Source organism: Bacillus cereus group sp. Bc031 (genome assembly GCF_027716265.1).
GTDB lineage: Bacteria > Bacillota > Bacilli > Bacillales > Bacillaceae_G > Bacillus_A > Bacillus_A paranthracis.
In genome coordinates, this window is record NZ_JAQFUL010000037.1 from 1 (window position 1) to 49,202 (window position 49,202).

Sequence of the window (49,202 nt, forward strand, 5' to 3'; positions counted from 1 at the left end):
TTTCTAGCTAGCTTTTTAGAAAGAATAACGTTTTTTGTCACTTGGGGGTAGTGAAAATTCTTAAGTTGATGGGCATGACCATCTGGATTTTGATACTTATCACTATCATTGCATCCATTTTTGGTTTCATTAATTATTACATTGCGCTAATAGTTACATTGGTGGCAGCATTTACGTTAGATAGAAACTTACTATTTAAGATCGATTACTTTCTTCTAATAACCTTTGTCTGTTTTTTTATTTTTATCGGAAACATTTCCCATTCTGATGCGCTGGAGACATTTGCTCGCGCTAATTTAAGAGGAGATACTTCAGTCTTCTTTAGTTCCATATTTTTGAGTCAATTGATTAGCAATTTTCCTACTTCAATTCTTCTATCAAACTTTACTTCTGATTGGAAAGCTTTATTACTAGGAGTAAATATTGGAGGGCTTGGAACAATTATCGCATCTTTAGCCAGTGTAATTTCCTATAAACTATTCACTCAGGCCAATGGTAAAGAGAGTAAAGCTTATTTAATTAAATTTAGCATTTACAACTTTTCATTTTTAATCATACTTACATGTATACAATACTTTATGTTTAAATTTCTAAAAATTTTTTAAAAAATTGATTACTTTAGAAAAAACCAAATATCTCAGCATTCAATTGAGAAATTTGGGTTTTAATATAGGTATGTTTAAAGAGATACAACAAAGTTACCATCAATTTAATATTTTGAGATGTTCTCAAAGCGAAAATCTTTTAGCTTTTACGTTATTTATTAGATTTCAGCTCATTTTTTATGTACTCAGTTATATAATAAATGACTGAATTTATAGGATAATAACTTTCAATTAATAATAGAAATATAGCATATTACCATGTTATTTCATTTTTGAAGTCCTCTTCACAAAATCCTTAATGTCCCTCAATTTTTTTCCGCTAATATTATCTTTGATCGTTGAATCTATTTCAATTTCTAATTTTGCAAATGCTGCTCCTGCACAATTATATATACTTGATTCAAAAGCAAGATGTCTTGCAGTACCACTAAATGCCTTTTTAATATCAATGTCAGGACGATAAACGTTGAATTTATCAGGCCTTTCAAATACGTTAGAGTCACAATTTGTTGCACCAATCATACAGTAGTATCCACATAACTAGTTACATTCTCCTTTTTTCTATTGTTAATAGCTTCGTAATAAAAGCTATTAAACAGCAAAAGTGCGAAGTCTTAAATTAGACTTCGTACCTTATACAAATTTACAATCCGTGACGATACCAACACAAATGCAATACTATATACATACTAATCACTCATTATATGTGTTGCTGTTTTAATTGGCCAATGTATAAACAAATCCTTTTACTTAGCCCTCCTTCATGCTTAGCTTAATTGTTTCTATATACTTAATCCCCTCTATACTCATTTCAAGCGATAATCCATTCTGATTGAAATTACAAATGACAAAATTTTTCCGTTTTTCCTTTTTGTCTACTTGCTAAATTCAGTAAGTAAAATATCTTTAAAAAATTCCGGATTATTAATGTTTAAACTGTTCGCATTGATAGCGAGTGTATGTTTACCTCCAAGTGTTCCACCAACAAAAGTGGAAAACCCTGGAACGGCTCCCCTATGTCCCCATACCGAGACTCCATTTGGAAGCTTAATTTCAAGTATTCCAAGACCATATCCAGTTCCCTCTCTTTCTGTAGGAACTGTAGTAAGCATTTGTTTTAATTGCTGTTCCTTCAGTAATTTGCCACCTAGTAAGTAAGAGAAAAATTTGTTTAAGTCGTCAGCAGTAGAAATCATATCTCCATCCGAGCTACCTGGGTTAATATAAGTAACGTCTTTTAGCTCACTCGCTTTGTCTAGTTGCAAATAGCCACGGGCATGCTTGGTGCCTGGAATCACGCTTGAATTGCCAGGTAGGAATGTATTTGACAAATCAAGCGGTTCAATAATCCGATTTTCAACCTCTTCCGCATAACTGTTTCCTGTTACTTTTTCAATAAGCATCCCCAGTAATACGTATCCTGTGTTTGAATAAGACCAACCCTTTCCTGGAGCAAAGTCTGGGGGAAGAGAAATCCCCATCTTTACAAATTCTTCAGCTGTATACGATTTTTTTATATCCGTAATATCAAAGTCTTTTGAATTTATATAGTCAGCAATACCACTTGTATGATTCATGATTTGCCGGATTGTAATCTGGTTACCATCATATCCGTTTCCTTGAATGACACCAGGCAACCATTTTTCAATGGAGTCATCTAGATTCAAACGGTTCTCTCCAGATAATTGAAGGAGCACTGTTGCAATGAACGTTTTCGTCACACTGCCAATGCGAAAGCGAAAATCTGCTTTCATTGGTTTCTTAGTTCTCAGATCCGCTATCCCAGCAGTATAACCCCAAGTTTTACCACCCTTAGAAATGTTAGCGAGTATTCCCGGGTATCCAAGTTGCAGTTCATCTCGCATTGCTTTCTTAACGGAAGTACGATTACTTTGCGTACTTGTTTTTAACGAACTAGATACATTTTGCGTAGGTTCTGCTTTTACAATGGATGTTGGTGTTACGTATAACAGAGAACTTCCAGCTATTAAAAGTGCTAGACTTGCACATGTAATTTTACTGCGTGTTTTCATAAAGAATTCCTCTCTTCTATTAAAATTGTATAGATAGTTGATAGCAGTGTCCTATACGAACCACACAACTATCCATTCTCCCACTGATGAAAAGGCAACAATGTATTTGCAATCATTGTACTCATTGTTTTCACAAAACACTCTTGTTACTGATTGTTTTATATGTAGGCCGTACTTATCCCCCTTTCACGCCTCCTTATATTTTTATCCTACACAATGAAAATCTCTTCTTTCTTACCTATCCCTTACAAATTCCTTACATTCGAAATCGCTTCTATAATAGGGTTGAAGTAGCATCTATGCCCGAAAGCGCAAAAGCACCAATGCTTTTCGCTTCAGTGTTTTTTTGCGCTTTACATATTGAAGATTCGTTTTACGCTTAACAGGTTACATTGCTGATTTTTTCTAATGCGATTATTCTTCTTGCTATATCACACAAATGAAATTACACTGCACGAACCATTCCTAATGTTGTTAAAATCACTTGTTTCTATTTATACAAAAGTACAGATAAATTGAATACGCGTCCAATCACAATTTGCTATTTTCTAGACTCAAAGTTTACCTCTTCAATAAGTGGAAATAATAGAACTATAAAACTTTGGATGGAGGATTTATATTGAAGAATAACGATAATTACGATGGGAAATTACCACATAATGCTGAATCTTACTGGACGAGCAGTATTCATTTACCTGAATACCCTTCCTTAGAAAATGACATGCAGGTCGATGTTATTATTGTAGGAGGAGGAATTACTGGCATTACTTCTGCCTATCTTTTAGTAAATGAAGGTCTAAAAGTCGCTGTTATAGAGGCAGACAAATTATTAAATGGAACGACTGGACATACGACAGCTAAAATTACTGCTCAACATGATATGATTTATGAAGAGCTTATCAGATATACCGGAAGAACTACCGCAAGATTGTATTACGAAGCAAACATCGATGCTTTAAAATTCATTCAAACTACAATTAATAAACATCAAATCGATTGCGATTTCACTCAACAAGATGCTTATCTGTATGCCACAACAGAAGAATATGCATATAAGTTAGAAAAAGAAGCAGAAGCTTATAAAGAGCTTCATATTGAAGGCGAGCTTGTAAACAAACTTCCTATTGATTTAAAAATACATAATGCACTTGTTATGAGAAATCAGGCACAATTCCATCCACTTAAATATTTAGCCCATCTTTCAAATATAATTACAGAAAAAGGTGGATACATCTTTGAAAATACCACAGCAGTAAATATAAAAACAGGCGAGCAACCTGTGGTTCTTACCCGTGGAGGAGCTCAAATTACAGGGAAGTATATTCTCTCTTGTTCCCATTTCCCTTTTTATGAAGGTGCAGGACTTTACTCTACAAGAATGCATGCAGACCGATCTTATATAATTGCTGCTAAGACAAGAACAAATTATCCAGGTGGTATGTATATTAGTGTAGATGAACCGACACGTTCTCTCCGTTCCACAACAATTAATGGAGAAGAATTCATTCTTATCTCTGGAGAAAGTCATAAAACGGGACAAGGCGGCGAAACATTAAAACATTATGAAGCACTAGAAATATTCGGACAACAAGTTTTCGGCCTTGAAAATATCCCATATCGTTGGTCAGCACAAGATTTAATTACACTAGACAAAATTCCTTATATCGGTGAAATCACATCTGATCAAAAAAACATATTAATTGCCACTGGATACAGAAAATGGGGTATGACTAATGGAACTGCAGCTACTCTTTTATTCCGAGATATCATATTAAAAGAAAAGAACAAATTTCGGGAATTATATACTCCCTCCCGTTTCCATATGAATCCAAGTTTAAAGAACTTCTTAGTCGAAAATGCCAATGTTGTTGGTCACTTAATTAAAGGAAAGTTAGAGATTCCACAAAAATGTATTCGTGATTTATCTAACGATGAAGGGGCTGTCGTTGATATTGATGGACATAGAAAAGGAGCTTATAAAGATGCAGAAGGTAAGCTTCATATTGTAGATACAACTTGTACCCATATTGGATGTGAAGTTGAATGGAACAATGGAGAACGTTCTTGGGATTGTCCGTGCCATGGTTCGCGATTCTCATATACAGGAGAAGTACTTGAAGGGCCTGCTGAGAAACCATTACAAAAATACGATTATAAAATGATAGATAACCTTACTTCAGAAGACTCTGGTTACTAATTAAATTTATGTAAGCCAAAACAGCTACATAGCATGTAGCTGTTTTGACTTTTTTAACTCCTTATTGTCCGTAATCTCAAAACGAAATATAATCTGTCCTATTCCTATTAATTCAAGAAATATATTCTTCCCCAACATGAAAAATTGAGTTGAACTTCTAAAGATAACTATGAAAGGATGAAATTGAATTTACAATTACAACCAACATACTCCCGTTTGAGGGTAACTCGGTTTTATTCGTTTGATGATGTTATAGTCATACTCCTAAAACTGACAACTTATAAGAGAATATCATTTTTCACCTTCTATTCTAACTAACAAGTCGTGAAATTCGTTTCTTCTTCCATGAAAGTTTATAATATCCATATTGCAAAAGTAAACTTACAATAAATGCTGCTGGATACCCAATCCATATTCCTTTTATACCAAGATTTGTATGATAAGAAAGGTAATAAGCAACAGGGACTTCTACAAGCCATATTGATACGACACCGATAATAGTGGGCCATAATACAGTTCCACTTGCTCGCATTGTTGCACCAATAATTTGAGCATGACCGAAAATTAAGTAACTCCAAAGTGTAATCATCACCAAACTATGCGCAATTTCAACTGTATTCGTGTTCGTTAAGAATAACGATAAGATTTCTCTTGAAAACAAGTAAATAAAAGCGATTAGTATACCACCAATTATATAATTCATAATAATTCCAGCACGAATAACTTCCTGTAATCGGTTAAATTGTTTCCCACCAATAGATTGCGCAGCGAAAATAGATACCGTAATTCCAAGGCTAACCGCAGGCATCTGAACATAACTTGCAACCTGGTTTACAACCCCATATGCAGCAGTCGCATCAGAACCGAAACGATTCACAAATGCGATTACCGCAATCTCAGATAACGAAACAAGAATCATATTAATACTCGCTGGAATTCCAAGGCGTAATAATAGTTTTAATAAATCCCAATCCATACGAAGATATTTCCGTACAGTCTCATCTAATTGCAGTGGATGATTCTTCTTCTTCAAATACATAAGCATAACAATAAATGTTACAACGGTCGAGATAACAGAAGCATAGGCAGCTCCATACACACCAAGTTTGGGTATTCCTAGCCAACCAAAAATTAGAATAGGTAATAGAATTATATTTAAGACTGTACTAACAATTAAGAAATAAAACGGTGTCTTAGAATCTCCTGTACCTCGTATAAACGTTGTATAGGAGAAATATAGAAATAAAACTGGCATAGAAATAAATAAAATACGCGCATAATGCACACTCATATCAATTATATTCTCTGGCGTACCCATAAAACGCATAATGTTCAGAGCAAATACATTTCCCGCTATTGCCAAAATAACGCCTATTATAAAGGTAAATGTTAACGTCGTACCAACAATGGCTTTTAAACGATCTTCATTACGGGCTCCAAATGCCTGACCAATTAAAATCGAACTACCCGATCCAATCCCAATTACAAACGAAACAAGTAAAAAGAATAATGGAAAAAATGCTGAAATGGCAGCTAATTCATTCACACCAAGCCATCGTCCAACTACCACCATACCAAATAATTGTCCAACTGATTGTAATATGTTACTTAAAAGCAAGGGAACTAGAAACATAGACATTGATTTCCATGTTGCTCTCTCTCCCTTTTCTTGATTTTTTAATTTTTTACTTTTTTGAATACTATCTATCGATGATTTCACATTTGATTTCCCCTTTTATTTGGAGGAATTATGTTATTCCGAGAATAATACGTTAAAAATAAAAAAAGAAATTTTTAAATTAACGTTATTATCTTATCCATAGATTTCCCCCTACGTAATAATGATTTTTGAGAATTTGTTTATCTATTCATTCTTTCTACCATTTATCTCTTTCCCCAAAAAATTTTGATATAAACGAAATGAAGCTTTTCCCTTATAAAAACCTATTCTGATATTTCTTCTAAGCAATAGTAAACAGCTTCCTTACCCCTTCAAGTTAACTCTTCAACATCTACGGCAGTTAAATTAATTTGCGTTGCATCATTTATTTTAATAAAATTATTTATATTATTAAATGTAATAAACAATTAGGAAGCGAAATTGGTATAAAACATGTCTTTTGTTATGTTTTTAACATCGTGAATACTTAATAATTAATTTATTTTACAATTAATACTAGACCCTTGTTGCTTTGTTTGTTAAAGCAATTAACATAGATTACTGTTTTTAGTTATGTTGTATATTTTCTTAAAGATGTGTCCAAAATATAACTAACCTGTTTTAGAACAAATTGGTTACCGAGTAGTTAGCTTTTGCTAACTACTTTTTATTATTAAATATGTTCTTATCAAAATAATGAATTTCTAACTATTAGCTCAGTTCTTTCTATCTAGAAGAGTAGTTTGTACTTTTACTTAAAATTTCTTGAAAACCATTTGAGCATAGATTTTTCCCATTAAAAAAGGAGAGATTATAATCCCTCCTTCTAATCCATACACTATATAATTAGCGAGTGAATCGACCATCAAGTTATATAGTGAAATTTTGTGCGATTTTATATTTCATTTGATCGATTGCACTTTCAGCATCACGAACTAATAATTCGTTACGGCTTCCACTATTATTGTTTGCTATTATTACGTATACTCATTAAATTCCATGTCCATACTATTTAGCAACGGTAGTCCATGCCATTCGGATTGACCTCCAGCACATGATAAATTTATAACCGTTCCTATAATTAGGAACGGTTATATTTCATTTAACTGTCCTTTTTAGTTAAATGAACTGTTTTTTTATAAGTATTACACTATATAGTGTCTTCTGTTCAAGATACATTTTCATTTAATTTACCTTCACCATTTAATACATACTTTTCACGTAATAGTTTTTGGTATACATTCATACCATTAACCCATAATTTTTATTTCAAATTCCGTTAAAGTACTTGAAGCGCTAATAAAGTGAAACTTTAATCAGTGGGATTTTCTTCATCCCCCACTAATTATTAGTTGAACCAATCGGACATTAATGGGCAGCCCGATCCCCACCTAAATTCTTTGCTTTCGCTGAATTTTGAGGTGGGGGTCTTACTGTCCATTAAAGCGGGATAAACGTTTGTTCAGAAAGTTGTCTAGATTTTTTTGGATTCATTCACTCTGTCTTCCAACAGAGCTACATCGCTTATCCCATGCAATATAGAATTTTATGCATTTTCTCTATGAATAAAACGCAACATTCCGTTAGTAATGCAAATACAGTTTTTGTTTTCCCTTCTTACTCGAAGGCTTAGCAATTAACTTTTATTAACTACTCTTTTATGTTTCATACAAATACGACCCACGTTTTCTCGATACTATATAAGACTTTAAAAAGTCAGCTTTGAATATTTTCCCAACTCTAGCTCCCTTGGTCGAGAGTTGAGCAGTTAGCCTTTGCTAGCTGCTCCTGTTACTTAAAGAAATCATTTAACTATACTTTCTAAATACATACAAATTCTTTATTCCTCAAATAAATCATTTTTTCTAATTTATGTATATTATTCAACTAATTCTACCATTAATCTTCTGTGCTACCTGTAGATCTTTTGTTTTAAATCCACTATTTATAGCCCATCTATAAAATAGAAATGAAACAATTGAAATAAGTACCATATCCCATCCATAAGTTATAATATTTAACCCACCAAATTTTTCACTTCCAATGTACGATATACAAATCATAAATAATAAATACCCCACAATCCATAATCCAGCTAAAAAATTCTTCTTAAATCCAACCCATTTTGTTTTTAATTGATAATAAAAATATATAGGTAAGCCCATAAGTATAATAAACATTACTTCTCCTGTTAACGGCCACTTTGCCCAATATAATGTTAATGATGCAAAAATGAACCCTAAAGGTGCGATAATGTTTAATCCCTTTATATAGAAAGGACGTTGAAAATTAGGTGCAGTTTTTCTCAGAGTCATTACTGTTATTGGTCCAGTAACATATGAAATTAATGTAGCTACTGAAATCACTTCAGCTAAAACACCCCATCCTTTAAATAAAAATAAAAAAACAAAACAAATCATTAAATTAAACATCATGGCAAATCTAGGCACACCATATGTAGGATGTAATTTCCCAAAAACTTTAGGGAAATATCCATTCTTCTCCATTCCGTACAGCATGCGTGATGTGGTTGCCATATAAGTAGTACCTGTACCAGAAGGGGATACAAAAGCATCTAAATATAATACAATAACTAACCAATTAATATTTAGTGCTATTGCTAAATCAGCAAATGGTGAATTGAAATTTAAATTTAAATTTGACCATCCGTTAATTATTATATTAGGATTTATAACGCAGATAAACGCAATTTGTAATAATACATATATTATAGTTGAAATTAAAATAGATCCTACAACTGCCCGAGGAATGGATTTCCCTGGGTTCTTTGCTTCACCAGCCATATTAATTGGACTCTGAAAACCATTGAATGCAAAAATAACACCGGATGTTGCCATAGCAGTTAATACATTTGACCAATTAGATACATGAAAGTCCTGCTGACTAGTAAAGTTTTCTCCATGAAATCCAACGAATAGCAATGCACCAATTGTAAGACCAGGAATTACGATTTTAAATATAGTAATTAGAGAATTTACTTTTGCAAATAGACTAACAGTCCAATAGTTTAAAAAGAAATATATAATAATAAGTAAAGAAGCAGCTGCAAGACCTTTTGAAGTCAACATCCCATTGTCTACTAAATCCTTGGCCCAACTTGCCCACTCCCAAGGCCATGAACTCATATATTGTATTGAGGCTATAGCTTCAACTGGAATAACTGAGACGATGGCTATCCAATTCGCCCATGCAGCAATAAATCCTACGAAATCTCCATGTGAGTATTGGGTATATTTTACCATTCCGCCAGCCTCCGGAATCATAGCTCCTAACTCGCTATATGGTAAGGCAATAAATAATATTACAATCATTCCTAAGAGCCAAGAAAAGATAGCGGCCCCTCCTGATATTTTAGCAGCCTTCCATGCACCAAATAACCAGCCAGACCCTAAAATCGAGCCAATCCCAGTCATTGTGAGTGCAAAGGTTCCTAGCTTGCGTTTCATATTTTTCATTTTCCACACGCCCCTCGTTTACAAAACAAATAGGATTTTTTTATTTATTAACCATTTATTCATGTATACTAGCCCCCTTTTTATTTAAAGTAAGAATACAAATTTTATAGACTCATTCACCATAAAATTCATCTCCAATCAACTCTTTATATTGTATGTATACCCTTTATAATTCTCTCTAAACCTGAAATTTTTAACTATATTTGTTACGGAAAAACATCATAATCTAGTATGCCTCTATATTAAGAATATTTCAGTTCTAATAGATGAAAGTTCATCTTGTCTATGGTCTTAATTTGATAGGCGATACTACTCCCAGATGCACTCAAGCTAGATAAGGAACTGAAGGAAACTATTATAGAAATTTCTACATTTCTTTCGAAACATATGGCTCCCTTCTTACCAAAAACTCAACTCTAATTTAGTGAATTGATTAAGTGTATTGGGAGACTTTTATTGAGATAAATCTTCGGCAAATAATGACACCCTTGTTTTTTATGCATATTCCTAAAAAGTATGTCACTCTTTCCCATTAATTAAGAAAATGCTAACGTGCTTTTAATCTCTAGAATAGTCCCAACTCTTAAGTTGATGGATCTGTGGCCGTACTCCATTGCTATCAAACAAAACAATGATAGTTACGGATGAATTAGCAATTATACGAATTTCATTTTTTTCGGCATTCTGCATCTAGACGGTATACCTATTAGCCACGGTAAAACTCTATTTCAAATCAAAAAAATAGATTACCTGCACACAAAAAAGTATAGTGCATAGGTAATCTATTTTTTTGAGATTAATAAAAACCTAATTTATTTTTTGAATTCTTCCATCAATAATAGACTGAATTGGTTCTTTTGATTTTTTTATGTAATCTACTAATGCTTCAAAATCAGTTGGTCCTGTTTCAGCATCTTTACCGTTTTTAAAGGATACAAATCCATCTCCACCTGAAGCTAAAAATGCGTTCGCAACGACGCTGTAAGTTTTAGAAGGAATCATTTCTTCTCCATTTGTTAGGCGAATACTTGTTACTTTTTCTCCATTAGGTTTGTTTGCATCCCAAGTGTATTGGATCCCTGAAATTTGAAGCATTCTTGTTATGTCTTTTTGCCATTGTTGATTTAAAATATCACGAATATCTTGACCCGTTAAATTTACTTTTATTAATTGATTTCCGAATGGTTGAATACCATATATCTCTCCCCATGTAATATCACCAGCATCTAAGTCATTACGAATACCACCAGGATTCATAAGTGCAATTTGAGATTGCATTGTTGCACGCTGGGCATCAGCAACTAAATTTCCAAGAGTAGATTCACCAGCCGTATTTAGTTTGCGATCTAGTGGAGCAATAGACTTACCTACAACTTCATTAACAAGAGGTGCGATTTTTGCTTGATATTTCTCCATCTTCTTCTTTATTTTTTTATCAGGCTCCATGCCTTCATGGTAAGTTGTAACAATTTCTGCTTTTTTCTCAACAATATCTTGTGTTTTACGATCAATCTTTACATCAACATCAGCAAAAGCCATACCGTAAGAATTTGCTTGTACGACAAGTTTATTATTAACAGTTCCATTTACATAAGTGTGGCTATGCCCACCAAAAATAACATCGACTTCTGGATCAGTCTCATTTGCTAATCGGACGATATCACCATTTGTTACGCCGTTCCCATCTGTTGTCCCCCCGTTATGTGCAAGAACAACGATAGATTTAACACCTAGTTTTTTTAATTGCTTTACGGATTTGTTAATAGCTTCAACTTCATCTGTAATTTCTACATTTTTTAGCATAGTAGGCATAACAAGATTAGGCACATCCGTTGTTACGACTCCGATAAATCCAACAGGAACTCCTTGTACCTTTTTTATAGTGAATGGTGGTAAAAATAAACGACCGGTGGATTTATTATAGAAATTTGCGGCAACATATGGGAATTTTGCTCCTTTAAATTTCCCTGTTTTCTCATGGTATCCACCATAAATAAGGCGGTTCATTTCTTCAACACCTTCATCAAATTCATGATTTCCTATCGTTCCAACATCGAATTTTAAATCATTTAGAAATTCAATGGTAGGTTCGTCTTGTAATAATGCTGAAACAGGAGTACTTGCTCCAACAACATCGCCAGCATGTACTTTTAATGTATTCGGATTTTGTTTTTCACGATCACGTAAATAAGCCCCTAAGTACTCGATTCCCCCTGCATCTTTATTGTTAATTTTTTTTACTGTGTCTAGTTGCCCATGAAAATCGTTAATCCCGAGCATTTGTACATCTATGTAGCGGTTTGGTTCTGTACTTGCTTGGGCTGAAGGTACAGCGAATACACTAGTAAAAGTAACTGTACTTATTGCTAAAGCAACTGGAATGATTTTTTTCAACATAAAATTTCTCTCCCCTAATTAAAATCTTACATAATACAATGTTATTTTAATATATTAAGAGAATTATTTCTATAAAAATTCTACTAATTATAAAAATTAATAAGATTTTATCATTTCCCAACAAAACACTTCTTCTTCAAAAATTTGAAGATGTAAAACAACAATTTTAAGAGGAGATGATTATTCGTAGGTGGTAGTCTACACTTTTGGATTAGGATATAAAGGCCCTCTCTCAACTTAAGAAACTTCACTACACAAACAAGAACATGTACATTTCTTTGTTTTGAGAATTATTCAAAACATTATCTTGATAGTAATATAGCAATCCACCTAAGAAACCTAAAAAACTCTAATCCATAAATTTTAGCTGTTAAGAAGAATATTCAATTCGAAACGAATGGATATTTATAAACTTAACTCAATATCACCATTTAAAAATGAATAAAAATTTCGTTATGGAAGATTTCGATTCTTTAAATTGGTTACAGTGGTGCACTACGCCGCATTCAAAAAGATGCTCCTGGATTTATCCAAGAGCATCTTTTTGAAACTTTATTTTTTATTTGTTTATGAACTATCTTATGATATTTAGTACTTCTCATATAAAAAAAACATTTTAACAATCATATGGAAGGCTACCTAACTATTTTCACGGAAGCTCTAGGTATTCTACTGTGCTCACTTCAATTAATAAGCATCTGATTCATGGCTTTTCTTCACTGCATCTTTTGTTGCTTCGTTTGCAGCTAATGACCCTTGACCATATTTTGATTTACTTACTTCGCGGCCCGGAAGTTTGTTTTCCGTTTTAGCTTCTTTCATTTTCTTTTCAATACCTTCTTTAACACGACGGCCATAATCTTCATCAGCTTGTGTGAAGTGTTCAATCATCGCATTCTGAATTCTTTTGTCACATACTGCAAGTGCTTCAGATAGATTTTTAACCAACTCATTTCTTTCCCACTCCTCAAAACTACGATACGTGTGACCTGCTTGACCATAATTATTAGGACGATCGATTGGTGCACTCATAGCAGCCGCATTGTAAGTTGGTTGGTGTGGATGGTGCTTTTCTTGTTTTGCATCTTTATAACCACCCAGCATAGATGGCTCATAGTTAATATGCGGATTTTCTCCAGACTCTTTCGGATTACGCATATCCATTTGACCACGATGTTGATTTGTACGAACAGGTGCTTTAGGTGCATTAACAGGTAATTGTAGATAGTTTGCACCAACGCGGTAACGTTGCGTATCTGAATAAGAGAAAGTACGACCTTGTAGCATTTTATCGTCTGAGAAGTCCATGCCATCAACAAGTACTCCTGTACCAAAAGCAGCTTGTTCAATCTCTGAATTGTAATCAACTGGATTACGATCAAGAACCATACGTCCTACTGGTAACCATGGGAACTGCTCCTCTGGCCAAAGCTTCGTATCATCAAGAGGATCAAAATCGAGTTCTGGATGATAATCATCCTCCATAATTTGTACAAATAGCTCCCACTCTGGATAATCTTTGCGCTCAATTGCTTCATATAAATCTTGTGTTGCATGACTAACATTCATTGCTTGAATACTGTTTGCATCTTCTTGTGTTAAATTTCGAATTCCCTGCTTCGGCTCCCAGTGATATTTCACCAATACCGCTTCGCCTTTTTCATTTACCCATTTATAAGTGTTTACACCAGATCCCTGCATATGGCGATATGTTGCTGGAATACCCCATGGAGAAAATAAAAATGTAATCATATGCGTTGCCTCCGGGGTACGAGAAACAAAATCAAACATTCTCTGAGGATTCGCCACATTCGAAACCGGATCAACCTTAAACGCATGAATCATATCTGGGAACTTCATCGCATCACGAATAAAGAAAATTTTTAAATTATTCCCTACTAAATCCCAGTTACCATCTTCCGTATACATTTTCACTGCAAAGCCTCGTGGATCCCTTGCTGTTTCTGGTGAGTCCTTAGCTCCAGCTACTGTAGAAAAACGAACCATTAACGGCGTTTTTTTACCAGCCCCTGAAAATACTTTCGCACGAGTATATTTTTCTACCGGCTCATCTCCAACTTTTCCATACGTTTCAAAATACCCAAATGCTCCAGCTCCTCGCGCATGTACTACACGTTCCGGAACCTCTTCTCGATCAAAATGAGAAATTTTTTCGATGAAGTGATAATTTTCAAGTGTTGCTGGACCACGATTCCCAATTGTTCGGATATTTTGATTATCCTTCACAGGGTGCCCCTGTCGTGTTGTCAATGTCTCACGTTTCATGTCTTGTTCCTCTAGAGAATTCATGTCCTGGTTTTCTTCCATAATTGAAAACCTCCTCAAAATTATTCACCTTTATGTATTTCCATTTATTAGAAAAAATATGATGGAATTGCAAATTATTTATCATGTATCAATTAACAATGATATAGTTTTAATCAGTCCTTTAAGAATAATAGGAATGCTTCATGTGTTAATTTCCCACTATATTCAAATGGTACAGTTGCATCTGAATCATCATCAATAACAAGGGTAGGTATATTAATCTTGGCTAAATCGCCTCTGAAGTCTGTTTTGCTGAAAGCAGCGATATCTCTATTGTAAAATCGAAATGATACTATCCCAATTAATAAATATTACTAACTATATATCTATCATATATTTTATAAACAAGATTAATTAGATTTAAAAAAAGATTTCTTTTTCTTTACTCGTAATAAATCACCTGTCCATCCTTTCACTCTCATATACAAATACATACCACCTGTTGTAAAAATGATAAATAAGAGAGCGATTAAATAGCTATATTTCCATTCTAGTTCAGGCATATATTTAAAATTCATCCCCCACAATGCTCCTAAGGCCGTCAAAGGCGTACTTACAGCAGTTAATACAGTAAGAGCTTTCATAATCTCATTCCCACGATGTGAAGAAACAACTTCTTGTAAATGAATCATCGTGTCCAATTCTTCTTGGTACTCTTTAACAAGTTGTAATCCACGCTCTAATTTTACGTTTGTTTGCTTATAACAAAGAGTGTTTGTTAAGTTTTCTAACCAAGCTTCTTTCAGGCCTTGTAACACTTCTTGTATTAAGCGAAACACATGTGTGTTCATAAATAATTCATGACGAATATGATAAATTCTTTCTAAAACTGCTATGTTATTATGATGATAAAAATCCCATAATACATTTCTGAAATTGTTTTCGAAATAGTCAACCTTTCGCAAGTAGTGAGATATAAACATTGATAAAATAGCACATAATCCTTCAGCGGAACTATTACAATTTTTCGCACTAAAAGAGGCCTTATGTATTAATTTCTGAAAGTCCCCTTCCTCTTTTTCCTGAACCGTTATGAGTATTCCATGAGCTACGAAATAATGAAGAAATTTTTGAATTTTGGCGTCCTTTTTATCTTGATCATATAAAAACGAACCATATACACAAGTTTGACTTGATGATAACGTATAAACATATAATCCATTTTCACAAGGAGAACTTATTTTCTTTACAAATTGAGAGAAATAAGATGTTACATCACGAGGAATTATAGAAGAAAGTTTTTCAAGCTCACTAGTTTTCACATGATACCAACTCCATTTCGGCATTTTTATGCATTCCATATTATTCTTCCTTTCTAAATAGTTTTATGTTTGATCGAATCATATCCGTAATATGAAATTTGTATGTAGGTATTCATGTCTTGGAGGAAAAGTTTTTAGATCAACTAAATTACAAAATAAAGTGAAACTTTAATCAGTGGGGGTTTTCTTCATGCCCCACTGATTATTAGCCCTCACCAATCGGACTTTTATGGGAGCCCGACCCCCACCTAAATTCTTTGCTTTCGCTGAATTTTGAGGTGGGGGTCTTACTGCCCATTAAAGCGGGATAAATGGCATAGGAGGTCTTATTCTATTAAAAGGAAGACCCCCTATATATTAGCTATTTTTATTCGCAATTTTAAACATTTCCTCTATATAAGCACTTTTTATCTTTTCTTATAAAGCATTTTTATATGTGGAAAAGAAGCTACATAATTTGGCACGTCTATTCAAAGAACTCCATTTCGGTCGTTATTATAACTTAGATTCATATACAGATTGATTAGTGATGTCGTCAAATACTTGACTTCCAATCATATAATATCCATGAAGTGCAGCCTCTTTCGAAGCGTCTACCATACGGAAAGAAGAAATTTCACCTTGTATTTTTTCAATTCGTTTTTTGTGGAGATCTACTATTCCTCCTGTCCAAATAATAGTATCGTACTGTTCTAATTTAAATTGTTCTTGTAATACACGCATAACGTCTTGGAAGTGTGCATCCAACTCTTTTTGAATTAAAGTATGAACCTGACTTGTCTGAGGATCTTCTTCTCGACCTCCATATCCTTTTTCTAATATGTTTGGCATATCGTTAATATGCAATTGATTACTTTCCCCCGCATGATTCTGCACGATATTCTTAATATTTTTCAAAGGCTTGCTACATCCTAGCTCTGTCTCATAATGATTTAAAATGACATTCTGTTTCATATCTGTCATTTCTAATGTACGAAATCCACCATCAATAATTAAAATACGATCTCGCTCCTGAATGATTCCCTCTTTTAAGAAATAAGCATGTAAAGCGACCGGTTGCTGAAGAATCAAAGCATTTTCCACCGTAATAGTAATAAATTTTCCATCAATTTGCACAGAAGTTTCTTTTTTTAGTGCACGTTGTAATTGCTCATGCTGACTACCAAAACAAGTAACGGGAAGCCCAGTAACAACTAAAGGTAACACGACATTTTCTTTATAATCCTTTGCAATGCAACCAAATATTTGTTGTTTAAACCGTTCGCTTTCATAATAATTTTCTATTTCTTCGTCAAATGGAGGAAGCAATGAAGCGTCAGATTGATGCGCTTCATTTCCCATATAGTATGCAAAGTCTAAATCTATAAAACTTACCTTTGTTAAATCTTCACTTTCATCATGATTAGGTACAGGGGCTAGTGTGGAAGCTTCACTCTTAATCGTCACCTCAGAATCTACATCCTGTCGATATGCCCGCTTAGTAAAACCAATTCCTACATCAATTGCATACAGAGATTTCATACTTTCTTCCTCACTTTCTCTTTTTAGAATTAAATTTAAGCACTCTCTTCTTTCCTATATTTCTTTTCATTTTTCGTTTTTTCTCCGTCTATGTCCTTACTGTTTTGATTTATTTCGTTATCCTTTTCATCTGTTTTCTTTTTGTTCGTTTCGTTTTCTGTTAAGTCTTTAATGGTAGAAATGACAACTGGTGTGGCTGTAAGCAGTTGTGGTAATGTTTGTTTTGCAACATTAGCTGCAGTTACAGAGAATTGTTTACTTGTTTCGGTTACCTTCTCCAATGTTTCCTTTATGTTTCCTTCTTGCAATTTTTCTTTTACGCTTTTTCCTTTTGTTTGTATCGCTTTCCGATTTTCCTTTTTTAATAAGGAGACTATAACTCCAGTCGTAATCCCAATCATAGCGTATTTAAATATTGTATGTTTCATTTTTTCTCACCCTTCTCCACTTTTATTTTCTTCCATGCTACAAGCTAAAATAATTACCTTACCTATTGCAATCTATTAGAGAGAATGATAGTTTTGCGGTTGCCTATCACTCGCCGTTAGTGTTTCATCTGTTACTAGGAGTAAAATTCTCCCTTGATCTAGTTTTTCTTCATATAAGTTAGCTTCCTCCTTCGACAACCCCATTTCTTCCATTTGATTTCGGAGCTCGTCCCCTTTTTTGGAGAAAAAGTTGATAATACTTGTGCCCAATCCTTGTTCTTTTACTCCAATCGTATTTATATTTGTATCATCCGCAATCTTTTTTGTTATATGTTTTTCATGTGTTAAGACGTAAATGTCATCTTGGTGAATCCCTTGCAATTCTAGCTCTTTTACTTTCATAACTACTTCCTGTTCATTATCATATTCATGAACCACCGGTTTTCTTTCATTCTTATGCATCGTATTTTTCCTCCTTTAGATTTTTTATTTAGTTGTTATGTAATATGTAATACACCTATTTTAAAGATGTTAAACCTAAATTTTCAAAAAATTTCACACGATTGATTATTAATGTTTTTGAATATTAAAGAGATGTCACGAGCACTTTCCTTTGATAGCAGTGTTACAAATAACGATTTGTGTAAAAGGCATGTCCCTTATTTTATAGAAAATTTCTATTTAGAAAAATAAAAAACACTCCTTTTCAAAGAGTGTTTTTAAAAAATATAACCTAATAGTAATGTTTCTATTTTAATCGCAGAAAGAAAGTCTTTATTAAAACATATGGTTGCTAATTTTATTGCAATCTTCCTTGCACCCAAGCAGCAATATCATTTATAACATACTCGGGGATATTAGCAGGACATAATATTCATCTGGTTTACTTATTTCCCCATCACCCTCTGTAAAGAAATGATTTAACTTTGGATATAGTCGATAATCAACGTTACCTCGTTCTTTTAGTTGTTCTTTCCAAAGAGGGATTTCGATTTTCGATTGAACTTGATAGTCTCGTTCTCCTTGAATAATAAAAAGCGGTGTCTTTTGTTCTTTTGACATTTCCACTGCTTTCATTTTACGTATAGAATCCTTACTTCACAGGATTTTTTTGCTGTTTTCATTATATCCTTACTATACAAATGAAAATATACAATCATACTAAATATACAAACTTTGCATAAAAAAATGATTTTATAGTATCTTTTTAATATCCATGTCCGCCTTGCCAGCCACCATGTCCGCCTTGCCAACCACCGTGTCCGCCCGGCCAACCACCATGTCCGCCTTGCCAACCGCCGTGTCCGCCTTGCCAACCACCATGTCCGCCCGGCCAACCACCATGTCCGCCCGGCCAACCACCGTGTCCACCTTGCCAACCACCATGTCCACCTTGCCAACCACCGTGCCCGCCTTGCCAACCACCGTGTCCACCTTGCCAACCACCGTGTCCACCTTGCCAACCGCCGTGTCCACCCGGCCAACCACCATGTCCGCCTTGCCACCAGCCTGCATAGCCTTGTCTCTGTGAGTTCATTCCTTCGCATCCCTTCTTATTAAAAGTTCAAATACTGTAACTGGGTATTCTCTAAATATAATTATGTATCCCAAAAATAAATGTATCCGCAAACATCCCGATTCTTGGTAAAGTAATTATCTAATGAAAAAAACATTTTCGCGGGATAAAAAATAATACGATTTGCATGAAAGAATAACCATACACTGTTATCCCTCCTTTAAACACCTATTTAAGAAAAACTTAAGAAATTCACTTCTAAATTCATAAGAATTTTTTCCTATACTTAAAATAAGTAATTTAACAAGAGGAGAAACGATCATGAAGAAATTTGTAATTTGCATAATAGGAATAGGTCTTCCTATATACTTACTACCTTTCATATTACGCGGGGATTTAGACAGATTTAATCCGATTGCTGAAGAAAAAAATGTATATGCGGTTGCAAAAGGATATGGTGTTCCGGATTATCATCATAAAGGACGAGCTATGTACGCCCTAAAAGGTGTTGATGAGTTAAACAATGAAAAAGAATATAAAGTTGGAACGAACACCCCTAATGATTTTATTAGAAAAACTTTCTTAAAGATTCATGTAAAAGGAAAATATGTTTATTCTTACGATATTATTGCAGAAAAGGATATTCCGGAGAAAATAAGAGATCAATTAAAAATAGTAAACAAATAAAAAATAAGCTGATTTTTTATCGGCTTATTTTTTTCATTCCCTTATCTTCTCCAGTCCAAAGACTCGTCTTTGTTTCAGCATCAGCGATAAGATATTTTACTCGGAATTTTTTTTCTGTTTCTGTCCATGATGCTATTAAGTAAATTTGTCTATTCGGATTAATTTTAGGATTTTCTTGTGTACCCGCTGTCTTACTTATCCACGGTCCTATTTCGGATTTCATAGTCGATTGTAAATCTTTATATAGAACTGTTTTCTGTATATGATTTTCAGCGTCATGAAAAGGGACATAAAAAGAACGATACGTATGATTTTTAACCTTACTATAAAAAACTTTTGGATTTTCAAAGATTTTACTTGCATTGTTTTCTGTATAGGAAATCTCTTTTGAAGAATCCTCTGCATTTGCCATCCCTTGTACACTTAGTAAAAGAAAGCTACAAGTAAACAAAACCACTATCATTTTTTTCATATTAAACTCCTTCCATTTTTTAATATTTATACCCAAATAAGGTTATTTCATGCGAATTGATCCATTCAAGATTTGGATATACATCAAAAATGCTAGCAATTACTAAAAAAAGATTCTTACTATGTAAGAGTCTTTTTTATATAATCTCCATCGATTTATTAAACTGATTATCATTGTTTCAATAGCCATTCTTCCATTACTTTCACTGTTTCATCTCGTTGTGCTTTTGGCGTAATTAAACTCGCATTATCACCTTTTTGCTCGCCATACATGCCAAAATGAACATGATTGCCCCCTTTTATCATGTGCATAGTTGTATTCTTTGACATAAACTTTTTATTGTTCTCTATTTTTTCTACAGTTGCTAACGCATCTACTTCTCCATAAATTGATAACATCGGGATCGATTTCGTAGAAAAGTCATCTGCAGGATACGAACCTAAGAAAATAATCCCATCTACCTTTTCTTCATGTTGAAAGGCATACTTAGAAATCATAGCTCCGCCCATTGAATGCCCCGCAACATACCATTTTTGAACTTCCGGATACTTTTCAATTACACTATCTACCTCATTGATTCCAAGTATCGCTAAGTTTAATGGTAATTTAGGCATTACTACAAAATGTCCATCTTTCGCAAGAGCTTCTCCTAAATAACTATAAGCCTCGGCTTCTACTTTCGCTCCTTGATAAAAAATAACACCTATTTTCGCATCTTTCTCTCCAAAAGCTATATAATCTTCATCTTTTTTATCATCCACTAACGACAAAGCCTCTTTCGTCGGTTTGTAACTAAACTGAGACCAAACAAAAAAACTAATACTTCCTATAAAGTAAAATACCTAGTAAAGAGTACAGAATAATTTTCATCCATTTCTTCACAAAGATGACCTCCCTAAGATGTATATATTCTATATTTTAGATTACCATTCATACACATAAAAACTCGAGCATTTTTATTATGCTCAAGTTTTCATTTACGTCTTTAATTCATACTATAAATGGTCCAAGATAAATATGTAGCAAATGTAGTCCATAAAAAATACGGGATTAGCAACCATGCCGATACTTTAGATAAATTGGAAGAAAACATAATGAGAAGTAACGTAGTAATAGCGACTAGTAAACAATCTACTGTTGCTAAAAACAAATTCTTTTGGCTAAATTGAAAATAGCTGAACGCTTGATTGAATATATAATTTAAAAGGAATAAAAACCAAAATGTTTTTGGCTTGAATCCATAGTTGTTGTAAATAATTGTAACTGATAATGCAATAAGTCCAAATAATACAGCCCATATCATTCCGATTGTCATACCAGGAGGTGTCCAAGACGGCTTTTCTAACGCATCATACCAAGTACGATCAATAGGAAATAAAACACTAGAAACATAAAACAAACCATATGTTAGTAAAAATACTATAATACTAGATTTTTTCATAAATATTCTCCTTTTTAATAGAAGGTTTTAGAAACTCTATATGATTCGTATGCTCTTTCAATGAATACAACTTTAATACGTAAATAGACATTATAACCTGTACATATCAAATTCATATTGACTCGTGTATTTTATATAAATTCTTTCATACTTTTATATGCACAAAGGGCTCTCTCTCGTGCTGCCTTATGATCAACAACTGGCAAAGGGTATGTATCTCCTAGCTTTATATTGGCTTTTTGTAAAATATGCTCAGGTGCTTCCCACGGTTTATGTATATATTTATTAGGCATATCTCTTAATTCTGGTACCCATTTTCTTATATACTCCCCATCTTTATCAAACTTTTCACCTTGTGTGATCGGGTTAAAAATACGAAAGTACGGTGATGCATCTGCCCCACTTCCAGCAACCCATTGCCACCCCATTGTATTATTTGCAATATCAGCATCTAATAGTGTATCCATAAACCATTTGGCCCCTTCTTGCCACGGAATTAACAAATGCTTTACAAGAAAAGAAGCCACAGCCATTCTCGCTCGGTTATGCATAAAACCTGTTTGCCATAGTTCCCGCATTCCTGCATCAATAAACGGATAACCAGTTTCGCCCTTCTGCCATACTCTTAATAACTCCTCTTCATTATTCCACGGAAAATGTTCAAAGTTCTTATTAAGAGGTTTATATACTGTAAATGGATAATGATATAGCAAGTAATAAGAAAACTCTCTCCAAATGAATTGACGTATAAAACTATTCACTTGTTGTTCAAAAAGACTACATTGTTTTTCATTACTTTTATTTATTAAGTAATGATACATTAGTTTTACTGATATTTGACCAAATGAAAGGTACGGTGCCAACATCGAATGAGCATTTTGATTTGGAAAATCCCTTCCTTCACTATAAGAGACTAATTTGCTAGAGAAAAATTTCTTGAATGTTTTGTATGCCCCTTCTTCTGTAGGCTCCCATATTGATTCCATATGAGATGTCCACGGTATAGTCGGCAACAAGTGTAATTCTGAAACAGATAAACTTGCTGGTAAAGAACTTCCCCATTTTATACTCTGCACTTTACTAATAGGTTTAGATATTACCTGCTTTTGAAATGCATTATAAAAAGGCGTAAAAACCTTATATTCAGTGTTATCTTTCTTTTTAATAATCCACGGTTCTAATAATAAATGCGAATTAAATTCCTTACAGGTAATACCTTTATCTTCTAACATCATTTTCATTTTTTGATTAAATTGTAATCTTTCCGGATCATAACAAATATTCCAATATACAGCCGTTATACCTAACTGTTTTATGAGAGAAAGTATTTCTTCCAGTGTATTTCCTTTGCGGATTATTAAATTAGATCCCAATGCCTCAAGTTGCCTCTTTACATCTATTATAGTATGGTGTAGCCACCACTTTGACGCACTTCCTATTGAAAAAGTTTCATCATGTACATATACCGGAACAACCTCACCGGACTGAGCCGCTTCAAATAGAGCTGGGTTATCATATAAACGAAAATCTTTTTGAAACATAACGATGATTTTATTTTGCATGGCTACCTCTTCTGATTCTTAAAACATAATAAAATTTATTATACAACAGCGATTTATACATAAGAATTAATTTGTCTTTCATAAATTAGTTAACTTGTTCAACTACTTTATTAGCTGAAACTTTAACAACCGTTTCTTTTTCACCTGTTTTATCAATCATGAAGCCATGAACTTTAACATTAGAAGGCACTAACGGATGATGACGAATCATATCTATACTCTTCTCAATATTTTCACTAACATTTCCTTTTCCACTTAGCCATTCCTCAAGGCTACCACTTGAAAATTCAGGCATACAATTTTCAAAGAGATAGTCTAGTTCCTTGTTATTTTTTATAGAATCACGTTGAATTTGCAGATTAACTACATTAGTTTCTTTATCCTCTATTCCGACAACAAAAATTTCTTCCACATTTTCTTCATAAATAGCAATAATAATAGATCTCATTATATCTCCAAAAGGATGTACAATTACGGAATCGTAGCTGTGTATAGTCAACATGTTTTCTTGTTGAATGTTAGTTACTTGTTGGATAATAGGCTCTATTCCTTGTTCCATCTCTGTTAACAATAAAACCTTTTTATGCTTTGAACTCATATATAGCACTCCTTCTTCATGATTGTATTTATGAAACTTTTAAGCTAGTAACAATAGTTGATATGCATTACATGATTGCTACCAGTTTTTCCAGCGTCCCTCTGGATCAATACTTGCAAGTCTGACCCATCCATTTTGAACTTTTTCTCGAAATGTGAAATCCTTATTTAGCAAGCGTTCTATATATTTAGTAGGCGCTTGAATTACAATGAGTAAACGAAGTGGTGAGTGATACGTCTCACTATCTGACTGCATAACGGATTGCCAAGGTAAGCCTGATAACAAATCACTTGCATTTCCTTGCATAACACCGAGACCTGCCGTAACGGTTTGTGTTGTTTTGTTTCCACTACCATAATAATGAGGAGCTACAGTGGAAGCGTAATATTGGAGATTGATCCACTGCGCTACTGTTCCTGGTCCCGCTATGATGCTAGCTAATATATCGCCATTTTCATCCTGTTTCCAATCATAATTATGAAGGAAAGCCCTACCTTCTAAATTACAATCCTGAGTCAATTCACGCTGCCCGATAATAAAAGATGCATTACGAGCTAATCCCCATTCCGGACGTATTTCACTCCAATCTTCTGCAAATCGATGTGCCTCTTTACTCGGATTTTTTATTTCCGTTTTAAAATTAGGTAATTGCGTTAAACGCTCTCTATTTGCTTCTTGGCTCACATTTGGCATAATCGACTCAATACAATCAAATGCTTCTTGCGCAGCTTCCGAAAGTTCTGGGACGTAAATCCATTCCAATTCATCCACGGTTGTTTTATGTTCAGCTGCTGCAAAAATGGTGTCCTCAGGAATGTTAATACCTTCGGCAGACAACGCCTCTCTTACTTCTGGAAGATTACATAAAGTAGCGAAAACTTTTGCATTAAACCCTCCCGCTGCTCCGCCACAAGCACCACACTCAAGCGCTGCAGCATAAGGATTGTTCGTACTTTGACTACTATGTCCGCACATTACAACTAAAGGAGCAAATTTTTCTGTCAGTCCCACCATTTTTAAAGCTTGACGTACATAGTTCACTTTTTCTTCTTTCGTAAAACCGATAGGTATCTCACATTTTGTATCATGGACATGATTAAGTGAGAATGTTGTATTAGGTTTTTGTAACATATTTTTACGAAGGTTACGAATGAAGCCGCCTACTCTTCTTGGCACAAAACTCCTTGTTATCATTTGTAAACCAAGTAAAGGGCCACTTACCTCAGGTAATAGCATACTTGTCAGTACATTTTTTTTCATCGTCTTAAACGTATAACTTACTGAGCTGTCTATCTTCTTACGTTGCTCATAAGATTTATATTCATTTTCATCCGCGAGTTCTTTTATTTGATGTTTCGGTTTTAATATAACTGGCAAAGAAGGATGGCTGTTATTACTGCCTAGTTCAGTAGTCGTAATTGGTAACCCAAAGAAACCAGCTATTCCAAACGTTTCAAACGGACCTAATTTTTCAAGGTGGCGACGAAACGGTTCTGAACGTACATCAATACAAAATGCTAATTGAGCTAATACATGTTTTTTATCATTCGTTGCATGTTGTTTAGAAGCGATCTTCTCCCTTAATTGCTCAGCATGCGTCTGTTCCCAAGCTTCCAGCCAAAGTTTCCTGCGAATATTTTCATCAAAACGATAAGCAAATGCTAATAATTCGCTTTGTTCAGTGGCAGACATTTGTAACCATTCCCGTATTGAAATATCCCCCCAATAGATCCAAGAAGCTATAAGTGGGACAACCTCAACTTTTTTCTCAACCTTTTGATTTTTTAAAGGTAAATACGGTTTTACAATGGCTAGCTCCATAGAAATTCGAACTGCTAAATATTGTATGAGAAGTTCCTGTTCCTCAATTGATTGTTGCGAGCGCCATCGTATCATTCCTGCCCATCCAGGCAAAGAAAGTAAGTGCCCTTCAAGGTAAGCTTGCCTGTTAGATTCAGAAATTCCTAGTTCAGATAATGCTTTTGTTAAAGCTATAAGGGCATCTTCTGGCCAATCTTTTAAAACTTTACGCTCATTTTTACTGAGCGCTGGATCAAATGTAATAAGGTGGTGCCACGCACGATACAAACCTTTCTCTCGGTTTGGCATCGTCCAACTTGATCCGGAGTCATCAAGATATAATTTACACCATTTAATAATATGGTAATTAAGAACATCTGATAGGTTGTCACCCTTTTGATTCTCTATAAGTGAACTCATTGGTTGCATAGAAGAGTCTTCCATACTCCCTGTATTTATATAACTTATTTCTTCTGCTAATTTATTTAATTCTGGCGATGATAATAAACTAGAAGGTAATCTCTCTAACTTTAAAGCTTCTTGGCAAAAACGCTCTGCTGTCTCTCGCGGCATATGAAAAGATTGTGAATCAAGCCAACGAGACAAGCCTATTTGTAAAAATGATTCCTCAATCTCCCCTTTCACCTTTGCCGAATGAATCATGGAGGCACTAGGATATATATCTACATTACGAGCTTCTTTTAACCAATCTGCAACTTGTTCAAATGATTGTTTTTCAAGTCCCATCCAAGGGTGATGAGCTGCAAAGGTTGAGATAGGCCAAAGTGGTGCAATCACTCGGCTAGCAGATTCAACTAAATCATTCATATTCTTTTCTTGTATTTCAATTTTTGTATCTTTCTTTTTTAAAGTTTCTTTCGTTACGATTGACTGTATGCTCATCACTGATTACCTCCCTTTGATACATCATGTTTCAGATAGCTTGGATGACTTTCTACTGACTTTTGTCTCGCTTCACCTACTCGAACGAACCAAAGATACATTACAGCAAATATTGTAGAAGATTGATTACGAGTAACGAGAGTACTAATAACACTACCAAATAATAAGAGACTTATAACAAAAATAACTGCTGGAGCTGAAGGTTGAACATTTTGATACATGTCAGTATGCAACCATTTATAAAGAGAGTTATGAACGGTAAAGTAAATGAGAGAAAATCCACTCAAAACAATTAAGCCAGCAATTCTTCCCATTCTTCCCTCTCCAAAAACAACAAGCTGTTTCCATGAAACGTATAATGACCAACCTAAGATGAACGCACTAACGAATTGATACCCCTCTCCAGAAGTCATAAACCAGAAAGCAATTGCTATAAATAATCCGAAAACACGTCCGACTATCATCCATAAATTGGACATCTTTTCATTAGATTGCTTCACTCCCTCAAAACGTTGTACGGAAGAACCAGCTTGTAAAAACAGTGTGGCTTTAAATAAACCATGTAACATTAAATGTATAACAGCTGCTAAATACGCTCCTAATGCGCATTGAATCAGCATAAACCCCATTTGTGCAATAGTGGATCCTACTAGCTGACGTTTATAATCAACTTGGACTAAACTAATTCCTGTTCCTATTAAGACAGAAATACTAGAGAAAATGAGTAAAATGATTTGTGCAATATCATCATGAAAAAGAGGTGAAAATCTAGTTAACATGATACCACCAGCATTTACTAAACCCGCATGCATAATAGCCGAAACAGGCGTCGGAGCAACAGCTGATTCAATTAACCATCTTTGGAAAGGCCATTGTGCTGCTGGAATCATCACAGCTACTATAATCAATAAGTTAATTCCTGTTTTCTCCAATGTTCCAAATTGAGCTACATTTTCATTCGTTACAACTGATGTTAACTGCCACTGTCCAGTTATTTGAAACAGCCAAATGATAGCTGCTAGCAAGGCAATCCAACTTATTGTAAATAAATAGCCTGAGATTTTTGTTGCTTCACTAACTACTTTCCACCCTTTATTTAGACCTATGAGTAAAACCAACCCTATAAGAGTTGCTCCCCAACAAATAATCATGAAACGAAGATCATTACTTAACCATGCGACCGAAGATACACCTGTAGTAAATGTAAAAAGTGCAAAGTACTTTCGATATGAGCGATCTCCCATTAAGTAACGTACAGAGAAACGCTGAATGATTAAACCAATTGTAAGAACGAAGAAAGCCATGAACCAAGCTAAAGTATCTAGATGCCAAGGCCCTACAACTCTATCTCCATTGTGATTAACAAGTGCAAGTAAAGAAACCAATGAAGGCAAAGCAGCGATACCAATATGGATATGAACAAAACGTAAAGGCATCCTTGCATGTAAAAACAATAATCCACTTAGCCAAGAAGCACTAAGCGCGATAAAAAATAATGTTAACAGTGTTGATGAACTTAGCGAAATTAACATGTAAATACTCCCTTCTAAACGAAAATAAACTGTAAGAATTCCTTTTCATTACGATAATTTTTTTAATTTTAATTTTCATTCACTCTTTTTCGTACATCGTTTTTTTCCATAAAAAAAACCGACAACTTCCATAATTCAATGATTTTATATCATCATTGAATTATGGAGATTGTCGGTTTCCCTTCAACTAACTTCAATAAAGTTTTTTGAAGAGCTCCCATTTTATAGAGGATAATAATGTATGTATTACTCCTATGAAAAATAACAGTATATCTCTGGTCTCCTAGATTATGCAATCAATATATCAATTTATGTTATGCGCTATCTTTTCATTAAGAAACTTTTTCATTTAGTCAATATTACATATTAAAAAAATGCTAAAGCCTTAATTATAGCAAACAGTTAAAATAAGCATCTATTAATTTTTAAAACAATTATAAGATAAACCATATTAAGCAGTTTGTCAATTTATTTATCCATTTTTTCAAGCGTTATTTCAATCAAAATTCATTATACGTAAATAATTTCAAGTTTTTAATTATTATCATGTTAATAAATATAAATAAAGTGCAAAACTTTTAGGTTTCTTAATTATCTCCCACTAACACTACGGTGGTTTTAATTTTTAAAATTTCTCCTCAAGATTATGGAACAATTTAAAAATCATTACTCGTTCACCAGTACGAGAACTTATATCCGTATGAAAACTTTTTACTTCTTCTCCAGTTAATTCTAGTATAATCTCTTTCAAATCGTCAATTCCAGATTCAACTAGCTCCGAACGATTTTTCTTTATCGTTAGCATACCGTCTTTCGTTTCGCAAACAGTATACTCAGCTGGTGTTAAAATACCTTGTAAATTTACGATAATCATATCTCGTAATATATCTGTCTTAACGGATATAGACCCGCGTCCTAGGTAGTCCTTTTCCCAGTGCGTAATTGCTTTGCTTATCTCTGATTCAATAGAGCCTTTTGAGTTTTTCATTTATGTATCCTCCTTCAATAAAATAAATTTACAATAACAATATAATAATCTGGATTGATTTTATTTTCAATTATTGAGAACAATTTATAGGAATCGTTGTAGGGTATCCTTTAGGATTAAACTAAGTTTTTATATTGCAATATACGTTTTTTTGATTATCCCAAATAAGCTACTCTTACTATAAGGACTCTGTTGCATACATTTCTAAAAAGGACATTCCGGAGAAAACAAGATATCTCTTATAACGTAATATACAAATAAAAAAGCCTACGCTGGTGAGTAGGCTCGTTCTCTTTTATTTTAGTCAAAAAGCTATACATACCTTCATTCGAACACATTACCAGATTAGGTTTATGCATATTTCCTTCGAATTTTCCCAACCACCAATAACAGAAAGGGAATTCCAAACATGTAAACCGGAAATGCAACTGGAATCACAAAAAATAGGTAGTAATAATGAGTAAATGTTTGGATATTTTTAACTGATACAGCTATGATGAACGAAATAGGAGCAAGAACCAAAGCTACTTTTCGCCAATCCTTTAAATGAAATATTTGTGCTGTTCCATAACAAGCGATAAACATGTATAACGCCAGTTTAACAAAAATACTAAAAAACCAAATAATCACTATCAAAATATCTACATTTTGAATGAACTCCATGACGGATATGTACCGACTCAAATCGTAAACCGGATACAAAAAACTTGAAGATAGATTCGGACCGAATGTTAAAATGACCGCTAATGTTCCGATCGTTACCATGAAAACGGCCAGTCCTACTCCCCACATTGCCCGCGATGACGCTTGTTCTGGTTTGTCCATAAAGAAAACGAACATCATCATCATGACAGCCTCCCCGAAAAATGCAGCTACAGGAGTATAGGAGCCTTTAAGTATGGGAAGCCATCCAGAATCATGATAAATAGGCCGCATATAATCCCAATTCATATTGCCAATATTCAAAATGATTACAAACGTTATCATTAAAAGTACAATTGGCCCTATAATTTCACTTAAACGTCCAATCCCCTCCACCCCGCCTTGGTAAATAATAAAAATGAGCAATAACATCGCAGTCAAGACAATAACCCACAAAGGTGTATTATGAAACAAAGCGATAATAATGAACTCACCAAATTCACGGACGGTTATCCAAATTATCATGTACCATCCAAAGAAGTAAAGAATCAGCAGCAGCTTTCCTAGCCATTTACCAAGAATGGTTTGACTAAATTCAATTAGCGTTTGTTTCGGATAGAGCGAACCAAGTGTAGTTGCAAAAAAAGTAAGAACAACCCCTATCCCCCCTGCAATCAAGATCGAAATCCACGCATCTTGTTTGGCAGTGCGAATCGTCGCTGGAATAACTAGAAGGAGTGATTGTCCCACTTCAAATGTGAACATCATCCAAAAGATTTGCCTGCCAGAGATTTTCATTGAATTTCTCACACTCTATATTCCTCCTTATTTTTTCATTTCATTTTTCTTTAACTGCAACGGTGGTCCAGTCAGTCCTACTCGCCGAATAGTAAGCTTTGTATGAACAGAAACTTGCACTTTTCGAAATTGTTTACTCCAATTCTTTTTTAGCCCTTTCCATTCGGATGGATATTTTCGATGAATGGCTTCCCCAAATCCAAAGATATCGGTTCCGTATTGTTTTTGAACCTTTTTAATAGTTTGGAGAGCTTGCTTTTCAGATTGTTTTTCCAATACATGTTCTAAAAGAGTGATATTTTTTGGCTGCGTAAGATCTAAATTCGTATTATTTTCCTGAATTGTTCCTTCACCAGAAAAAACAATATCACACTTAATTGTGTTCCCTTGTATAGTAGGTATAATTTTTCTATTGATTTTTGTCATATATAAACTTGCACTACCATTTCCTTTAGAGGCGCTTGCTGTAACCGTCTGTTTACTTAAACGATTCACTATCCAAAGAGTAGTTAACCATTCCTGCATGTTTAAATACCCTACCAATTTGAAATCGTTGTTAAATATAGCACCGCCTACAATTTGAAACCCTTTGACCTCAGTTTTTCCTTTTTTATGAGACACATTTAGTTTAATAACGGGTAAAATCGGAGTGATTCCATCACTCGTACTAGCAATAAGAAAATGTAATAAAGACATATCTCCTAACGCCTCTATTTGCATATGCTCTTTCAGTGCCCCAAGTGCCGGGATAGATTCTAAGGGGATGGATGCTTTCAAAAACTCTTTTGCAGTATGCCCCTTTATTACAAACGCATCTGCTCGTAATCGAATATCAGGATCGCGGCTATATGCATCTAAAACTGAAGCGAGGCCATTTTTAGCCATTTTTTCTCCAATCAATATTACACGCTGGTGCCCTCGAAAGATTTCTCTCGACATTTTTGTTTGCATCATTTGTACAGCTTCATGTGTATCCTTTCCAATTCCTGATTCTATAAAAACCGATTTTCCTGTATTACTTCTTCCGCTCTGTCCCATTCCCATTTTTGATGGGATAATAAACTGCGCACTAATTTCAACCTTATTATTCTTCGCTTGATCAAGTCCCCACCCTAATTCAATTGCCAGATCATTTAGCTCCGTACGATCCCAACATCCCGTCAAGAAGCATAATGAAACGACCAGTATCATAGAGAGCGCCTTGTGCAGACTCATTCTGTTTCCCCTCCCCGTTTCTCATCTGGCTTTTGTCCATCTGGAAAACGAACTTTCTCTTCACCAGATACCATTATTGGGCGGTGTGTCATATTCCAACGAGGCGTTCGGAGAAAAACATCCTTTAAATCACGCGGAGTCTGAGGCGCAACTGGACTTAAATACGGAATACCAAAAGAACGAATATTAGTTAAATGAATCAAAATCGCAAGGGTACTTATTGCTATACCGTATAGCCCAAGCATTCCTGCCAATAACAGCATAGGAAAGCGTAACATCCGGTAAGCTGTTCCTAAGTTGTAGCGCGGGAACGCAAATGACGCAATACCGGTTGTCGCCACAACAATAACTAAAGGTGCGGAAATAATACCTGCTTGCACAGCAGCTTGCCCGATAACAAGTGCCCCCACAATACTAACTGCTGATCCAACGGGTTTTGGTAACCGAACGCCCGCTTCCCTCAAACCTTCAAATAAAAATTCCATCATTAGTGCTTCTATAACAGCAGGAAAAGGAATACCTTCTCGCGCAGCTGCAATACTAATAAGCAAATTTGTCGGAATTAATTTCGGATGAAAAGTTGTAATAGTAACATAGAGAGACGGAAGAAATAATGAAATATTAATTAATATTAAACGTATCCATCGAACAAAAGTCGTATAGATGGAGCGCTCATAATAATCCTCCGCTGCTTGCAAACCCGTCCAAAATGTCATAGGAACGATTAAAACGAAAGGTGTATTATCGACTAAAATGGCGACTTTCCCTTCTAATAAACTTGCACAAACCGCGTCTGGTCGCTCGGTATTTTGAATTTGCGGAAAGGGAGAAAAGGGTTGATCCTCGATAAACTCTTCAATAAAAGCTGACTCCAACACCCCATCAATTTGAATTCGCTTTACCCTTTGGCGAACTTCATCCAAAACCGAATCGGGTGCAATGCCCTCAATATAGGTCATTACCACATCTGTCTGTGATAATTCCCCAATCGAATAAGGTTCCATTTTTAGTCTTTGACTCCGAATCCTTCGGCGAATTAGGCTCGTATTCACCCTTAACGTTTCGGTAAATTCGTCCCGAGGGCCACGAACAGAAATCTCGGCAGCCGGTTCTTCAATACCTCGTTTTTCAAACCCTTTTAAATCAGCGACTAGAGCTTGACTCTCTCCTTCTGTTAAAATGACGATATTCGCTTTCAATATCGCTTCTATAACCTCATGAACTTTTGAAATCGTCTTTACTTGAGAAACCGCAATAAGCTGTTTTTGTATAATTTCTCCTACCGAATCCTCACTCTTTACTCCACTAGGCAAACCTTCAAACATCATTGGTTTGAAAACAACTTGTTCCACAATCTTAGTGTCAACTAATCCATCTATATAAATAAAAAGAATTTCAGTTTGACTATTTATGAGAAGTGGACGAAATACAATATCGGAACAATTCTCAAAAACTTGTCTCAAAACTTCTTCATTCACACATACACTCTGCTTGAGTTCACACTCTTGATCATGTTGGATCTGCATACTTGCACTCTCAAGTTCCTGAATATCTTTTCTCAAACGATTTCTACTAAGTTTTTTCATCATACTACCCCATTTATCGAATGGTTTATGTTTTTATACTTGAACTTTAGTGTTAGTGATTTCTTGACAGAAAAGCTTTAGAAACCTTTCCACCACATGGTTTTTGGGTCAGTAATCATTTGGCTAGAAAACAACAGGAAAATATCCCCTCTATATCCTTCTTAAAATCTCCTTACACATGAAAATTATTCAATTTTTTCTATAAGTTAGTTATTCTAAAATGTGGTATCCAAAAAGTAACTTGTAACTGATGAGTTGTTAAATTGGTACTAATACACTTATGGAAACGAGCCCAAAAAGCATGCTCTGAAGAAAGATAAATCAGAACATGCTCTGAATTGATTTAATGGAATCACTCTTTTAGAAAAAACTAGGATCATTTCTTTAATCCTTCTTTCACTAAAATACTCTTTAATGAAATCATCTCATTTTTTAGTAACCTGTTGATACTATAGACGTTGATTTTTCTGGAAGTTTAATTGAAAATAATCCGCTTCATTTCAAACAATATTTTCATACTAGCATGCTAGTATAAAGATAAAATACAGAGATAGCCTTACCATTGAAATTCTATTATAATTTTGTAATCGCAATTCATTTGAATCAAATAAAAAATCAGAAGAAATAATATTATTGGGAGGTACTCCGATGAACCTTTTAATTAGAAAGTTAGAAAAAAATGATGTAGGCAATTTCCCGGAGATTGATGATAGTTTTATAGTGAATGCTCGGTTAATTCTTTCTCTTTCCAAAGTAAATAGACGCATAGAATATACAGTAGAAGACGTTCCAAGTTATGAAAAAAGTTATTTACAAAATCAATGTGATAATGAAGAACTGGCGTACAATGAGTATATAAATAAACCGAATCAAGTAATTTACATAGCACTGTTACATAACCAAATCATCGGATTCATAGTATTGAAAAAGAATTGGAATCACTATGCTTACATAGAAGATATAACAGTGGATAAAAAATATCGTACACTCGGAGTTGGTAAAAGATTAGTTGATCAAGCAAAGCAGTGGGCAAAAGAAGGCAATATGCCAGGTATTATGCTTGAAACGCAAAATAATAATGTCGCAGCATGTAAATTTTATGAAAAATGTGGATTTGTAATTGGTGGATTTGATTTTCTTATTTATAAAGGTTTGGATATGACAAATGATGAAGTTGCAATGTATTGGTATTTTCATTTCAAATGAAACTGTTTTTAACATGAAGCAAAGTCAAAATAAAACCCCCAATCTCTCTAAATTAAAATTGAGAAACTGGGGGTTTTTATTTAAAACAAGTAACTTATTAGTAATCCTGCTGATAATAAGAAGCCGAAAATCGTATTTGTCATCGCTGTTGATTTCATTGCGATGCGCATATATCCGGGATCCTTTGCTCCTTTTTGGAAACTTTGAATGGCAGAGATTGGTTTTCTTAAACCTAGGAACATCACTAATGCCCAAGGGCTTATATAACCCATTAATACAATTACCGCAATCCATAAATAAGCAATGAAAAAGGCTACAGCTAGTGTTACTATTGCTTTTTCTCTCCCAAGGAGGATTACTAATGTCTTTCTTCCACCTTTAATATCTTCTTCAATATCTCGGATGTTATTTGACATGTTGATTGCACCGACTAAAATTCCAATTGGAATTGAAATTAATACACTTTCAGTCGTTATCGTATTCGTTTGAATAAAGAAAGCAATAAGTACAAAGCATGTCCCCATTAACAAGCCAGAAACTAATTCTCCAAACGGAGTGTACGCAATTGGTAATGGACCACCTGTATATAAATAGCCAACCGCCATTCCGATTAAACCGATAACGACTAACCACCAGCTACTATTCATACAAATATAAACTCCAATAATTGCTGCTACTACATACAATAAAAGTGCGACTGTTAACACATTTTTTGGTTTCAATCCATGACGGACAATTCCGCCACCAATTCCAACAGAATCAGCTGTATCTAATCCACGTTTGAAATCATAGTACTCATTAAATAAGTTCGTCGCGATTTGCAATGCTAAACATGCAACCATCATCGCAATAAATAAAAGCCAATCAATTTCGGCAACATAAAGTGATGCCACTGTTCCTAAAATTACAGGAGAAAATGTCGCCGTTAACGTATGCGGGCGCGTCATCTTCCATATTAATTTAGCGGAACTAATTTCTTTTTCTGTCCCCATAACTCTGTTCAATCTCCCAACATTTAAGTATAAATTCCTAGCAGTATCTTTCTATCTGTTTTCTGCCAGCATCTATTATACCAAAAAATGAATTGGTGATAGAACTGTAATGCTCTTGCTTATCTCTCTTAGATTCAGTTTTTCAAAAGAAAATCCGTTGCTCAAATGCGAACAACGGACCTTTTTATATGAACCAATTTAAAACGTCCTCAGCAATCTCTTCTGGTCTATCCCAGTGCATTAAATGCTTATCTTCAAGTATAATCGATGCTATTTCATGTAAGTTAATGACTAGATTACACCTTCACGCCCCTCAAATTAATATAGTTTAATAATTGTATGATTCGTTTATCATATGTGTGATGTTTCAAAGTTCTATCCAGTCCATTTTTTGCTATACGTTTTCTTTCTTGTACATGTTCCAAATAATACTCTGCTTTTTGTATAAACTCCGATGCACTATTAAAAGTTTCTATTTCAACACCTGGTATGTAATGTTTTGCTACATCTGGACGTATATCAGTTAATTGAAAAGAACCTACGGCATTAATTTCAAACGTCCTATTATTTACGGAATACGCTTGAATATTTGCAGAGTTACAATTCAATTCCTGATCAATTAGTGAACGATGCAAATTTATATTGATTTTAGTAGATACGTAAAAATATAACGCATCTTCATACTTTGCAAGTGGCAAGATTTGTATTTTATCCTTTAACCTTTCATAACTCTTTAAATTCTCCCAACCGAAACCTACAATTTTTATATTTTTTTCTGCTAAATACTCTGAAATAGAATCAACAAAGGTAAGTCTATTTTCAAATGCTGTACCTATAAAACTAAGATCATACTTATATGTATCTTCTTTCTGAGAAGGTTTAAACACATCTTGATTTGCTGCTAACGGAAGATGAAACACATTGTTACATCCTAACCCTCTATAAAATTTGATACAATTTAAATCTTGCGTAAATATGTAATCATAATACGGCACAAGATGTTGTGTTACATCCGTATAATAAGGATCATCTGTCAGCCAAAGTCCAGTAGTAAACCCTGCCTTTTTTAAGAATGGCATAATATGATTAAATTCTTCACTTAAACCGCTTAATACCAAAATAAAATCTGGTTTCACTTTCAATGCGGTTTTTATAGCTTTTTCTGGACTCACCATACTTGTATCGCTGTTTATCTTTTGTAAACTATTCAAAATTGCTGCTTCGATCATTGGATAATAAAAAGGAATTCCTGATTGAATAAATAAAATTTTCTTAGGAGTATTGTCTTTCATGTCACTTCCTCCTATACATATTTTCTCATCCTCAAAAAAGCACTTTATATTCTGGGTTTAGCTAAGGCCCTTTTTATGTAGGCTCTGCAATCTTTATTCATTTTCATAACATACTACTTTATATTTATAAGCATCGTTTATGTCCATTATGTGGAACTTTCCTTATTTTATAGGCTGATGGGATTTGGGGAGGTGTCACAAAGGGAATAAAGTTAGGTTATATTCAGCCAAATTATTAAACATAGAAAATGAACATATCTGGACGATTATCCATTCGTAAAAATTCATGTGATTGAACCGTAACCCCAAACGAAGTAGTAACTTCTTGTTTTGGTTCACTTGAAACGAATTCAACTGTAAACGGAGCCCCTTCTTCTATCGCTCTTTTCAGTACCTCAAAAGGTGCAAAGGAGACAAGTTCTCCAAAACCGTCAAACAATACAATTTGTATTTTCATTTTTAGAACACCTCCTATGGTTTCTTATTTGAATCCCAAATTAGGAGAATACATGTTATGTACAAATTAATAATGAAGATAGTCTTTCTCCCCTCACTCTATAAACTTCCAAATGTTCTTCTAATTTCCTCTTATCACTTATTACACTTAGTGTTTTCTTCACAAAATTCCAATTTAAACTACCGGATAACCATAGTAACGAAGAAAGTCTTTTGTAATCATTTGATGTTACAATCTTATGAGCCTTATACCCTTCTAAAAATGCACTAGCAACACTTGAACATACTTCATGCGAATGTATTCCTTCTGTTCGAGAATACCACTTTAGTAAAAAGGCTAGTCCTTCAATACGATCAACATATCCAATCGATTCAACATCTACAATTCCTTTTACCTGCTCACTTGAGTCCCATAAAACATTCAAAGGATTTAAATCTGTCTGTACGATAAACTTTAATTCACTCGTATATGCACACTCTATATGATATGTAGCTAGCTTTATATACTCCCGTAATTCTTTGCATGCGCTTGCCTTACTTTCTAACATATGAATAAACTGGGCATACCCATCCAAATGTGATTTCTTTTGAAAAATCGAGCTTTGAAATGCGCAAGATATGTCATGAATCTTTCTTGATTCCTTTCCAAAGGCTTTTGCGATAGCTTCTGTACAATGTGTAATATGTTCTCCCTCAATCCAATTAGACAAGACAAATCTGTATTGTTCCTCATTCCAAGCGACAAGTGTAAATGGCTCTCCTGCCCTATTCTTATTTATCTGCATAAAAGGAATTCCATGTTCGCGTACATAATACGTAAACCGTACTTGCTCTATCAGTTGTTCGTTTGATAACGTTCCAAAAGCTGGATTGATTGTTCGCTTGCTATTTATAAATCTTGCGGAATACCGCTTTCCATTTACGATGATTTTATAGTGTAAATCTGTATGCCAACTATTATTATGTAATTCTTCTTCCACTGCTAATGAATGAATTTCTTTAAAATAATTCATTAATACGTCTTTTATTATGTGTTTCATCCTATTCTCCTTACATGTAAAAATCCTCGATGATAGGTTTGTAAAATACACTTAATTTACTCAAAAGGAAAATAATATCCTACGTAATTAAACACATTTGTAAACCCTACATTTTCCACAACTGCGATAGAAGACTTGTTCAATTCCATACAGTCCCAATATGGAGTAATGTCATTCTCCAAACAATCTTTCACAAAACTATGAGCTATCGTTTGAGCTAATTTTCTCCCCTGGTGCTCTTCTATTGTTTCAATATCTATACAGTGTATATTTTCAAATACAAATCCTGAAAAACAAACACTCACAATTAGATCACCATAAACAATGCAATAACCGATTCCTTCATTGAAAAAACAATCTGGTGAAGACCAAAACTCTAAAATTTTTGATTGTAAAAAATCAATGTTCTTAAATGTGTTATTATTATTTTCATAGAGAGCTTTACTCATTTTTAGCACAGTATATCCCTGTTCAAATTTAGGCTCATGATGATTTTCATAATCCTCTTTTCTTAGCATATACACTCTTTGATTCCAACTCTTTAAGTTACGGTGCTGAAATATTCTTTCAATTGTTTTGTTCCACTTTGAATGATTACCGATTCCTTCAAAACAATTTAGTCCAACCTTTTTCGCCTCAGGTTTTATTACATTATTAATAAGATGATTCATTTCTTTATTAAACTCTTCATTTTCAGCATTTCCAATAAAAAAGAAGCCATCATTATTACCTAACCAAATGAGTCCCGAATTAGGAGAAGTCTCGTTATCTACAAATATTCGACCAGGATTCACCCCTGCAATTACAGCTTTGACTTCTAATTGACCTCGTTCATTTATTAAACTACTACATTTATAAAAATCATTCTTGCTTAATTCAGAAATCATAAGTTAAACCACCTTTTTGAAATCGCTTTATTATAACTTTAACACTATGACAGAATATTCTCTATTCTTTTTAATAGTTGTTTTAAATCAATGAAATATATAATAAAGGAAAGAGCCAATCTCCAACACAATAGAAGATTGACTCTTTCCTTTATTTATTCCCCTGTTTCAGAAAATCGCTTTATACGTTCACCAATTTCATCACGAACACGTTGAAATTCGGACCACTCTTTTCCTGCTGGATCATCAAATCCCCAATAAACACGATGCACATCCGGCGGAGTAGATGGACAAACAGAATCTGCATGGCTACAAAGCGTAACGACTAAATCAGCACGATTTAAAATGTTTGCATCAATTATATCTGATGTTTGATTTGTTATGTCGACATTTACTTCGTTCATTGCTTTAATTGCGTTTGGATTTACTCCATGTGCTTCGATTCCTGCAGAATACACATTCCACTTATCTCCTAAATATTTCTTTCCCCATGCTTCTGCCATTTGGCTTCGGCATGAATTTCCTGTACATAAAAAGTAGATTGTCTTTTTGTTCTCCATGTTGTTTTCCACCTTTATTTTTAAATTTAGACTGATTGATCATTAAAATATTTACGTTTAAACCAAAAAGCAACGTTTACAAGTGCAATCATGACAGGTACTTCAACTAAAGGACCGATAACAGCTGCAAATGCTGCGCCCGAATGAATACCAAACACACCAACTGCTACAGCAATCGCTAACTCGAAATTATTGCTACCTGCTGTAAATGCTAACGTTGTCGTCACCGGATAGTTTGCACCAATCTTTCTTCCCATAAAGAAAGAAACAAAAAACATTACAATAAAATAAATGAGTAATGGAATTGCTATTCTTACTACATCTAGTGGTACGCTAACAATCATCTCTCCTTTTAAAGAAAACATAATAATGATCGTAAATAGCAATGCAATCAATGTAAGTGGACTAATCTTAGGTATAAACACCTTTTCATACCACTGTCTTCCTTTTAACTTAACTAGTACAAAGCGCGTCAACATACCTGCTATAAAAGGAATTCCCAAATAAATAAACACTGATTTTGCTACTTCTATCATTGTAATATCGACAATAGCACCTTCAATCCCTAACCATTCTGGAATGACTGTTACAAACACGTATGCATAAATGGAGAAGAATAACATTTGAAATACCGAGTTAAAAGCCACTAAACCTGCCGCATACTCTTTATCCCCATCGGCAAGATCGTTCCAAACAATGACCATCGCAATGCAACGTGCTAATCCAATCATAATGAGACCAACCATGTATTCTGGTTTATCAGGAAGAAAAATAATTGCTAACACAAACATAAGTACCGGACCAATAATCCAGTTTTGTACTAATGATAAAACTAACACTTTAACATCTTTAAATACTTGGCCCATTTCCTCATAGCGAACTTTCGCTAATGGTGGATACATCATGACAATTAAACCAACTGCAAGCGGAATAGACGTCGTGCCAACTTGTAATGTATTCAGTCCGTCTACTACACTAGGGAACACAAACCCTAAACCAATCCCAACAGCCATCGCTAGAAAAATCCATAGTGTTAAATATCGGTCTAGAAAAGATAAACGTTTCATTTTATTTTCCATCTCCTATTAACAACAAGAATTTTTAGCTACTTCATTAGAAATCGTACAACAAGATGACTCTTCAATTTTGTGAACATCACTATGTGCTTTCGTATAAAAGAATTCCCACTCATTCCCATCAGGATCTGTTACCCAAAACTTATCTTGTACTGCATAGCAACAAGTCGTATCCATCTCATCACGCGCGAAGAAACCTTCTTTTTCTAATCTTTCTTTATGTAATGTAATTTCTTCAGCTGTATCCACTTGGAAACCGAAATGATTTACCTGATTTCCCTTCACTTCTTCTCGTACGTTCAGCGTAAAATTAAGTCCTGGCGTCTCTAATAAAAATTTTGCATAATCCGTTTTCACTTTAACTGGTGATACACCAAATACTTTTTCATAAAATTCAATGGACTTCTCTAAATTCGTAACGTTTATACCAACGTGAACATATCTCATACCTTATTCCTCCTCTTTACATATCATTAATCAATTTTTTTTGATTAATAAATTAAAATTTTAACAGCAGCTACCTTTGCCTGTTTTTCTAAAGATACAGCACAATTCTTCTGATAATAAATTATTCACTTCCGCATCATTTAAATCATAATAACTCCACGTACCTTTTGTTTCTTTTACAATTAAACCTGCGTCTAATAAAATCTTTAAATGATAGGACAACTTAGATTGTGTCATTTCAAAAATCTCTGTTAAATCACATACACACGTTTGGCCTCTCTGACAAAGCTCATACATGATTTCTAGACGTTTCTGATCCGCTAATGCTTTAAACTTTTTCTCATAGAGCTGGAAATTTTGCGCCACTGTAGTTCACTCTCCCTTCATCAATTTTTTTTGATGTTTATAGTATATACGTAGATGAGTTCTATATGCAACTTGTTAATCAAGTTTTTTTGATTTATCAAAAAAACTTCCTCGCATCATCACTTTGCTACAACTAAAAAAGACCATAGCCTTTTCAAAAATGAAAAACTATGGTTCTTTTTACAACTTAATAGTTACAACATTTCCGAGAAATGGAGTCTCTATAACTATTTTTAATTTTAATTTGATCATTATAGAGTAGTGCCCCGTCACCCTCAATCTAAGAAAAACAAATACCCCAAAATGAGAAAAATCGATATAACTCTTGTTTTTGGTGCATATTCATAAAAAGCACGTTACCCTTTCTCATTAACATAAGAGAATAGTAACGTGCTTTTTATTTCAAAAATAGTCTAAATCCTTAAGTTGATGGTTGTGGGGCGGGACCCTAATAAGAACGGTATCTAAGGTTGTATGAGTGGTGTTCGTTCCATTCCAAAGGCCTCTGCCGACGATTAACTCAAGTACCGGTTTCGGATAACCCCCATGTGATGAAGCTCGTATCCTGCAATGCTGTACGCGAGGGCGCGCGCCGTAATGCTTAGGTTGTTGGCTGTGCCCTTGCGGATCCACGCCTCCGCTGGTAGCCCGCGCAGTAATGTAATCGTTGATTGCCGTACGGCCCGGTAGTCTTCGGCCAATTGCGCGGTTGTCCAGCTTCCGAAAGGAGGTATGAATAATTCCTGATCGAAACCGGTCAAAGGCGTCTGGTCCCCTCTTGCGAACCGGAGCAGGCGGTAGGTCATGACGCGTTCCGCGTCTGTAATGTGGCCCACAACTTCTTTCAGTGTCCATTTTCCTTCCGCATACCGATATGCGGCCTGGCTTTCGGTCAACGATGCCAGGAGTTCGGTCATTTGCTTTTCCTGAGCAAGTAAAATGTCGATGATGTTACCGTCCGGCACTAATCGGATATATACGCCGGAGCTCCCGGCGTATTCTTCTTCTGACGGTCTTTGATTCATACGTAATCACCTCTTTATGTATATATAGAAAATTATAGCACTCGTCTATGTCTAATCAATTCGCGAAATAATAAAACTCCCCTTCTAATAATTGAGGATAAGCAACTATTTAGTCGGTCGCCACACTATCCTGATTCGTTAGCACAATAAGCAATGCTAATCAATAATGCATAAAAATTAGAAGTTATACAATATTTCAAAGTTATGAATATATATTAGTTTATTCCAAAACATACATAAATACATTTTGTCGAAACTATTAAAAAGGTAAATTTTCTCTAGCTGGAGAATTAATAATTGTTTTACCAATATGTAAACATCTCAATTTAAAACTAAAGGAGAACAAAATGGGAAAAATAATTGTATCGATGTACCTCTCACTAGATGGTGTCATGGAGGAACCAGCTTGGACTGCTCCATATTTCAATGAAGAAGTGGCAAAGTTTCAATCCAATTTACTGTTTGAAAGTGAAGCGCTTCTACTAGGGCGAGTAACCTATCAAGGTTTTGCAGCTGCCTGGCCTTCTATGACTGATGAAGAAGGTTTTGCTGATAAGATGAACAGCATGCCTAAATTTGTTGCCTCAACAACTTTAGAAGAAACCGAATGGAATGCAAATCTTATCAAGGGTAATATTGTAGAAGAAATATCGAAACTGAAGGAACAGCCCGGTCAGAACCTTTTAATTTATGGTAGTGGTGAGCTTATACAAACATTGATGCAACACGACCTCATTGATGAATATCATTTTATGGTCAATCCCGTTATCGTAGGAAGCGGAAAGCGTCTCTTTAAAACCGGAAACGATACAAAGGCTTTAAAACTGCTCGAAACAAGAACGACCAGTTCAGGTGTCGTTATTCTTTCCTATCAGCCGGAGAAAAAAGAATAATTATTGATAAATTATATAAACAAAAAACTCATCAGAATAAATCCTGCTGAGTTTTTTTATAAGATAATACATATATTAATTTATAAAAATCATACGGGTTAGTACTTTATCAGTCATACCTACATAGGCATCGGATATTCCATATGTTTGTCCTGTTTGGAGAGAGCTCATTAATACCTCCATATCTAGCTGTATATACTCTGTAGCTTTCTTTATTCTTTCATCCTGAAAATAATCAGGTTTGCAATTTTTACAGCCCATACAAAGACAAGGATCCAGAGAGTAATGATAATAATGCCTGTTATCCAATTCTTTGGTTTGCTTGTTATCTGTCTTTCCTCTACCTTTCTTTTACAATCCTCCAACACTTCTTTAGGAATCAGTTTTAATGCCAAGTATACACCTAATGGTACAAGAATCAAATCATCAAGATACCCCAAGATTGGAATGAAGTCTGGGATTAAATCTATAGGACTAAAAGCATACGCAACAACAAGCATTGTAAATAATTTAGCATACCAAGGGACTCTTTCATCTCGATATGCCAAATAAAGTACAAGAAGTTGTTTTTTTTTAGTTTCTAGCCCATTTTTTCATTTTTTGTATGATAGATATTTTTTCTTCTGTTTCTATCGGTTTATTTTGATTCAAATTATTCCTCTCCCATTTTATTACTACGTACATCTTCTCAGAATTGTTCTTATTAACTGTATAATAATTACATAGCTACTATTGAGTCTAATACTTTATTTTAATAAAAACTATTTATAATATAAAACCTAATGATCAGTCTACATTTTATTAATCAATAAATTAGAAAGATAAGAGATAAGAAACACGTTTAAATCAACTAGGTTTAATCTAATCCAGTTTTTAAATGGGAACAAGCATGTGAGGGAGGGATCTCCAGATTTTCGTTCTGGGGTATTCTTTAATTTTAACCTGATAAACATAGGATATGTGTTGTTTTAAAGAAAATAGAAAAAGCGTATTTTGACTAGATAATCAAAATACACTTTTTTCTTTCTTTATTTATTTTGTAAAAGGTGTATAGGTTTAGCCGATAATGATTGTTTTGCTGCTATCCATACAACAATTATTGTTGTTATAACAGATAAAAGTATACCTAAAATGGACCAAGTCATATCTATTTTCATCGGCATTTGGAATAAGAAGCGTAAAGTGATGCCTGAAAAGGCTAGGGCAATTCCAGCGCCAACTAATCCAGCCGATAGGGAGATAATCGTGTTTTCTAATAAGATAGACTTCATCAAATTACTAGAAGACATACCAACTGTTTTCATAATAGCAACATCTCGTGTCTGTTGCATTAAGCGAATGACAACTTGATTTCCAATTGTAAGAACAGCTGTTAAAAATGCGAACAACGCTACAATTGAGAAGAAAGCACTTTGCATTTGAATAATATACTGAAGACTATCGATTGCTGTAGCAGCAATTGAATATGCCATTGCTGAACCAGGAAGTTTTTCATTTAATTCTGTTAATATAGTATTTATCTTTTTAGGATCACTATCTAAGGAATAAGTAATTCGGCTTGGTTTCCCATATGTAGCTAATGTTTCAGTTGGAATACGGATGCCAACGGTTTTAACTACACCAGATTTAAAGAAACCTATAATTTCGCAGTTTACTAATTCATTTCCAATTTGAATGTCAACTGTATCACCGACTTTTACACCTAATTTCTTATAGCTGTCCAAAAGAATTGCTTTTTTCCCCTTTGCATCCGATAGAGCTAAATCACGCCCTTCAGATATCATATAGGATCTAGAGTTAAGAGAGGTATCTACCCCTTCTATTGAAATTTTAGTTGAGCTAAAAAATTTATCATCTTTTATATTTTTCATGAATATAGATGCTGCGTCCACTCCGTTAATATTTTGGAGTCTTCCATCTAATTGATAACCTTTTTTCGATCCTTTTATGTCCTTAATAGATTGTAGCTGCTTTTCAACGTTCCCTTCGTCATGAATGGAACTTGTAATAAGGATATTTCCCATTGCCTCTCTTTCCAATTGACCTTGAACTGACTCAATTAAATTGTCTGCAAATACATGACTAGAGACAACAGAAACAACACCAATAGTTAAGGTAACTGCCAATAAACCATTTCGTTTACTTGTAGTAGCCATGTTGTGTAAAGCAAGAAAGAGGCTTTGTGGCATTATGCTTTTCATGGCGCCAATTAATCTGAATAATAAAGAATATATAAACCCTATAAATCGGACAAAAGTAAAAATAAATAACAGAACTGCAGTTGTAAGTAAAAGAGCAAGAAACCACTTAAAGACTGCGTTGCCATTTGTATTTGTTGTGAAAGCTATATTGTAAACATAAATAGAAAGAATGCCACAAGTAAATATAAAAAGTTGAAATTTCTTTTTAAATGGTAAAGCATAATTCACACTTGTGTTCTCAGTATCACGTAACATTTGAAGTGGTGATACACACATTCCACTTTTTACTGGTATCCAAGAAGCTAAGAAGGTTACAATTAATCCCACAATAATTGTTGTAAAAATTACGGACCATGAAATTCCCCAATGTAGCGGTAGTGAAAGCACGTCTGCTAGATAGGACGTCAGCCAAACACTAGCTAATAAGCCGAGTACAATCCCACCAACTGTTCCGAGAATCGCTAGCCATAATGCTTCTAATAGAAAATATCGAATAATATATTTAGTTTTCATTCCTACGGACTTCATAACAGCGATATCATGCGTACGTGAAGCAATAATGACTTTCATTGTATTAGAAGTAGTAATAGCGGCAATTCCAAGAGCTAATATACTGAAAAGCTGAAGAAATGGTAACAACATCCATAAATCTTTCTGTTTCTCTAGCTCCTTATCCTGAACATCTATTACACTACTTTGTGGTAATTGTTTTTGAATATTCTTTTTAAAAGAAGAGATATTAACATTTTCATTTAATAAGATTAATGCTTCATTAATTGTGCCTGCAGGTACATTTAAAAGCTGCTGTGCTTGATCTAAATGTAAATAGGCAGTTCCAAAAATTGAAGCATCGCCATAGGATTCTTGGACACCTTCTACTAAACCACTAATTTTATAAGAGGTCATTGCCCCAGTAGAACGGTTAGGAATCTCAACTCTATCTCCTACTTTGACTTGCAAACGGTCAGCTGTATTTTTGGAAAGTAGTAGTTCATCTTTATGTAAAGTACGAATATTAGGAAACAGATTATCACCAAAGAAAGGATAGTGGTTCGTTTCAATTCCCTTTACAATTAAACTTGTTGTTTTCCGATCAGATTTGACCATACTTTGACCTAATAAAGAAGTTGTGAGCGCTTTCTGTTCTTCTTTAGGAATGGAAGAAATAAGAGTTTCGCGATCCATCGGTTTTAAATAGGATTGAACTGACACATCCCCTCCTAAAAGAATTTTAGAGGATTCGTGAATAGATCGCGGAACCAGCTCTACCAACATAGACATAGAAAAGAAACTAGCTACTCCTATTAAAATACTGAACACAGTAAAAAAAGTTCTTAAACGATTACGTGCTAAACTACGTAGTGCAGATTTTAGTAGCATGGTGTTATGCCACCTTCTTGCTCACTAGATTTTGTATGGTCGTTAAAGGTTTCTTGAACGAGGAGGCCATCTTCCATTTTTAAAACACGATCTGAAAGTTTTGCCACATGCGTATCATGTGTAGCAATAATAAACGTCATCTGGAGTTGGTCACGTAGTTGAAAAATTAAGTCCAAAATATTTTTTCCTGTTTTGGAATCTAAGTTCCCAGTTGGTTCATCAGCAATAACAATGGCTGGATTATTTACTAATGCACGAGCAATTGCTACACGCTGTTGTTGACCTCCAGATAGCTGGCTTGGTAAATGATGATATCGTTCTTTCATCCCAACAAGGTCCAACATTTCCCTAGACTTTGTTATCATTTCTTTTTGGCTTCTTACTCCAGCGCACATAAGTGCCATCATAACATTTTCTTGAGCGGTCATTGTTGTGATTAAATTATACGATTGAAAAACAAAACCAATCTTTTTTGCACGGAAATCAGCTAGCTTTTCTTCTGACATGGAGGTAATATCTTGTTGTTCAATAATAATACGTCCTTCGGTAGGGGTATCCAATGATCCCAGTATTCCAAGTAGTGTGGATTTTCCGCTTCCACTAGGACCAATAATACTAACAATCTCTCCAGAATAAAATTTAGTGCTAAGCCCTTTTAAAATTTGAATTGTTCCTGCTTCGGTTTCATAAGCTTTCTTGATTTTTTCTACTTGAAGGATGGTTTGTTTGTTTATCATCCTTTTCCCTCCCGGCCCTTTTAAATTTTAATGTAAAGACAACTATTGTTCTAATTAAAACTATAATTATTACAATAATGGCACCTTTTGCATTTCCCCATGTGAACGAATCTAGCGATGTGAATAAATAGATGGTATATCGAAGAATGAACCAGATAGCAGTGATAACTGAACAAAAATATATACTAGCATATGTAAGAAATGCTAATTTATAGTGCCTGTTCATCCTCTTAATTGTATCATTAAATTGCTTTCGATAATCAGGCTTGAAAAAAAAGTATCCCAGGAGACCACTTTTCACCAATTGGAAGGTTCTAGTATGCAAGTTTGCAATTCCTAGAATGTCAGTAAGAACCCAAAAACCGTCATATTGTAAAAATGGATATAAGTTATATAGAACTGTAATGAGTATGAATTGATTTGCTACAAAAAATTCCTGGAATCCTGAAATAAAATAACACAACTCAAATAATATAAATATCCATAATTCAAAGTAAATTCCGCCCAGGTCAATAACTACTCTTTGTCGTCTAGGCAATCGCCAGGTATCACTTAAATCAACAAATAAAACAGGCCGCATCATATAAAGACCCATTCCGACGTCTTAAGGTTGTATTTTATATCGATAAGCAGCAACTATATGACCAAGTTCATGGATAATAATAGAAAATAATAGCAGCAAAATTGCAATAGTAAATTTATAAACGGATCCAAATGTGTTTGATATATTTTCAGTATTAGCCTGAAAAAAATAATGTATTAGACTTATACTGAAGAAAATACTAAATAAAACAAATACGCCCCGAAAGAATAAGAATTCGAAATATTTGGATGCCTTTTTTAAGTAAGAAGCGTGGAATATTGCTATTCTAAATGTAATTGCAGAGTGATGAGATGCTTTTTTTTCAGAACCAACTAAAACCCCATGCCCATCAACTTAAGAACGAAAACAAAATGAACTTTCGTTCAAACAAACTAAAAAACACGTAATGTACTT

General features: G+C 34.3%; 38 protein-coding genes and 6 pseudogenes. 6 read left to right on the forward strand and 38 right to left on the reverse strand.

Going from position 1 to position 49,202, the window contains the following annotated elements:
• Positions 1-77: 77 nt before the first annotated feature.
• Positions 78-605, forward strand: a pseudogene (locus PDQ33_RS15470) (anion transporter); the annotation flags it as partial.
• 261 nt (positions 606-866) lie between these two features.
• Here the strand turns inward: PDQ33_RS15470 and PDQ33_RS15475 are convergent.
• Positions 867-1,127 (reverse strand): hypothetical protein, encoded by a 261-nt coding sequence (locus tag PDQ33_RS15475; protein ID WP_002157072.1) that lies wholly within the window; start codon positions 1,125-1,127, stop codon positions 867-869.
• A gap of 353 nt (positions 1,128-1,480) precedes the next feature.
• Positions 1,481-2,680 carry a serine hydrolase domain-containing protein gene (locus tag PDQ33_RS15480; RefSeq protein WP_229132972.1) on the reverse strand — a complete coding sequence of 400 codons (1,200 nt, stop codon included), beginning with the start codon at positions 2,678-2,680 and terminating at the stop codon, positions 1,481-1,483.
• Between the two features lie 577 nt (positions 2,681-3,257).
• Here PDQ33_RS15480 and PDQ33_RS15485 point away from each other — a divergent pair.
• Positions 3,258-4,835 (forward strand): FAD-dependent oxidoreductase, encoded by a 1,578-nt coding sequence (locus tag PDQ33_RS15485; protein ID WP_270756098.1) that lies wholly within the window; start codon positions 3,258-3,260, stop codon positions 4,833-4,835.
• 310 nt (positions 4,836-5,145) lie between these two features.
• On the opposite strand, the gene PDQ33_RS15490 is transcribed toward PDQ33_RS15485, so the two are convergent.
• From PDQ33_RS15490 to PDQ33_RS15535, 9 genes and pseudogenes are all read right to left on the reverse strand, one after another.
• Positions 5,146-6,474, reverse strand: a complete 1,329-nt coding sequence (locus PDQ33_RS15490) for an MATE family efflux transporter (RefSeq protein ID WP_229132971.1) — start codon at positions 6,472-6,474, stop codon at positions 5,146-5,148.
• An 894-nt stretch (positions 6,475-7,368) separates the two neighbouring features.
• A pseudogene (locus PDQ33_RS15495) lies at positions 7,369-7,470 on the reverse strand (small, acid-soluble spore protein, alpha/beta type); the annotation flags it as partial.
• A 908-nt stretch (positions 7,471-8,378) separates the two neighbouring features.
• Entirely contained in the window at positions 8,379-9,971 is a 1,593-nt protein-coding gene (locus PDQ33_RS15500; RefSeq protein ID WP_270756101.1) for an APC family permease, read from the reverse strand.
• Between the two features lie 807 nt (positions 9,972-10,778).
• Entirely contained in the window at positions 10,779-12,368 is a 1,590-nt protein-coding gene (locus PDQ33_RS15505) for a bifunctional metallophosphatase/5'-nucleotidase (protein ID WP_061130833.1), read from the reverse strand.
• A gap of 687 nt (positions 12,369-13,055) precedes the next feature.
• Positions 13,056-14,696, reverse strand: a complete 1,641-nt coding sequence (locus PDQ33_RS15510) for a catalase (RefSeq protein WP_061130832.1) — start codon at positions 14,694-14,696, stop codon at positions 13,056-13,058.
• Between the two features lie 350 nt (positions 14,697-15,046).
• Positions 15,047-15,997 (reverse strand): magnesium transporter CorA family protein, encoded by a 951-nt coding sequence (locus tag PDQ33_RS15520; RefSeq protein ID WP_046199414.1) that lies wholly within the window; start codon positions 15,995-15,997, stop codon positions 15,047-15,049.
• A gap of 456 nt (positions 15,998-16,453) precedes the next feature.
• The gene (locus tag PDQ33_RS15525; RefSeq protein ID WP_061130831.1) at positions 16,454-17,479 is read right to left on the reverse strand and encodes a ParM/StbA family protein; all 1,026 of its coding nucleotides are present in this window, start codon (positions 17,477-17,479) and stop codon (positions 16,454-16,456) included.
• A gap of 35 nt (positions 17,480-17,514) precedes the next feature.
• Complete coding sequence (locus PDQ33_RS15530) at positions 17,515-17,907, reverse strand: hypothetical protein (protein WP_061130830.1); 393 nt, start codon at positions 17,905-17,907, stop codon at positions 17,515-17,517.
• 75 nt (positions 17,908-17,982) lie between these two features.
• Positions 17,983-18,369 carry a general stress protein gene (locus PDQ33_RS15535; protein ID WP_000549422.1) on the reverse strand — a complete coding sequence of 129 codons (387 nt, stop codon included), beginning with the start codon at positions 18,367-18,369 and terminating at the stop codon, positions 17,983-17,985.
• Positions 18,370-18,501: 132 nt separating this feature from the next.
• On the opposite strand from PDQ33_RS15535, the gene PDQ33_RS15540 reads away from it, so the two are divergent.
• The gene (locus tag PDQ33_RS15540) at positions 18,502-18,600 is read left to right on the forward strand and encodes an acyl dehydratase (protein WP_080445125.1); all 99 of its coding nucleotides are present in this window, start codon (positions 18,502-18,504) and stop codon (positions 18,598-18,600) included.
• Between the two features lie 106 nt (positions 18,601-18,706).
• Here the strand turns inward: PDQ33_RS15540 and PDQ33_RS15545 are convergent.
• Together PDQ33_RS15545 and PDQ33_RS15550 are read right to left on the reverse strand one after the other, a co-directional pair.
• A pseudogene (locus PDQ33_RS15545) lies at positions 18,707-18,999 on the reverse strand (alpha/beta hydrolase); the annotation flags it as partial.
• A 115-nt stretch (positions 19,000-19,114) separates the two neighbouring features.
• Positions 19,115-19,444, reverse strand: a complete 330-nt coding sequence (locus tag PDQ33_RS15550; protein WP_001088219.1) for a hypothetical protein — start codon at positions 19,442-19,444, stop codon at positions 19,115-19,117.
• A 300-nt stretch (positions 19,445-19,744) separates the two neighbouring features.
• On the opposite strand from PDQ33_RS15550, the gene PDQ33_RS15555 reads away from it, so the two are divergent.
• On the forward strand, positions 19,745-20,110 hold the full coding sequence (locus tag PDQ33_RS15555) for a YxeA family protein (RefSeq protein ID WP_000714879.1): 366 nt from the start codon (positions 19,745-19,747) through the stop codon (positions 20,108-20,110).
• 16 nt (positions 20,111-20,126) lie between these two features.
• Here PDQ33_RS15555 and PDQ33_RS15560 read toward each other — a convergent pair whose 3' ends face one another.
• The 11 genes and pseudogenes from PDQ33_RS15560 to PDQ33_RS15610 form a co-directional block, all read right to left on the reverse strand.
• On the reverse strand, positions 20,127-20,582 hold the full coding sequence (locus tag PDQ33_RS15560) for a hypothetical protein (protein WP_061130829.1): 456 nt from the start codon (positions 20,580-20,582) through the stop codon (positions 20,127-20,129).
• A gap of 170 nt (positions 20,583-20,752) precedes the next feature.
• Positions 20,753-21,464: pseudogene (locus PDQ33_RS15565) on the reverse strand (alpha/beta hydrolase).
• Positions 21,465-21,567: 103 nt separating this feature from the next.
• Positions 21,568-22,023 carry a TspO/MBR family protein gene (locus PDQ33_RS15570; protein WP_000749750.1) on the reverse strand — a complete coding sequence of 152 codons (456 nt, stop codon included), beginning with the start codon at positions 22,021-22,023 and terminating at the stop codon, positions 21,568-21,570.
• Positions 22,024-22,154: 131 nt separating this feature from the next.
• Entirely contained in the window at positions 22,155-23,585 is a 1,431-nt protein-coding gene (locus PDQ33_RS15575; RefSeq protein ID WP_061130827.1) for a cryptochrome/photolyase family protein, read from the reverse strand.
• An 85-nt stretch (positions 23,586-23,670) separates the two neighbouring features.
• Positions 23,671-24,183 carry a carbonic anhydrase gene (locus tag PDQ33_RS15580; RefSeq protein WP_061130826.1) on the reverse strand — a complete coding sequence of 171 codons (513 nt, stop codon included), beginning with the start codon at positions 24,181-24,183 and terminating at the stop codon, positions 23,671-23,673.
• Positions 24,184-24,261: 78 nt separating this feature from the next.
• Positions 24,262-26,886, reverse strand: coding sequence for a DUF2309 domain-containing protein (locus PDQ33_RS15585; protein WP_061130825.1), 2,625 nt, complete (start codon positions 26,884-26,886; stop codon positions 24,262-24,264).
• A complete protein-coding gene (locus PDQ33_RS15590) occupies positions 26,886-28,418 on the reverse strand; it encodes an NADH dehydrogenase subunit 5 (RefSeq protein ID WP_071743157.1) in 1,533 nt (510 codons plus the stop codon). The genes PDQ33_RS15585 and PDQ33_RS15590 overlap by 1 nt, the downstream gene beginning before the upstream one ends.
• Positions 28,419-29,043: 625 nt before the next feature.
• Positions 29,044-29,406, reverse strand: coding sequence for a DUF2294 domain-containing protein (locus tag PDQ33_RS15595; protein WP_000798157.1), 363 nt, complete (start codon positions 29,404-29,406; stop codon positions 29,044-29,046).
• Positions 29,407-29,757: 351 nt separating this feature from the next.
• The gene (locus PDQ33_RS15600) at positions 29,758-30,846 is read right to left on the reverse strand and encodes a GerAB/ArcD/ProY family transporter (protein WP_270756113.1); all 1,089 of its coding nucleotides are present in this window, start codon (positions 30,844-30,846) and stop codon (positions 29,758-29,760) included.
• A 27-nt stretch (positions 30,847-30,873) separates the two neighbouring features.
• A complete protein-coding gene (locus PDQ33_RS15605) occupies positions 30,874-32,061 on the reverse strand; it encodes a Ger(x)C family spore germination protein (protein WP_000052125.1) in 1,188 nt (395 codons plus the stop codon).
• Positions 32,058-33,650, reverse strand: a complete 1,593-nt coding sequence (locus PDQ33_RS15610) for a spore germination protein (protein ID WP_270756104.1) — start codon at positions 33,648-33,650, stop codon at positions 32,058-32,060. The genes PDQ33_RS15605 and PDQ33_RS15610 overlap by 4 nt, the downstream gene beginning before the upstream one ends.
• Positions 33,651-34,295: 645 nt before the next feature.
• Between PDQ33_RS15610 and satA the strand changes: the two genes are divergently transcribed.
• Positions 34,296-34,853: a streptothricin N-acetyltransferase SatA gene (gene satA, locus PDQ33_RS15615; RefSeq protein WP_001050473.1), complete on the forward strand. Its 558-nt coding sequence runs from the start codon at positions 34,296-34,298 to the stop codon at positions 34,851-34,853.
• Positions 34,854-34,933: 80 nt separating this feature from the next.
• Here the strand turns inward: satA and menA are convergent, their stop codons facing one another.
• From menA to PDQ33_RS15665, 10 genes and pseudogenes are all read right to left on the reverse strand, one after another.
• Entirely contained in the window at positions 34,934-35,845 is a 912-nt protein-coding gene (menA, locus tag PDQ33_RS15620) for a 1,4-dihydroxy-2-naphthoate polyprenyltransferase (RefSeq protein WP_000536359.1), read from the reverse strand.
• Positions 35,846-36,141: 296 nt separating this feature from the next.
• Positions 36,142-37,137, reverse strand: coding sequence for a CgeB family protein (locus PDQ33_RS15625; RefSeq protein ID WP_061130822.1), 996 nt, complete (start codon positions 37,135-37,137; stop codon positions 36,142-36,144).
• Positions 37,138-37,384: 247 nt separating this feature from the next.
• Positions 37,385-37,594, reverse strand: a pseudogene (locus PDQ33_RS15630) (DJ-1/PfpI family protein); the annotation flags it as partial.
• A 55-nt stretch (positions 37,595-37,649) separates the two neighbouring features.
• Positions 37,650-38,633, reverse strand: a complete 984-nt coding sequence (locus PDQ33_RS15635) for a phosphotransferase (protein WP_061130821.1) — start codon at positions 38,631-38,633, stop codon at positions 37,650-37,652.
• A 56-nt stretch (positions 38,634-38,689) separates the two neighbouring features.
• Positions 38,690-39,520 carry a GNAT family N-acetyltransferase gene (locus PDQ33_RS15640; RefSeq protein WP_061130820.1) on the reverse strand — a complete coding sequence of 277 codons (831 nt, stop codon included), beginning with the start codon at positions 39,518-39,520 and terminating at the stop codon, positions 38,690-38,692.
• Between the two features lie 155 nt (positions 39,521-39,675).
• Positions 39,676-40,080: an arsenate reductase (thioredoxin) gene (arsC, locus tag PDQ33_RS15645; protein ID WP_061130819.1), complete on the reverse strand. Its 405-nt coding sequence runs from the start codon at positions 40,078-40,080 to the stop codon at positions 39,676-39,678.
• 26 nt (positions 40,081-40,106) lie between these two features.
• Positions 40,107-41,147 carry an ACR3 family arsenite efflux transporter gene (arsB, locus tag PDQ33_RS15650; RefSeq protein ID WP_061130818.1) on the reverse strand — a complete coding sequence of 347 codons (1,041 nt, stop codon included), beginning with the start codon at positions 41,145-41,147 and terminating at the stop codon, positions 40,107-40,109.
• Between the two features lie 18 nt (positions 41,148-41,165).
• A complete protein-coding gene (locus tag PDQ33_RS15655; protein WP_270756107.1) occupies positions 41,166-41,603 on the reverse strand; it encodes an ArsI/CadI family heavy metal resistance metalloenzyme in 438 nt (145 codons plus the stop codon).
• Positions 41,604-41,663: 60 nt separating this feature from the next.
• Positions 41,664-41,969, reverse strand: a complete 306-nt coding sequence (arsR, locus tag PDQ33_RS15660; RefSeq protein WP_000068188.1) for an arsenical resistance operon transcriptional regulator ArsR — start codon at positions 41,967-41,969, stop codon at positions 41,664-41,666.
• 515 nt (positions 41,970-42,484) lie between these two features.
• Positions 42,485-42,994: a DinB family protein gene (locus PDQ33_RS15665; protein WP_270394007.1), complete on the reverse strand. Its 510-nt coding sequence runs from the start codon at positions 42,992-42,994 to the stop codon at positions 42,485-42,487.
• Positions 42,995-43,341: 347 nt separating this feature from the next.
• On the opposite strand from PDQ33_RS15665, the gene PDQ33_RS15670 reads away from it, so the two are divergent.
• Positions 43,342-43,887, forward strand: coding sequence for a dihydrofolate reductase family protein (locus PDQ33_RS15670; protein WP_061130815.1), 546 nt, complete (start codon positions 43,342-43,344; stop codon positions 43,885-43,887).
• 87 nt (positions 43,888-43,974) lie between these two features.
• Here the strand turns inward: PDQ33_RS15670 and PDQ33_RS15675 are convergent.
• From PDQ33_RS15675 to PDQ33_RS15690, 4 genes and pseudogenes are all read right to left on the reverse strand, one after another.
• A pseudogene (locus PDQ33_RS15675) lies at positions 43,975-44,139 on the reverse strand (IS4 family transposase); the annotation flags it as partial.
• A complete protein-coding gene (locus PDQ33_RS15680; protein ID WP_048555286.1) occupies positions 44,100-44,435 on the reverse strand; it encodes a YkvA family protein in 336 nt (111 codons plus the stop codon). The pseudogene PDQ33_RS15675 and the gene PDQ33_RS15680, both read right to left, overlap by 40 nt.
• A 480-nt stretch (positions 44,436-44,915) precedes the next feature.
• Positions 44,916-47,468: an ABC transporter permease gene (locus PDQ33_RS15685; protein WP_270756112.1), complete on the reverse strand. Its 2,553-nt coding sequence runs from the start codon at positions 47,466-47,468 to the stop codon at positions 44,916-44,918.
• A complete protein-coding gene (locus PDQ33_RS15690) occupies positions 47,459-48,205 on the reverse strand; it encodes an ABC transporter ATP-binding protein (RefSeq protein WP_000608860.1) in 747 nt (248 codons plus the stop codon). Before PDQ33_RS15690 ends, PDQ33_RS15685 begins: the two co-directional genes overlap by 10 nt.
• Positions 48,206-49,202 lie beyond the last annotated feature (997 nt).

Excerpts from the sequence above, each read along its gene's own strand:
- PDQ33_RS15530 (WP_061130830.1), bottom strand. The coding sequence starts at position 17,907 with ATGAAACATACAATATTTAAATACGCTATGATTGGGATTACGACTGGA.
- PDQ33_RS15625 (WP_061130822.1), bottom strand. The coding sequence starts at position 37,137 with ATGAAAGACAATACTCCTAAGAAAATTTTATTTATTCAATCAGGAATT.
- PDQ33_RS15590 (WP_071743157.1), bottom strand. The coding sequence starts at position 28,418 with ATGTTAATTTCGCTAAGTTCATCAACACTGTTAACATTATTTTTTATC.
- PDQ33_RS15595 (WP_000798157.1), bottom strand. The coding sequence starts at position 29,406 with ATGAAAAACTCAAAAGGCTCTATTGAATCAGAGATAAGCAAAGCAATT.
- PDQ33_RS15670 (WP_061130815.1), top strand. The coding sequence starts at position 43,342 with ATGGGAAAAATAATTGTATCGATGTACCTCTCACTAGATGGTGTCATG.
- PDQ33_RS15640 (WP_061130820.1), bottom strand. The coding sequence starts at position 39,520 with ATGATTTCTGAATTAAGCAAGAATGATTTTTATAAATGTAGTAGTTTA.
- arsC (WP_061130819.1), bottom strand. The coding sequence starts at position 40,080 with ATGGAGAACAAAAAGACAATCTACTTTTTATGTACAGGAAATTCATGC.
- PDQ33_RS15490 (WP_229132971.1), bottom strand. The coding sequence starts at position 6,474 with ATGTCTATGTTTCTAGTTCCCTTGCTTTTAAGTAACATATTACAATCA.
- PDQ33_RS15560 (WP_061130829.1), bottom strand. The coding sequence starts at position 20,582 with ATGAAAAAAATGATAGTGGTTTTGTTTACTTGTAGCTTTCTTTTACTA.
- PDQ33_RS15665 (WP_270394007.1), bottom strand. The coding sequence starts at position 42,994 with ATGAATCAAAGACCGTCAGAAGAAGAATACGCCGGGAGCTCCGGCGTA.
- PDQ33_RS15685 (WP_270756112.1), bottom strand. The coding sequence starts at position 47,468 with ATGCTACTAAAATCTGCACTACGTAGTTTAGCACGTAATCGTTTAAGA.
- PDQ33_RS15520 (WP_046199414.1), bottom strand. The coding sequence starts at position 15,997 with ATGGAATGCATAAAAATGCCGAAATGGAGTTGGTATCATGTGAAAACT.
- PDQ33_RS15690 (WP_000608860.1), bottom strand. The coding sequence starts at position 48,205 with ATGATAAACAAACAAACCATCCTTCAAGTAGAAAAAATCAAGAAAGCT.
- PDQ33_RS15585 (WP_061130825.1), bottom strand. The coding sequence starts at position 26,886 with ATGAGCATACAGTCAATCGTAACGAAAGAAACTTTAAAAAAGAAAGAT.
- menA (WP_000536359.1), bottom strand. The coding sequence starts at position 35,845 with ATGGGGACAGAAAAAGAAATTAGTTCCGCTAAATTAATATGGAAGATG.
- PDQ33_RS15540 (WP_080445125.1), top strand. The coding sequence starts at position 18,502 with ATGTCACGAGCACTTTCCTTTGATAGCAGTGTTACAAATAACGATTTG.
- PDQ33_RS15510 (WP_061130832.1), bottom strand. The coding sequence starts at position 14,696 with ATGGAAGAAAACCAGGACATGAATTCTCTAGAGGAACAAGACATGAAA.
- PDQ33_RS15535 (WP_000549422.1), bottom strand. The coding sequence starts at position 18,369 with ATGCATAAGAATGAAAGAAAACCGGTGGTTCATGAATATGATAATGAA.
- satA (WP_001050473.1), top strand. The coding sequence starts at position 34,296 with ATGAACCTTTTAATTAGAAAGTTAGAAAAAAATGATGTAGGCAATTTC.
- PDQ33_RS15580 (WP_061130826.1), bottom strand. The coding sequence starts at position 24,183 with ATGAGTTCAAAGCATAAAAAGGTTTTATTGTTAACAGAGATGGAACAA.
- PDQ33_RS15475 (WP_002157072.1), bottom strand. The coding sequence starts at position 1,127 with ATGATTGGTGCAACAAATTGTGACTCTAACGTATTTGAAAGGCCTGAT.
- PDQ33_RS15575 (WP_061130827.1), bottom strand. The coding sequence starts at position 23,585 with ATGCAAAATAAAATCATCGTTATGTTTCAAAAAGATTTTCGTTTATAT.
- PDQ33_RS15500 (WP_270756101.1), bottom strand. The coding sequence starts at position 9,971 with ATGAAAAATATGAAACGCAAGCTAGGAACCTTTGCACTCACAATGACT.
- PDQ33_RS15635 (WP_061130821.1), bottom strand. The coding sequence starts at position 38,633 with ATGAAACACATAATAAAAGACGTATTAATGAATTATTTTAAAGAAATT.
- arsB (WP_061130818.1), bottom strand. The coding sequence starts at position 41,147 with ATGAAACGTTTATCTTTTCTAGACCGATATTTAACACTATGGATTTTT.
- PDQ33_RS15525 (WP_061130831.1), bottom strand. The coding sequence starts at position 17,479 with ATGAAATCTCTGTATGCAATTGATGTAGGAATTGGTTTTACTAAGCGG.
- PDQ33_RS15505 (WP_061130833.1), bottom strand. The coding sequence starts at position 12,368 with ATGTTGAAAAAAATCATTCCAGTTGCTTTAGCAATAAGTACAGTTACT.
- PDQ33_RS15550 (WP_001088219.1), bottom strand. The coding sequence starts at position 19,444 with ATGAACTCACAGAGACAAGGCTATGCAGGCTGGTGGCAAGGCGGACAT.
- PDQ33_RS15600 (WP_270756113.1), bottom strand. The coding sequence starts at position 30,846 with ATGAAAATCTCTGGCAGGCAAATCTTTTGGATGATGTTCACATTTGAA.
- PDQ33_RS15570 (WP_000749750.1), bottom strand. The coding sequence starts at position 22,023 with ATGAAAAAATCTAGTATTATAGTATTTTTACTAACATATGGTTTGTTT.
- PDQ33_RS15655 (WP_270756107.1), bottom strand. The coding sequence starts at position 41,603 with ATGAGATATGTTCACGTTGGTATAAACGTTACGAATTTAGAGAAGTCC.
- PDQ33_RS15555 (WP_000714879.1), top strand. The coding sequence starts at position 19,745 with ATGAAGAAATTTGTAATTTGCATAATAGGAATAGGTCTTCCTATATAC.
- PDQ33_RS15610 (WP_270756104.1), bottom strand. The coding sequence starts at position 33,650 with ATGATGAAAAAACTTAGTAGAAATCGTTTGAGAAAAGATATTCAGGAA.
- PDQ33_RS15605 (WP_000052125.1), bottom strand. The coding sequence starts at position 32,061 with ATGAGTCTGCACAAGGCGCTCTCTATGATACTGGTCGTTTCATTATGC.